The sequence below is a fragment of the Deltaproteobacteria bacterium genome (assembly GCA_016219225.1).
Lineage (GTDB): Bacteria > Desulfobacterota > RBG-13-43-22 > RBG-13-43-22 > RBG-13-43-22 > RBG-13-43-22.
Map to the genome: position 1 here is coordinate 1 of JACRBX010000155.1, position 53,704 is coordinate 53,704.

The 53,704-nt window shown below is 50.5% G+C and carries 50 protein-coding genes, 2 tRNA genes and 1 pseudogene; 33 read left to right on the plus strand and 20 right to left on the minus strand.

From position 1 onward, the window contains the following. The first annotated feature begins 116 nt into the window (after positions 1–116). The 6 genes from HY879_13275 to HY879_13300 all read left to right on the plus strand — a co-directional run bounded on the left by HY879_13275 (position 117) and on the right by HY879_13300 (position 4,219). Entirely contained in the window at positions 117–1,220 is a 1,104-nt protein-coding gene (locus HY879_13275; GenBank protein ID MBI5604314.1) for a two-component system response regulator, read from the plus strand. A 22-nt stretch (positions 1,221–1,242) separates the two neighbouring features. Beyond that, a complete protein-coding gene (locus HY879_13280) occupies positions 1,243–2,469 on the plus strand; it encodes an MFS transporter (protein MBI5604315.1) in 1,227 nt (408 codons plus the stop codon). Between the two features lie 16 nt (positions 2,470–2,485). Continuing rightward, a complete protein-coding gene (locus HY879_13285; protein ID MBI5604316.1) occupies positions 2,486–2,770 on the plus strand; it encodes a hypothetical protein in 285 nt (94 codons plus the stop codon). 3 nt (positions 2,771–2,773) lie between these two features. Further along, on the plus strand, positions 2,774–3,463 hold the full coding sequence (locus HY879_13290) for a hypothetical protein (protein ID MBI5604317.1): 690 nt from the start codon (positions 2,774–2,776) through the stop codon (positions 3,461–3,463). A 68-nt stretch (positions 3,464–3,531) separates the two neighbouring features. Further along, positions 3,532–3,996: a nucleoside deaminase gene (locus tag HY879_13295; GenBank protein ID MBI5604318.1), complete on the plus strand. Its 465-nt coding sequence runs from the start codon at positions 3,532–3,534 to the stop codon at positions 3,994–3,996. A 129-nt stretch (positions 3,997–4,125) separates the two neighbouring features. Next, positions 4,126–4,219 (plus strand) — tRNA-Ser (locus HY879_13300). A 262-nt stretch (positions 4,220–4,481) separates the two neighbouring features. On the opposite strand, the gene HY879_13305 is transcribed toward HY879_13300, so the two are convergent. The 6 genes from HY879_13305 to HY879_13330 form a co-directional block, all read right to left on the minus strand. Next, positions 4,482–4,883: a hypothetical protein gene (locus HY879_13305; GenBank protein MBI5604319.1), complete on the minus strand. Its 402-nt coding sequence runs from the start codon at positions 4,881–4,883 to the stop codon at positions 4,482–4,484. Between the two features lie 67 nt (positions 4,884–4,950). Continuing rightward, positions 4,951–5,916 (minus strand): hypothetical protein, encoded by a 966-nt coding sequence (locus HY879_13310; GenBank protein MBI5604320.1) that lies wholly within the window; start codon positions 5,914–5,916, stop codon positions 4,951–4,953. A 36-nt stretch (positions 5,917–5,952) separates the two neighbouring features. Continuing rightward, positions 5,953–6,795 (minus strand): nucleotidyl transferase AbiEii/AbiGii toxin family protein, encoded by an 843-nt coding sequence (locus HY879_13315; GenBank protein ID MBI5604321.1) that lies wholly within the window; start codon positions 6,793–6,795, stop codon positions 5,953–5,955. Further along, positions 6,792–7,109 carry a hypothetical protein gene (locus tag HY879_13320; GenBank protein ID MBI5604322.1) on the minus strand — a complete coding sequence of 106 codons (318 nt, stop codon included), beginning with the start codon at positions 7,107–7,109 and terminating at the stop codon, positions 6,792–6,794. The genes HY879_13315 and HY879_13320 overlap by 4 nt, the downstream gene beginning before the upstream one ends. 567 nt (positions 7,110–7,676) lie before the next feature. Beyond that, on the minus strand, positions 7,677–9,026 hold the full coding sequence (locus tag HY879_13325) for an ATP-binding protein (GenBank protein ID MBI5604323.1): 1,350 nt from the start codon (positions 9,024–9,026) through the stop codon (positions 7,677–7,679). Between the two features lie 247 nt (positions 9,027–9,273). Beyond that, entirely contained in the window at positions 9,274–9,639 is a 366-nt protein-coding gene (locus HY879_13330) for a hypothetical protein (GenBank protein MBI5604324.1), read from the minus strand. Between the two features lie 393 nt (positions 9,640–10,032). On the opposite strand from HY879_13330, the gene HY879_13335 reads away from it, so the two are divergent. The 6 genes and pseudogenes from HY879_13335 to dnaX all read left to right on the plus strand — a co-directional run bounded on the left by HY879_13335 (position 10,033) and on the right by dnaX (position 16,443). Continuing rightward, positions 10,033–10,440 (plus strand): DUF3883 domain-containing protein, encoded by a 408-nt coding sequence (locus tag HY879_13335; GenBank protein ID MBI5604325.1) that lies wholly within the window; start codon positions 10,033–10,035, stop codon positions 10,438–10,440. A gap of 28 nt (positions 10,441–10,468) precedes the next feature. Then, a pseudogene (locus HY879_13340) lies at positions 10,469–11,652 on the plus strand (putative DNA binding domain-containing protein). Continuing rightward, complete coding sequence (locus HY879_13345; protein MBI5604326.1) at positions 11,649–12,632, plus strand: ParA family protein; 984 nt, start codon at positions 11,649–11,651, stop codon at positions 12,630–12,632. The pseudogene HY879_13340 and the gene HY879_13345 overlap by 4 nt, the downstream one beginning before the upstream one ends. A gap of 758 nt (positions 12,633–13,390) precedes the next feature. Further along, a complete protein-coding gene (locus HY879_13350; GenBank protein ID MBI5604327.1) occupies positions 13,391–14,026 on the plus strand; it encodes a hypothetical protein in 636 nt (211 codons plus the stop codon). Positions 14,027–14,332: 306 nt separating this feature from the next. Next, positions 14,333–14,426: transfer RNA gene (locus HY879_13355), tRNA-Ser, on the plus strand. A gap of 295 nt (positions 14,427–14,721) precedes the next feature. Then, positions 14,722–16,443 carry a DNA polymerase III subunit gamma/tau gene (gene dnaX, locus HY879_13360; protein ID MBI5604328.1) on the plus strand — a complete coding sequence of 574 codons (1,722 nt, stop codon included), beginning with the start codon at positions 14,722–14,724 and terminating at the stop codon, positions 16,441–16,443. Positions 16,444–16,570: 127 nt separating this feature from the next. Here dnaX and HY879_13365 read toward each other — a convergent pair whose 3' ends face one another. Genes HY879_13365 through HY879_13375 form a run of 3 tightly spaced genes read right to left on the minus strand, consistent with a single transcriptional unit; the run spans position 16,571 to position 18,383 of the window. Beyond that, on the minus strand, positions 16,571–17,281 hold the full coding sequence (locus HY879_13365) for a dienelactone hydrolase family protein (protein MBI5604329.1): 711 nt from the start codon (positions 17,279–17,281) through the stop codon (positions 16,571–16,573). 20 nt (positions 17,282–17,301) lie between these two features. Next, positions 17,302–17,703 (minus strand): hypothetical protein, encoded by a 402-nt coding sequence (locus tag HY879_13370; GenBank protein MBI5604330.1) that lies wholly within the window; start codon positions 17,701–17,703, stop codon positions 17,302–17,304. Then, a complete protein-coding gene (locus HY879_13375) occupies positions 17,700–18,383 on the minus strand; it encodes a phosphoribosyltransferase (GenBank protein ID MBI5604331.1) in 684 nt (227 codons plus the stop codon). Before HY879_13375 ends, HY879_13370 begins: the two co-directional genes overlap by 4 nt. 414 nt (positions 18,384–18,797) lie before the next feature. Here HY879_13375 and HY879_13380 point away from each other — a divergent pair, with 414 nt between their 5' ends. Beyond that, entirely contained in the window at positions 18,798–19,265 is a 468-nt protein-coding gene (locus HY879_13380; protein ID MBI5604332.1) for a ferritin family protein, read from the plus strand. 259 nt (positions 19,266–19,524) lie between these two features. Here HY879_13380 and HY879_13385 read toward each other — a convergent pair whose 3' ends face one another. Continuing rightward, the gene (locus HY879_13385) at positions 19,525–19,854 is read right to left on the minus strand and encodes a type II toxin-antitoxin system RelB/DinJ family antitoxin (protein MBI5604333.1); all 330 of its coding nucleotides are present in this window, start codon (positions 19,852–19,854) and stop codon (positions 19,525–19,527) included. A gap of 842 nt (positions 19,855–20,696) precedes the next feature. Between HY879_13385 and HY879_13390 the strand changes: the two genes are divergently transcribed. Together HY879_13390 and HY879_13395 are read left to right on the plus strand one after the other, a co-directional pair. Continuing rightward, entirely contained in the window at positions 20,697–21,413 is a 717-nt protein-coding gene (locus HY879_13390; GenBank protein ID MBI5604334.1) for a transposase, read from the plus strand. Beyond that, positions 21,382–21,906: a MarR family transcriptional regulator gene (locus HY879_13395; protein MBI5604335.1), complete on the plus strand. Its 525-nt coding sequence runs from the start codon at positions 21,382–21,384 to the stop codon at positions 21,904–21,906. The genes HY879_13390 and HY879_13395 overlap by 32 nt, the downstream gene beginning before the upstream one ends. A 61-nt stretch (positions 21,907–21,967) precedes the next feature. On the opposite strand, the gene HY879_13400 is transcribed toward HY879_13395, so the two are convergent. The 4 genes from HY879_13400 to HY879_13415 all read right to left on the minus strand — a co-directional run bounded on the left by HY879_13400 (position 21,968) and on the right by HY879_13415 (position 25,196). Beyond that, positions 21,968–22,846, minus strand: coding sequence for an alpha/beta hydrolase (locus tag HY879_13400; protein MBI5604336.1), 879 nt, complete (start codon positions 22,844–22,846; stop codon positions 21,968–21,970). Between the two features lie 4 nt (positions 22,847–22,850). Then, positions 22,851–24,008 (minus strand): ABC transporter permease, encoded by a 1,158-nt coding sequence (locus tag HY879_13405; protein ID MBI5604337.1) that lies wholly within the window; start codon positions 24,006–24,008, stop codon positions 22,851–22,853. Between the two features lie 41 nt (positions 24,009–24,049). Then, positions 24,050–24,433 carry a hypothetical protein gene (locus HY879_13410; GenBank protein MBI5604338.1) on the minus strand — a complete coding sequence of 128 codons (384 nt, stop codon included), beginning with the start codon at positions 24,431–24,433 and terminating at the stop codon, positions 24,050–24,052. 175 nt (positions 24,434–24,608) lie between these two features. Then, on the minus strand, positions 24,609–25,196 hold the full coding sequence (locus tag HY879_13415; GenBank protein MBI5604339.1) for a YIP1 family protein: 588 nt from the start codon (positions 25,194–25,196) through the stop codon (positions 24,609–24,611). A 484-nt stretch (positions 25,197–25,680) separates the two neighbouring features. Between HY879_13415 and gatB the strand changes: the two genes are divergently transcribed. The 10 genes from gatB (at position 25,681) to gmk (ending at position 35,028) form a co-directional block, all read left to right on the plus strand. Then, positions 25,681–27,114 carry an Asp-tRNA(Asn)/Glu-tRNA(Gln) amidotransferase subunit GatB gene (gene gatB / locus HY879_13420; GenBank protein ID MBI5604340.1) on the plus strand — a complete coding sequence of 478 codons (1,434 nt, stop codon included), beginning with the start codon at positions 25,681–25,683 and terminating at the stop codon, positions 27,112–27,114. A 136-nt stretch (positions 27,115–27,250) separates the two neighbouring features. Continuing rightward, the gene (locus HY879_13425; GenBank protein MBI5604341.1) at positions 27,251–27,709 is read left to right on the plus strand and encodes a transposase; all 459 of its coding nucleotides are present in this window, start codon (positions 27,251–27,253) and stop codon (positions 27,707–27,709) included. A 372-nt stretch (positions 27,710–28,081) separates the two neighbouring features. After that, a complete protein-coding gene (gene mtnA / locus HY879_13430) occupies positions 28,082–29,119 on the plus strand; it encodes an S-methyl-5-thioribose-1-phosphate isomerase (GenBank protein MBI5604342.1) in 1,038 nt (345 codons plus the stop codon). Between the two features lie 190 nt (positions 29,120–29,309). Further along, positions 29,310–30,281, plus strand: a complete 972-nt coding sequence (gene rfaE1 / locus HY879_13435; GenBank protein ID MBI5604343.1) for a D-glycero-beta-D-manno-heptose-7-phosphate kinase — start codon at positions 29,310–29,312, stop codon at positions 30,279–30,281. Between the two features lie 89 nt (positions 30,282–30,370). Further along, positions 30,371–31,351, plus strand: a complete 981-nt coding sequence (locus HY879_13440) for an SDR family oxidoreductase (GenBank protein ID MBI5604344.1) — start codon at positions 30,371–30,373, stop codon at positions 31,349–31,351. A gap of 74 nt (positions 31,352–31,425) precedes the next feature. Then, the gene (locus HY879_13445; GenBank protein ID MBI5604345.1) at positions 31,426–32,736 is read left to right on the plus strand and encodes a UDP-glucose/GDP-mannose dehydrogenase family protein; all 1,311 of its coding nucleotides are present in this window, start codon (positions 31,426–31,428) and stop codon (positions 32,734–32,736) included. Continuing rightward, positions 32,729–33,268, plus strand: a complete 540-nt coding sequence (locus HY879_13450) for a DUF4416 family protein (GenBank protein MBI5604346.1) — start codon at positions 32,729–32,731, stop codon at positions 33,266–33,268. The genes HY879_13445 and HY879_13450 overlap by 8 nt, the downstream gene beginning before the upstream one ends. Before the next feature lie 16 nt (positions 33,269–33,284). Beyond that, positions 33,285–34,166: a YicC family protein gene (locus tag HY879_13455; protein ID MBI5604347.1), complete on the plus strand. Its 882-nt coding sequence runs from the start codon at positions 33,285–33,287 to the stop codon at positions 34,164–34,166. A 9-nt stretch (positions 34,167–34,175) separates the two neighbouring features. Then, positions 34,176–34,454, plus strand: coding sequence for a DUF370 domain-containing protein (locus HY879_13460; protein MBI5604348.1), 279 nt, complete (start codon positions 34,176–34,178; stop codon positions 34,452–34,454). Next, entirely contained in the window at positions 34,432–35,028 is a 597-nt protein-coding gene (gene gmk, locus HY879_13465; protein MBI5604349.1) for a guanylate kinase, read from the plus strand. The genes HY879_13460 and gmk overlap by 23 nt, the downstream gene beginning before the upstream one ends. Before the next feature lie 573 nt (positions 35,029–35,601). Here the strand turns inward: gmk and HY879_13470 are convergent. After that, a complete protein-coding gene (locus HY879_13470; protein MBI5604350.1) occupies positions 35,602–36,324 on the minus strand; it encodes a general secretion pathway protein GspB in 723 nt (240 codons plus the stop codon). Positions 36,325–36,326: 2 nt separating this feature from the next. Then, positions 36,327–37,940, minus strand: a complete 1,614-nt coding sequence (locus tag HY879_13475) for an AAA family ATPase (GenBank protein MBI5604351.1) — start codon at positions 37,938–37,940, stop codon at positions 36,327–36,329. 110 nt (positions 37,941–38,050) lie between these two features. Between HY879_13475 and rlmB the strand changes: the two genes are divergently transcribed. The 5 genes from rlmB (at position 38,051) to HY879_13500 (ending at position 42,717) form a co-directional block, all read left to right on the plus strand. Further along, positions 38,051–38,818: a 23S rRNA (guanosine(2251)-2'-O)-methyltransferase RlmB gene (gene rlmB / locus HY879_13480; GenBank protein MBI5604352.1), complete on the plus strand. Its 768-nt coding sequence runs from the start codon at positions 38,051–38,053 to the stop codon at positions 38,816–38,818. Positions 38,819–38,991: 173 nt separating this feature from the next. Further along, on the plus strand, positions 38,992–39,756 hold the full coding sequence (locus tag HY879_13485) for an enoyl-CoA hydratase/isomerase family protein (GenBank protein ID MBI5604353.1): 765 nt from the start codon (positions 38,992–38,994) through the stop codon (positions 39,754–39,756). Between the two features lie 342 nt (positions 39,757–40,098). Continuing rightward, positions 40,099–41,250, plus strand: a complete 1,152-nt coding sequence (locus HY879_13490; GenBank protein MBI5604354.1) for a 3-hydroxyacyl-CoA dehydrogenase family protein — start codon at positions 40,099–40,101, stop codon at positions 41,248–41,250. Between the two features lie 155 nt (positions 41,251–41,405). Further along, the gene (locus HY879_13495) at positions 41,406–42,101 is read left to right on the plus strand and encodes a TetR/AcrR family transcriptional regulator (GenBank protein MBI5604355.1); all 696 of its coding nucleotides are present in this window, start codon (positions 41,406–41,408) and stop codon (positions 42,099–42,101) included. After that, positions 42,076–42,717: a class I SAM-dependent methyltransferase gene (locus tag HY879_13500; GenBank protein ID MBI5604356.1), complete on the plus strand. Its 642-nt coding sequence runs from the start codon at positions 42,076–42,078 to the stop codon at positions 42,715–42,717. Before HY879_13495 ends, HY879_13500 begins: the two co-directional genes overlap by 26 nt. Positions 42,718–43,133: 416 nt before the next feature. On the opposite strand, the gene HY879_13505 is transcribed toward HY879_13500, so the two are convergent. Continuing rightward, the gene (locus tag HY879_13505; protein ID MBI5604357.1) at positions 43,134–44,066 is read right to left on the minus strand and encodes a hypothetical protein; all 933 of its coding nucleotides are present in this window, start codon (positions 44,064–44,066) and stop codon (positions 43,134–43,136) included. Positions 44,067–44,975: 909 nt separating this feature from the next. Here HY879_13505 and HY879_13510 point away from each other — a divergent pair. The 3 genes from HY879_13510 (at position 44,976) to HY879_13520 (ending at position 50,855) form a co-directional block, all read left to right on the plus strand. Next, positions 44,976–49,826, plus strand: coding sequence for a hypothetical protein (locus HY879_13510; GenBank protein MBI5604358.1), 4,851 nt, complete (start codon positions 44,976–44,978; stop codon positions 49,824–49,826). 358 nt (positions 49,827–50,184) lie between these two features. Then, entirely contained in the window at positions 50,185–50,445 is a 261-nt protein-coding gene (locus HY879_13515) for a hypothetical protein (protein ID MBI5604359.1), read from the plus strand. After that, positions 50,442–50,855 (plus strand): PIN domain-containing protein, encoded by a 414-nt coding sequence (locus tag HY879_13520; protein ID MBI5604360.1) that lies wholly within the window; start codon positions 50,442–50,444, stop codon positions 50,853–50,855. The genes HY879_13515 and HY879_13520 overlap by 4 nt, the downstream gene beginning before the upstream one ends. 116 nt (positions 50,856–50,971) lie before the next feature. Here HY879_13520 and HY879_13525 read toward each other — a convergent pair whose 3' ends face one another. The 3 genes from HY879_13525 to HY879_13535 all read right to left on the minus strand — a co-directional run. Next, on the minus strand, positions 50,972–52,573 hold the full coding sequence (locus tag HY879_13525) for a cobalamin B12-binding domain-containing protein (protein ID MBI5604361.1): 1,602 nt from the start codon (positions 52,571–52,573) through the stop codon (positions 50,972–50,974). A gap of 144 nt (positions 52,574–52,717) precedes the next feature. After that, positions 52,718–53,440, minus strand: coding sequence for an acyltransferase (locus tag HY879_13530; GenBank protein ID MBI5604362.1), 723 nt, complete (start codon positions 53,438–53,440; stop codon positions 52,718–52,720). A gap of 54 nt (positions 53,441–53,494) precedes the next feature. Beyond that, the coding region (locus tag HY879_13535; protein ID MBI5604363.1) for a hypothetical protein at positions 53,495–53,704 on the minus strand (210 nt) is incomplete at its 5' end.

Here is a 53,704-nt window from a genome sequence, read left to right on the forward strand (position 1 = left end):
AACAGGTTACTGGTTGCGGGTTACTCGTTACTCGTTCCATTGGAATGAAGAAGATCGATAACGAGCAACGAGAAACAAGTAACCCGTAACGGGCAACGAAAGACAGGAGACCTTTAATGGAGCCAAAACCCAAGATCCTGGTAGTCGATGATGAAGAGCGAAACCTGCGTCTGATGGAGGCCATGCTTATCCCCCTGGGATACGAGGTGTTAAAAGCCCAGAATGGGGAAGAGGCCCTGAATAGGGTTAAAGAAAATCCACCGGACGTGATTTTGCTGGACATCATGATGCCCAGGATGGACGGCTATGAAGTGGCCCGGCGTTTAAAAGAAAAGGAAGAGACCCGACTTATCCCTGTTGTCATGGTAACGGCCTTGCGGGATGTGGAAGACCGGATTAAAGCCCTGGATGTGGGGGCCGATGATTTTTTGAGCAAGCCGGTGGAAAAGATCGAACTCCGGGCCCGGGTTCAGTCCCTGGTCAAGGTCAAGGCCTATTACGATCACATGAAAAATTACCAGAGAGACCTGGAAGCCGAAGTGGCCCGGAGAACCGAACAACTCCAGAAGGCCTTTCTGCGGATCAAGATTGCCTCTCTGGACACCATTTACCGCCTTTCCCGGGCAGCGGAATTTAAAGATGAAGAAACCGGTGCCCACATTCAGCGCATGAGCCAATATGCCGCGACTGTGGCTCGAACCCTGGGATTAAACGAGAAAACCGTAGAATCGATCCTCTATGCCGCACCCATGCACGATGTGGGCAAGATCGGTATCCCGGACCGGATCCTGCTGAAACCGGGGAAATTAAACGACGAAGAATGGAAGATCATGAAACAGCATACCACGATGGGGGCACATATCCTGGGAGGGTCTCAGGCCGGCTTCATTAAATTAGGAGAAGTCATTGCCCTGAGCCATCATGAGAGGTGGGATGGCAGCGGCTATCCAAGAGGATTATCGGGAAAAAAGATCCCGCTGGCCGGACGCATCACAGCCATTGCCGATGTCTTTGACGCCCTGACTTCGAAACGTCCTTACAAGGAGATTTTCTCCGTAGAAAAATCCTATGAAATCATCCGGGAGGGCCGGGGAACCCATTTTGATCCTCAGGTTGTGGAGGCCTTCTTTCTTGCCCAGAAAGAGATCCTGGACATCAAGGAAAAATTCAAGGATGAAAAAGAGAGTTTTCTGGTACAAACAGCCGGGGAAATAAGATGATTTTTGGGATTGGGATATTTTGATGAATGATAAAACGCAAGGGATTATGGCCGTTTCTGGAAGTTCAGCGGCCATCTTCTGGCCGGGGGCCTTTATCTTCGGTTTTCCAGGGGTCATGGGGCCCCTGTGGCAAAATATGTTTCAGGTAGGGAAGGGTCCCATCGGCAATACCCTCTTTTTTGTCCTGGCCGCGGTCGGTTTTTTTATGTTTTTTGTCGGTCACTGGCAGGAAAGGTTCGGCACCCGCAAGATGATCAGCATCGGGGCCCTCCTCTGCGGTTTAAATGCCTTTTTGATCGCCTATGCCTCAACGCTGCCGATACTTTATCTCTGGGCTTTTTTGAACGGTACGGCCTCCTGTTTTATCTATATCCCGGCCCTGACAACGGTTCAGCGCTGGTTTCCGGAAAAGAAGGGCCTGGTTTCAGGAATCGTCAACCTGGCCTTTGGTGCCTCGGCAGCCATCATGGCCCCTGTGTTCGGGCATCTCCTTAATTCCATGGGTTATTTTACAATGAATATAATCCTGGCCGGGGCAGCCTTGTTGATGGGTGTTGGGGCTGCCTGGTTTACTGGGGTCCCGGAGATGCATTCAAACCTCCGTCCCAAGGGACAGGACATCCCAGTCCGGCCTATGGAATCAGAAAGGTCATTGACCGTTATTGAAAGTCTTCAGACCAAAAATTTTTGGTTTCTTTGGCTGACCTGGGCTTTTCAAGGGGCTGCCGGTATTGCCATGGTGGTTCTTTCTGTAAATTTCGGACTGTCCCATGGGCTGGCCGTCCCCTGGGCGGTTATGATCTTGAGTTCTTTTAATATCACCAACGGCCTGAGCCGGATAATCATGGGATTTCTTTCCGATAAATGGGGAAGGACGGGGATCATGAGCCTTACTTTTTTTGCGGCTGGTTGTGCATATTTAATTTTGCCGCACATGAATACCTTCCCGGCCCTGATCATTTTGTCAGCCATTATCGGCTTCGCCTTTGGAACCTTATTTGCCGTTTCTGCCCCCCTGGTTGCCGATTGTTTTGGGATGAAACACTTCGGGGCCATTTTAGGCCTGGTCTTTACTGCCTATGGTTTTCTCTCCGGCATACTCGGCCCTTCTTTGGGTGGCTATCTTCTGGATCTCCTGGATGATAACTACTTCATCGTTTTTAATTATCTGGGGATGTTTTGTCTCCTGTCCGGTTTTTTTATCCGCCGAGTCGTTCCCCCGGAAAGGGTTCGGAAAATTAAAGTCTAAGAACAGGGAGAGGTTTATGTTGGAATCCAAGAAAAAGATGGCCCAAAGTTTTTCTGATTTAAAAGTTGCCCTGGAAAAAGGAAAAGGCTTCCCGGAGGAGATTTTCCCGGTTTTTGAAAAAAGCTGCCAGGAATTTGCCCGGGAGACCGGAAAATTGCCGGCTGAAATTTTACAGCAATTCCTTGACTTGGTTCAGCGAATAGGAGAAAAGATAAAACAAGGGAATAATCGGGCGGTTTTTGAACAGATGGAAGAGATGAAAAGGATGAAAAAGTCCTGTCATGACCAATATAAAAAATAGCCAATGAAAAAATATTTTATCCTGATTTTTCTTTTCATGGTTTCGGCCGGCGGGTTCACTGCCCCGGAACTGCCGGCCATGGGTTCCAACAAAGGGGGAACCCCGAAAAAAGCGGAGGCGGTCAAGACCTCTTCTCCTGTTGCAGAGACCATTCAGATCACGATCCCCCCCGGGACCCAGGTTAAGGTCCAGTTGAATCAATCCATCCGAACCTCAACCCATCGGGCCAATCAGTCTTTTTTCGCCACCCTCAAAGAACCCCTGTTAATCGGGACCCAGGTAGTGGTTCCTGCCGGGGTTCCCCTGATCGGGATTATTTCCCGTTCCGTTGAATCCGGACATTTCAGCGGCACAGCCTTGCTGGAACTCAAGCTGGTGCGGATGATCCTGTCCAATGAAACGGTCAATCCCATAACCACCGAACCATTCCAAAAAGAAGGCCGGGCCCACCTGTTGCGTAATATCGGTCTGATCGGAGTGGGGGCCATAGTGGGGGCCGGAGTGGGCACCCTTCTGGGACAAACCCCAGGGGCCCTGACGGGAATCGCCCTCGGCGGCGGGACCGGGGCGGTTTTGGCCTATGTTACCGGAAAGGAAGATTTGTTTCTTAAGGCCGGCATAGAGCTGATCTTTAAATTGTCCGGCCCGATGACCATCACCATTCCGTCCTCACCTGCCATGCCATTGAAGTAATTGAATAAAGATGAAATATCTTGACATCGGGGCCCTGTCAATTTATTAAAATACCGGTGGATGAAACGATCTTTAAAGCCGAAGAATTTTTGGCCCTGGCCTTGAGAGAGGCCGAGCAGGCTTATCTCGAAGAGGAAGTCCCTGTCGGGGCGGTTTTGGTTTCTTCTGCCGGAGAGATAATCGCCTCCGATCATAACCGGACCCGGCAAAACAACGATCCTACGGCCCATGCCGAAATATTGGTTCTGAGGGAGGCGGCCCGGATTTTGAATAATTACCGGTTGCCGGGATCGACCTTGTTCGTCACCATCGAACCCTGCCTGATGTGCGCTGGGGCGGTGATTCAGGCCCGGGTGGGCAAAGTGGTTTACGGGGCGGCCGATCCCAAGGCCGGTGCCCTGGGGTCTTTATACGATGTTTCGCAAGACCGGCGGCTGAACCATTGCTTTGAGGTAATTCCGGGAGTGCTGGAATGGAAATGCCGGGATTTAATGCAAAAGTTTTTTAAGGACCGTCGAGGCAGTCAAGCATAAAAAAGGTTCAAGGCGCAGGGCTCAAGGTTTAAGCAAAAATCTGTAAATCCTGTCAATAAAATATTTTGAATTTCAAAAAGCCAAACAGATAAGGGTTTGTTAATTCCGAAATCCGAAATCGAAACTAACGGAGAGGTACCGAAGTGGCTGTAACGGGGCCGACTCGAAATCGGCTGTACGCCCAAAAGGTGTACCGTGGGTTCGAATCCCACCCTCTCCGCCAATAAATTATTTATTTTATTATATTAAAAAATTTAAAAACGGGTCGGATAAGGTTACAGGTAGGTTTAATAAGGAGTAATAAAAAAGGTCATCTCAAGATGACCAAATTGGTGATAAATGCTCCTAAGAGAGGAGTATAGGCTTAATAAAACTTTACCAACCCGATTTTTTTACTAACCCCAAGCTATTCCCACTTTTTGGTGGGACCAACCTTTGAATGATCGAGAAACATTGCCTTTTTCACTTCAAACAGACATCTCCTGTCAGGGGGTTATCCGGGTTAAATCTCGATTATCGACCATAAACGGATTGGTTTGCCAAGGACATCCACAGGATGGGCAGTGGGAGGACAGCGCCGGATAATGACTCATTTTTTCGGGCTTGCTTTTAGCCCTCTTTAATTTCCTGATAGATTCAACAACGGTTGAAGGGACCTCGCTGCTCTGCCCGCAGATCGGACACAGGGCAGACAGGGCCTTATCCCAATGCCCGGTCCCTTCTTGCAGATCATAATGCCATCTCCTGACGGGAGTTACCCGCACCGGCCAGGGGATTTCTCTTGGGTTCCCTTTCTCCGGCTCAATGATCTGGAACGCTTCTCCGTCCCCGGAATAAGAACAGGCCAGGATGGTATTCCCTTTCAGGCAAAAATCTCCTCTCATCACTTTATTCAATCTCATTGCCGAGAGACAAAGCCCGGTTTCCAGGTCCCATAGTCTTAGGGTTTGATCATCACTGGGCAGATGCCGATAAACGGCCATCGGCGGTCATGGAAACGGATTGGATTTCATCCGTGTGTCCCTCCAAATAAAGAAGTTTACGACCCGATACCAGATCCCAGACCCTCAAGACCTTTTCTTTTCCGCCCGATACGGCCAGGCGCCCATCGGCAGAAATTGCGACAGAGTTGACGAAGTGTTTATGTCCTTCCAGGGACCGCAAACACTTGCCGGTCTTCAGGTCCCAGACCCTAAGGGAAAAATCCCTAAACAAACCCCACGAACCTCCACCCGAGACGGCCCGCCGGCCATCCGGGGTAAGGGCCAGGGCCTGAACGCGGTCGGTATGTCCTTCCAGGGTATAAAGCAGGACCGCGTGGGGGTTGAAAGGCGGACGCCAGGCCGGGTGCCGCAGCAGCATGGGCCCCGGCTGGCCGGAGTGTATTATCTCCTCGGCCGCCTGGGTCACGGGCCCCTCAGCGGCCTGACCATAGGCCTGGGCCAAAACCAGGTTCGACACCGAGCCCACTTTTAGGAAATGATGGGTCTGGGATTTCGTGAATTGGGCGAAGGCCGTTAAGCGGTCCAAACGGGTAGGACGCCGGAGAAGGCGCTGCCGCTCCGCCTCCAGTTCCTCCTTTTCCAGCAGTTTCAGGGAAGGAATGATCTCCAGCTTATTAACCTTACCCCGGGCATAAAGCAGGAGATCCTGCGTATATTGGGCCAGCCGGGATTTTTGTTCACTTTTCTTTTTAGTAGTTTTCTGATTTTCCGGCAGGGCTTCCAGGGCGGCTTTAAAATCCTCATTCAGTTCATAGACCAGACCGGCGGCAATTTTTTCCTCCAAAAACAACAAATCGCAGAGGGCTCGCTCCAAGCCGTCCCAGTCTTTGGCCTGGATCGAATGATAAGGCAGGTCGAGGTCTTTTTCTACTCTGTCCTGGATAGGATCGGCCTGGTTATCAGTTTTTTCAGTCATGGAATCCTCCGAAGAGGCGGAGGATGTGGTTTAATCTCATGGTTGATCTTCCGTGCCATCCCGCCGCTCGGCGCCGGCACTCAATAAACTGCCAAGGGCTTCCGCGGTCACCAGGGCGATGTCGCGCTCCCTCTCCAGGAACGGCCGAACGTCCGCCCGTGCGCGTTCCCAGTCCAAGGCTTCGAGCCGGTTACGAAGTTCGTCCCGCCAGTTGCTTGCCGTCATGACGGGACCCTGCCAGCCGGTTTGCGCCAGGGCGGCATTGAGCAACACTAGATTGGGGGCCGGCCAGGTGCGGTCAGCCAGATACCAAGCGAGGTCGTAGAGATCGCGCCCCTTGGTCCAGTTACGGCTCAGAACGGCATGCAGTTTTCCCGCCAAAAGAGATGCCTTGTCGTAATGACAAAGGTTTAGAGTCACATGGCGCCGGACGATGGAGGTCACGATGCGCGCGCCGGGTGGGGGACGGGTGTCCATTTCCACCTTGATGGAAAGCGTCTGTGATGGATGGGTCGAGAATCCGAGTTCGTGGGGAAGCCCGGGAAACCTGATCCAGGCCGAGGCAATCGCTTTCTGTTCGTTGACTTTGATCTCGATCCGGTAGCCTTCGAGACCGAGTGCCCGCTTGACCTCGGCCAAGGCGTCCCTGAATCCGGCATCTTCGCCCGCTTTGATGAGTGAAAAATCGAGATCCTCCGAGAACCGCGGAATGGAGAACAAGAACCGCAACGCCGTGCCGCCCAAGAAGGCCCACCGCAGGAAGGCACCCGAGTCCTGCAGCGACTCGAGTACCCGTGCCTGGAGGTATTCACGCACCAGGCCTCCGCGGACAAGGTCATTGTCCGCCTGTTCCGCCAGTTGTCGCAGGTACTCCTTCATAGGGCCTCCCCCTCCTCTGCGGCGAGCAATGGGCCAACGCGTAGGGCGGTTCGGACCAGTTTGGGTTTGCCGCTGCGTTGCGCCAGTTCTTTAAGCATGGACAGGTGGATCGCGGCCGGATTCTGCAGGCGAAGCTCCCGGAGGTATTCAGTGGCCTCCGCCCCGGGAGTCAGGTGAACGAGATCCAGAAGTGCTTTCTCCGGGGAAGCCACGAAGGCGAACTGCCGGGGGGAAACCTCCACCCTGGAGTAGCCGAAGAGCAGCCTGTCGGCAAGGTGATTGAACTGGAATACGCCCAATGAGTTGCGAACCATCTCCGGGCGACCCGGTCCGACGCTCGTCACGACCGGGACCTGTTCAGGGATGACGCCATGCCAGGCCAGGGCAGCCTGAAGGCTCACGTAAGACCCTCGCTGGAGCCGGTTGGCAACCAGGAACGGGTGCGGCTCCACTTTGCGCCAAGTCGGTGCCAAGGCGTAGACCCCCCGGCGGAGCTGGAGCAATCGTCCCGCCTTTACCCAGCGCGACAGTTGCAGACGCACTTGACGGACCGATTCATTTCCAGACAGCAAGAGGGCGGACGCGAAAACCGCTTCGTCGGCGACCAAGGTTAGCAGTGTCTCCCATTTCATAGCGTATAGATATCATTTACGACAACATAATGCAATATGTTTTTCTGGTAAACACGTTAGACTTGGGACGATCCGGCTGACAGCTCTTCAGTTTACACATACAGGCCGATCCGTATCATGCTGTTTTCCTTCGGCTTTTGTTATGGGTTGGTTTGGATGGGCCCGTTCCATTCCAACAAGCCCGTCAGCAAAGCCAAGTTTCGGGTCTTATTTTCAGGGGAAACATCCCCTTCCCGTTCAAAGCATCCATCATATCAAATAGTTCTTGTTATCCGATCCCCTTACCGATACACCTTCCTGGTGGATTATCGTAAAGGCATAATAAAGAGGCAAAAAAATCAATTTTTGCTTTGGCAATTCGGAATAGGGCATACTGGAGAATACATAACCGGACGGACAATTCGGATAAGTCTCCAACAGCAAGTGCAAACTTCTCAGTCTTCCTGATGCGCCGCTCTTGATTTCGACCGGATGAATCCGACCATTGATGGTGATTAAAAAATCAACCTCGGCACTGCTGCTTTTAGCCTCTCTTGACCAATAGTACAATTCCTCCTGCCCTGCAGCTACAAATTCCTGACCAACAAACTGTTCGGCCATAGCCCCTCGATAGATAGACAGCAAGTCAGATCGGCTATATTCGATATCAATCGGCATTCCACAGAGATGTTGCATCAATCCAACATCCACCATGTGCGCTTTAAACTTTCTTTCCGAAGCGGAAGCCCCGAGAGGGAGCCCGGCCGGGGAAGAGGAAGAGACCTTGCGGATCACCTGGGCCAGGGAAAGCAAGTCAAAAGCTTTTTTAATGGTTGGAATGCTGAAGCCTTCGGCCAGATGGGTATATTTAATCTGTTGCCCAACGGATCGGGCTGTGGAAGAAAAAACGGAATTCAAACAGCGTTTATCGGAATAAGGGGCATATTTGGCAAAGTCCTGCCGATAGGCATTGGCCAGTTCTGCCTGGACCTCAAAGGCATCACGCATTTTACCGGAACGGGCATAAGCCGACACGGCTTCGGGCATCCCGCCGATAAACAAATAGCGGCGCAGCTCTTCCAACAGCATGGCGTGAACACTGTCTGGTTGTTTTTGGGGAGCGGAAAGAAGGAGTTCCGCAGCCGTGGTTTTGCCTGTGGCTTGCAGAAATTCCGGAAAACTCATGGGAACCATATTCAAAAACTGGACGCGCCCCACAGGAAACGAAATCTCTTTCATCGCGAATTCGAGCAAGGAGCCGGCCGCGATCACATGAAGCTCAGGAAATTCCTCATAAAAATACCGAAGGGCCGTTATCGCCCGGGGGCAACTTTGAATTTCGTCCAGAAAAAGCAGGTCTTTTTCTGGAATAATCTTTTCATTTAGAAGGATTTCCAACTCCGAAAGTATTCCAGCCGGTGCCAGATTCCCTGAAAATATCCTATGCCAGTCCAGATGTTTTTCCAGATCAACAACATGTACCTTTCCTTTAAAATAATGCTTTCCAAAATCAATAACCGACCAGGTCTTCCCTACTTGTCGTGCTCCGCGAAGAATAAGGGGCTTGCGCCTTTTCTGATTTTTCCAGGCCAATAATTTTTGGAAGATAAAACGTTTCATAGAAATTGGTCCCTTCAATAAGTCCCAATGTATTTATAAATACAAGGTTATTATAATGAATTAAGTTAAGTTATACAAGGGAAAAACTATGAATAAATGGGGTAGGTAAGTCGGGAAAATGTTTAGAAAATAAAATATCAACCCGTTATTTTTTCCAATTTATATTATTTTAACGCCTTCATGTCCTCCTGAAACAACCTTTCCCTTTCTGGGGATTACCTTGAACGCGATTGGGACGTTGTTCATTTCATTCAGTTTTAGTAGCTGCTTCCATCGCTTTAATTGCCATAGCCACCCCAGTTGTCCCAACTCCAACCTGGCGAGCGATCTCAGCCATAGGGAGCCCCAATTCACGGTATAAATAAAAACAGAGCCTTCTTCGAAGTTCCGACACGGCCTTTCGGCGGCTTCCGGATTTTAGCTCAATTTCATTAACTCCGGCTTCTCGACATTTTTCTTTAATGATCCTCGGCAACGCCCCGGCTTTCTTTCGGGCTCTAATTTGCCGGACCAGTTTTTGATCCGCTTCTTCCAGGATAGCTTGGACGAAATATCCGTCCCCTAAGATCCGCTCATCATAAGCTTCCGGTTCGCCCCTTTTTCGTAGAGACAAAACGCAAGACCAACCTCCCATACTCCGGATTAATCCACCGCCTACCAATTCCGGCCTCTGGCCAAGACCTTTAAAGAAAAGAATCAACCCTGCCGGCCCTTGTGAGATCAAGACCGTTAAAGGAAGATATTTTTAGCGCAATAAATCAGAGTCCACTCATCCCCCCGACATAAAAAGAGCCATAAAAAACATTCACAAAGGTCATACGACGTAGTCTGAAAAACCGATGGTCCTGCTTTTTTAGCAAAAATAGACCATTTTTTATTGACTATTGACTTTTTTTCAATTTAAGGATAGAAAATCTGTAGTAATTTTACGAAGTTTTCTTGTCGGCACCCTTTAGCTAAGGGAGTATCGATGAAAGAATAAGAGACCCCATTTCTTAAAGGCGAGGTGAGGTTTTTTTATTCAGTCGTCGCCACGATTGTCGCTGTGGTGCCTATTGCTGAGGGGGCGGTTCATGTCTTTTACAAAACGCCCGATGGAACTCTCAGTGACCGACTGCTTGGTCGGGCCGATGAGGTCACTATCGGTATCGCTACCCAGCCCGAGGCCCGTCACATCGAGGTCAAGGGCTGCGTGCAGGGCGCGGGCACCGTCACCATTACCCGTAACGAAATGCTCTACGCCCTGAACCAGGCCGATAAATTCCTTCTGGACGTCATGCTCCTGGGCGAAAGCGAAGGAGTTGAAGGCCCCTATTATCTGCGCAACCCATTCGAGGCCGTACCCGGCTGGGGCGTTTCGTCTGTGAATTTTGAAATTCGGGAACTCTTAAAGAAAGCAGAAATACAATGTTGAACAAGCCACTTTTAAAATCGGGGGCACTATGTTAACTGAAGAGCAATTGATTGGACTATTGACCGATTTGGAAGCTGACAATATTGAACGAACAGTCTCGGTGGATGATACGGATAAATTTGGTCAGGCAATTTGTGCTTTTGCCAATGATCTTCCTAACCATCGCCGACCGGGCTACTTACTTGTCGGGGTGAGAAACAATGGGGCATTATCCGGTTTGACGGTGACCGATGAACTTCTTAGGAACCTGGGTGGTATTCGGTCCGATGGGAATGTGTTACCCCAGCCCTACATGAATGTAGGCAAGTTTTCTCTAACTGATGGCGATGTTGTGGTGGTGGAGGTTTTCCCCTCGGATCTTCCGCCTGTCCGTTATAAGGGTCGTGTTCACATTCGAGTAGGGCCGCGTAAAGGCATCGCCAATGAACAAGAAGAACGTATTCTGTCAGAGCGTCGTGTTGCACTTGCCCGTTCCTTTGATGCACGTCCTTGCTCTGAAGCGACGATTGATGAAATAGCCTTGGGACAATTTGATGCCTATCGTCGAGAAGCCGTTGATCCGGAAACCATTTCAGCTAATGATCGATCAGTCGAACTACAGTTGGCATCCTTAAGGCTATACGATCCCGAACGTGCTTGTCTAACGCACGCAGGTGTATTGCTCTTCGGGAAAAACCCCCGATTTTTTCTGCCGGGAGCCTATGTTCAATATCTCAAGTTGCCTGGTACGGACTTGACGGAATTACCCGATGATCAAGCAGAAATTTCCGGCGATCTTAACTCCGTGCTCCGTGAGTTGGAAGGAAGGCTCAAGGTGCTGATTCAGACAACGATGCGTGCGGTCAGTGCACTTGAGGAAAAGTTGCAACCAGACTACCCGGAGTGGGCGTTACGGGAGCTCTTGATGAATGCTGTCATGCACCGTAATTATGATAGTAATTCCCCCATTCGTTTTTACGCATTTAGCGACACATTGAGATCCAAAGTCCCGGCGGCTTGTATGGTGAAGCTACACCGGAAAACTTTCCTACCCGTAACAGTTACCGCAACCCGGTGATTGCCGAAGCCATGAAATCGCTCGGCTTTGTCAACAGGTTTGGCTACGGGGTTCAGCGGGCTCAGACTCTCCTGGCACAGAATGGCAACCTCCCCGCGCAATTCGAGTTCGACGAGCACTCCGTATTGGTTAAGATATTTCGGAGGTTAACATGAAGACAATCGCCTTCTTTAACAACAAGGGCGGTGTGGGCAAGACCTCACTGGTGTATCATTTGGCATGGATGTTTGCAGACCACGGCGTCAAGACACTTGCTGTAGATCTTGACCCACAATCAAACCTTACCGCCATGTTTCTTGACGAGGAACGCCTGGAAACATTGTGGCCTGATGACGAACATCCTGACACCGTTTATGGAGCAATTCGACCGATTCTGCGAGGTACCGGCGACATCGCCGAGCCTGGCGTGGAAATGATTACCAAGAACCTCGGCCTCATTCCAGGCGACCTTGGATTGTCGCGGTTTGAAGACAAGCTTTCCGATGCGTGGCCTCGGTGCCACAATCGGGACGAATCCGCTTTTCGTACTATGACGGCATTTCACCGTCTTGTCCAGCGCGGAGCCGGATGGGGAGCAGAACTGGTATTGATCGACGTCGGCCCCAATCTGGGCGCCATCAATCGTTCAGCGTTGATTGCCTCCGATCAGGTTTGTCTGCCGCTGGCCCCGGATCTTTTCTCTCTGCAAGGTCTCAAGAACCTTGGGCCTACATTGCGGGACTGGCGCGCAATATGGGCGGACCTTCTCACCAAGGCGCCGCCAGATCTGCCGATGCCCAAAGGGGTGATGCAGCCTATCGGCTACATTGTTATGCAACATGGCATTCTCGATACTCGCCCGGTTAAGGCATATAAACGTTGGATGGATCGAATACCAGGTGTCTATCGAGAAGCGGTTCTGGCTGAAACGATTACGTCTTTGCCACTTGTTGCGCAGGATCCCTATTGTCTTTCATTGCTCAAGCATTATCGAAGTCTGATGCCGATGGCCATGGAGGCGCGCAAACCGATTTTTTTCCTTAAATCAGCCGATGGGGCGATTGGTTCCCACATGGAGGCTGTCAAGAGTTGTTATGCCGATTTTCAAAAACTGGCAGGCAAAATCGCCGCATCTGCTGGCATAGCATTTAATTGAATATTGAGGCAGTTCATGACTCATCCCATCAAATCACCCCCGCAAACTCATCGAGGTTGCCTTACCGTTGGACGCTATCAATAAGGCTGCAAAGGAAGAGAAGTCTGTCCCGAGGCACGGTCATCCTCACACCCCAGACCCAGACAGGGTCGTACCAGACGAACTGATTGAATTCTCTGTAGGTCTTATCAAAACGGATAGAGAAAAAGGGTCTTAGAGGCATCTTTTTACCCCTAAAAAGGTGCCTCTAAGCAGAATACCGATGCTACGAGCCAAACGATTTGGCGCTACAATCCACCCCCGTTGAGATCAGGATTGGGATTCGCCGGGAACAGGGCCGAGCCCGGATTTGGTGCCCTCACCTCGTCCATTGGTCCGCCAAGGCATAACTGGTGCTGCGACCGCCGCCTGGCTCTTTCGACAAAACGCTACGCCTTACCAGATCGTCAATATTCCTATGGGCGGTGTCCTGGGAGCATTTGGCCAGCTTGGCCCATTTGGAAGAACTCAGCTTTCCTTCAAAACCATCAAAAAGTCGGTTGATGGTGGTCCGCTATCAGCGATTTTATGAAGCATAGATCGGGCGTTTTGGGATAGAACTTTTACCATTCATTTGGAAATTTCTTGACGGGAAGAGCAAACTGGGAGTAAAAGCGAAGTATGCCCCGTAAGTTGGTGATTTCTATGACTGAGATCGCTCGTCAGGTCGGGGTTAAGAAAAAAAGGGGTGGCTTGACACACTTGAAAGGAGAAGAGCTATGCCGACCGCTTCCGCCTTGGAGGCCTCAAGGATTTTGAGGGATGGTAGTCTGTTTCAGTGGTATGTGATCGCCCTTTTCGCCCTGGTGGTCTATGTCTATGCCGTGGAGATCGAGCGGAAAAACTGGAATCTCTTTTTCGCCGGACTGGCCTTCTGGGGGATGGACTGGTTTAATGAGATTTGGAACGGCCTGGTCTTTCACTTCACCAACCAGGCCCCGGTCTGGGGCGCCCCGGGGAAGACCGCCTATTTGATCCTCATCGGCCTTAATATCGAAATATGTTTTATGTTTGCCGTGGCCGGGATCACCTTCGGCAAGATGCTGCCGGCCGACAAAAAACTCCGGATCCTGGGCATCCCCAACCGTCTTTTCCTGGCCGTTTTAAATTCGGTTTTTTGTGTTTTTGTGGAAGTTCTCCTGAATGGCCTGGGGGCCCTGACCTGGGATTATTCCTGGTGGGGGACAAAGGCCCCCTGGCTTATCTTTCTGATCGGCTATCTGCCCTTCTTTCTGGTCTCTTTCCGGGTTCATGATATGGATTCGGTCGGCAAAAAGACCTTGACCGTTGGGGGTATCCTGAGCGTTGATGTGGCGGCCTTGGTGGTCTTTGGGGTTTTCCTAAAATGGATTTGAGGAGTTCAGCGCAATCCCCGGTTGATCCTTCATTATAATCAGTTTAATTTTTTTAGAAATCGTCGATAACCCCTCCGTCGTTCCGGCGAAGGCCGGAATCCAGAGTTATTCAGGGAAAAGAAAGCCCTGGATTTCCGTTCCCCGATTAGGGCTTTCGAGGACAAACTTTACGTTAATTACATGTAACATGTTAAAAATATTTATAAAAAAATAATTAAAATTATTAAACGAGCCGAATGGATACCATCCATTGAGAGAATAAATCTTGACTTATATCAGAGAAAAATGTTAAAAAAATTTTCTTACGGAGAGATGTCCGAGTTGGCTGAAGGAGCACGACTGGAAATCGTGTGTACGCCCAAAAGGTGTACCGAGGGTTCGAATCCCTCTCTCTCCGCCATTTCCATTTTCGGATTTTGGATTACGGATTTCGGAATGGGGAAGAAGAATTTTAATGTTAAATTAGCTTTTTGAAATATTTTGGCACGGATTTCACGGATAAACACGGTAAGGCAAAATGATTATCCATCAATCACGATATAGACGTGATTGATAGATACCTGCTCTCCGCCTTCGGCGGATGCTGGTCTCAAGAAAACGGATGCCCGTTTTCTTGAAAAATAAAGAGCATTATCCGCATTTATCCGCATACCTTTTATCTTGCGCCTTGTGCCTTAAGCCTCACGCCTGTTTTTATGTCCTATCTCGTTTTAGCCCGGAAATGCCGGCCCCAGGTTTTTGAAGATGTATTGGGGCAGAATCATGTAACCCAGACCCTGCAAAACGCCATTAAATCCGGGCGGGTTGCCCATGCTTATCTGTTCAGCGGTCCCCGGGGAGTCGGCAAGACCTCGGTGGCCCGAATCCTGGCCAAGGCCCTTAATTGCCAGAATGGCCCGACCCCGATTCCCTGCAACCAATGTACTTCCTGCCGGGAGATCACCCAGGGGGTGAGCCTCGACGTCCAGGAGATCGATGGGGCCTCCAACCGCGGGATCGACGACGTCAGGGAGTTGCGGGAAAACATCAAGTATCTGCCGGCCCAGGGCCGCTACAAGATTTATATCGTCGATGAAGTCCATATGTTGACCGGGGAGGCCTTTAATGCCTTATTAAAGACCCTGGAAGAGCCCCCTAAACACGCCCTGTTTATCTTTGCCACTACGGAACTCAACAAGGTCCCTTTAACAATTTTTTCCCGCTGCCAGTCCTTTAATTTCAGACGGGTTTCCCTGGATTCGATAGTCGATTATCTTAAATCTCTGGCCCAGGCCGAGCAGGTAGCCGTGGAAGAAGGGGCCTTACGTTTGATCGCCCGGCAATCCGAGGGAAGTATTCGGGATTCCTTAAGTCTTTTGGATCAAATCCTTTCCTTTTCTGCGGAAAAAATAAGCGAGGCCCAGGTTCAGGAAATCCTCGGTTTTGTGGACCGCCGGATCATTTTTGAAGTCGGCTGGGCCATCGTCGGCAACCAGGTAAAAAGACTGCTGGAACTGGTCTGCGAGGTCTATGAATTCGGTTACGACTTGAAACAGTTTTATAAGGACCTCATCGAACAGGTCCGAAGTTTGCTCCTGATAAAAATGGGACATGATCAGGGGCCTTTATTAGACCTTCCCGGGGAAGAGATCTCCGGGATTAAAAAAAAGGTCCAGGAGGTTTCCTTAGAGTTTCTCCAGGACGCATTGCATTTTTTAATCCAATCGGAATGGGAATTGCGCCGGGCCCCCCAGCCCCGTTTAGCTTTGGAAATGATTTTGCTCCGAACGGCTCGATTACGGGAAATCATTCCCATCGATACTATTCTGGAGAAACTGGACCGGATCCAGGAACAGGGCCTTCTCCCCCGAGAAGCTCCCCCGGTCTTTAAAGAACCGGCACCAAAGAAGATGGAAACCCTGAAAGAGACTTCTCCGGTTTATTCCAACGATCCCTGGCCTGAAGAAGCCAGGGTGCAAAGGGTCGAAAAAGAAGTCGTGGAAGCCCCACCTCCCGAGGCCCCCTTCGAACCACCCGCTTCGAGAGGGTCCGAACCGTTTTCGAAAGAAGAATTGCTGGAATTTATTCGTGGGGAAAATATTCCTTTGGCTACTTATTTGGCCCAGGCCGATCTAAGGGTCGTAGACAAAAATACCCTGGAATGGGACTTCAAGGGAAATTCCTTTCATTTGAGATTGTTGGAGGGAAACGGCAATAAAAAGAAATTAGAAAAACTCTGCCAGGACTTTTATAAACGGAAGGTCAAAATCAAATTCCTTTCCACCGAACCGCAAAAGGAAATACGGAGCGAGGCTGTTTCTCCGGTGCGGCCCTCCAAAACCTCTTTTAAGGAAAAGATCTCCCACCCCCGGATTAAAGACTTTATCGATATCTTTCAGGCCGATGTGGTGGACCTGAAGATGCCCCCCGAAAAATGATAAGAGGGTTTAATAAGAAAATAACGTTGCGGGTTTCTGGTTACGAGTTACGGGTTTAAAACCAACCTTACTTTGACATTCGAAATTTTCATGGTTCGTGGTGCCCGCTACAGGCGGGCATGAGAGTTTAGCCATGACTGGAATTCCTTCCTTCTTCTCGGGAAGCCGCTGACTTTTCCCCTACCAGGTAGTTCTGAAACCACTCGGCCGCCAGCCGGGAGACTTCTTCCATGGCCCCCGGTTCCTCAAAAAGATGAGAAGCCCTGGGGACGATGACCAGCTTTTTTTCGGTTTGAAGCTTCTCCATAGCTTCACGGTTCATTTCGATTACGGGATAATCGTGACCTCCTACGATCAGGAGGGTTGGGGCCTTCACCAGATAAAGGTCATCTCCGGCCAGGTCCGGACGACCCCCGCGGGATACAATGGCGGAAACAACCAGGGGTCGGGCGGTGGCGGCCATTAGTGCTGCCGCAGCCCCGGTGCTGGCCCCGTAGTAACCGATGGTCAGGTCCCGGGTGGTCTTGTCGGCCAGAACCCAGTCGGTTACAAAGCCTAATCGTTCGGCTAAAAGGGGGATATTGAACCTTAAATGTCCGGTGTAGCGATCCTCTGCCTCCTCCTGGGAGGTCAGCAGGTCGAAAAGCAAGGTGGCCAATCGGGTTCCATGAAGGTAGCGGGCTACGGACTGATTTCGGGGACTGTGTCGGCTGCTCCCGCTTCCGTGGGCAAAAACCACCAGTCCCTGAGCACCCTCGGGTATCTTCAGGTCACCTTCCAGAAAAACCTTACCGGCCGAAACCTTGACCGGATATTCTTGAATGTTGGCGGAATGCATAGGTCCCTTCTGTTTGGGGTCTACTGTTCAACATCACTATGGGGTTGGATTTTAAAGTCGATGATCTTATCCACACGGACTACCATTTGACGTTCAATTTGAGGAATGGGGTGGTTTTCCATTTCCGGAAGGTAGCCATTCATCATGCCAAGCTCCTTCAAATCCATCAGTTCTCCGATGATCTGAAAACCATAATCCGTGACCGGGTTCCAGGTAACAATGGTCAGAAAATGGTTGCTGCAAAGGTTTTGCATGGTCTCAGGGCAGAACCAGTCGGCTATCACCACTTCGTTTCCCGGGGTGATGGAAAGGGTCCGGGCGGCAGCGATGTGCGTTCTTCCGGAGGGGTCGGCTGTAGCGACAAAAACATGTCCCACCTCGGCAGCTAATTTTTCAGCTTCTTTCAGCAGCTTTGGATTCATCTTCCTTTCTCCTTTTCATGGGCCTCCTTCAGGATAGTCAGCATTTCATCATCGCTAACCTGGTCAAATGAAGCATAGAACTGTCCCACGGCCATAAAGTCAGGCGGCACCCGGAGGCAGATGGTTTCATCGGCCTCATCAGCTAAGCGCATCACGGAATCCTCGGAACCTACCGGCAGTGCCAGAACCAGTCGGTTCGGGCCTTCAACCCGTACGGCTTTGAGGGCGGTCATGGTGGTGGCTCCGGTGGCCACCCCGTCGTCGGTAATAATGACCAGTCTGCCCTCGAGAGGAACTTTGGGGCGGACCTTGCGGATCTGAACGGCCCGGCGGGTGAGTTCTGCCAACTGATGTGCTTTTTCCCCCTCGATCTGGTGATTATCTATCCCTAACATCCGGACGATCCCCGGATCGACAAAGGCAATGCCGCCCTCGGCGATGGCGCCCATGGCCAATTCCGGATGTCCCGGCGTGCGCAATTTATGGGAAAGCACGACATCCAAGTCACCATTCAAGGCCAGGGCCAATTCCAGGGCGGCAATAATACCTCCCCGAGGGATTCCCAGAACGACCGCTTTCCGATTCCCTAAATGCCCAATTTCCCGGGCCAGCAGCTTCCCGGCTTCCACCCGATCGATAAAAGGCTGACTGCTTCGAGAGACAATTTTCAGGCTTCCCATATTGAATTCCCCTTGGGCATTTCTCTTTCAGGCCCTTTCTTTATTTTTTGAAAATCAACGGGAAAGTGGAATTATTCTAATTAAAGTGTAACGATAATTATCAAAAAAGAAATCCAGACAATCCTGTATTTTTGGGATTTAAAAACTGTATATTGACTGTCTTCTCCTTGTCGGGCAGGTTGAGAGCTTGCTTTTGGCTGTAAAGGGTATTAAATAGAAAATGATGGCTATGTAAAAAGTCAAAGATTGCTCTTTCCCGTCATTCCGGTGGAAACCGGAATCCAGGTTCAAAGGTCTGGTTCCCGTTTTCCACCGGGACGGTGTCTGGACCCCGGCTTTCGCCGGGGTGACGGCCCGAGAGACATTTTTACGAATCCATCAAAATAAAGGACTATCAAATCATAGGAGGTGCGTATGAAGGCGATTACTACCGGGGAAATATTTAAAAAGGCGATCATCTTTGAGGAGCTGTCACATACTTTTTATAAACGCCTCCAGGAGGTGGTCCTGGACGATATGACCAGGGATACCCTGGAATTTCTGGCCCGTGAAGAATTAAAACATAAAGATTTTCTGGAAAAGTATCTTCAGGGAAAAGTATCGGGTTTTACCCTGGATCTGGCCCAGGTCCATGACAGCAAGATTGTCGAGGCCTTTCAAGCCCCGCCGGTTGTTCCCGACCTGCTCCAAAAGGATGCCTTTTTATTGGCTGCGGAAAGGGAAAAGCATTCCCATGAATTTTACCTGAACCTGGCTGAATTACATTCGGCCGGAGAGGCTAAGGAGATCTTCCGGAAACTGGCCCTGGAAGAATTGGCCCACAAAGAAAAGGTGGAATATTTATATGTCAATGCCGCTTTTCCTCAAACATCGGGGGGATGAGGCGACGATTTTTTGAAACAGGTAGGGTGGGTGAAGTGAAACGGAACCCACCACATAATAAATGCCTTGTACCCCTTGTGGGTTATGAATTGATTTTGTCATTTTTTATTGGGTTGGTGGGTTGCACTTCGTTTCACCCACCCTACGGGAACTGCTGGCTAAGACAAAAAATTTTTTGGCCACTCCCGTGCACTGTGAAGAATGCGGAGAATTTGAATTTTATTTCTTTTGATCCGATAAGCGGTGAGGTAAGGTGTCCTTACGATAACCAGTTCGCGAGTTCCCTTTTCGATAACTCAATGCGTTTCGCACCCCATCGGTCGCGCACTTGTGCATGCGGAATAAAAACGGTATTGGGGTTGTCCGCTTCCTTTATGGCGGTTTTGACCTGTCGCCGGAACCATCTATCATGTTCTTCAGTTTCCCCTTTTGACAGTTCGACTTTAAAGGGTAACCCCTTTTCAATAACCACCTGGTTTATAAAGAGCCGTATTGCCTCACTTATTGAGAGTCCCAGGCCTTGTAAAAGATTCTGGGCCTTGGCTTTTACTGCGGAATCTATTTTTGAGCGAACCATCGTCTCCGGCATATCACGCCCCCTTATTAACTCTTTGTTTCATTCGTTGAGATTATAAAATGGAAAAAAATTCGGGTCAAGTGGGATTTTCGTCTTATCGAAACTAAATAAAAAAGAAAAAAGATCAAATAAACCAGATAGACCAGATGGGGTAAGCCGCTTCTGATCAAAATTAAAAAAACTTGACAGACGTTTCTGGTTGGAAGCGTGTAGCGTGGGTGGAACGCAGTGCAACCCACCAATAAAATAAACAGGTACAGTTATTCTTTTAAATCAAGCAAAGATCAAAAATAGCCTCCAATGGGGTTAAACTATGAAGTGAATCGAAATCCCAATTCATCCCCAACCAAATATTTGTGCAAATGGCACATGCTTTTGTGCAATATTCATTCTTCCTTCCGGCTTCATCACACCTAACTGCATAAAATAAAAATATAATTTAATTTATTTTCCCATAGCATAGTTTTTGCATTAAAAAAATTATTTTTCATTTTCACGACGGTCATTTTTACCAAATGTGACATTGTTGTACTAACCCTTGCTTCTCCCGATAGGAGGTTTTATGAAAGCAAAAACACATCTTTTTTTATTGTCGTTTTGGTTTGTTGGGCAACGGTAGCGATGGCAGCCCTGTAGCCCTGTAGGGTGGGTGAAGTGCTAACGGAACCCACCGATTTGTGGGATTGTTTTATCCACATCGATTCGGCCATCGGAAATTGGTGGGTTTCGATCTTCTCAACCCAATTCCCGGGCTATGGGTGGGGTGCGATATGTTTTCAATAAATGGTGGGTTCCGCTTCTCTGCTGATATCGGTGGGTTTCGCTTCGCTGCACCCACCCTACGATGAGGCGTGATGGGACAATATCGACGAAATTATGTTCATGGTGGGACTTTTTTCTTTACGGTGGTGACTTATCTGCGCCAACCAATTTTAAATGAAAGGACCATCTCTCTTTTACAAGAGGGATTTAAATCATGTATTTCGAGAAAGATTTTTTCTGTTGAAGCGATGGTAATCCTTCCGGATCATCTTCATTGCATTTGGCAACTACCGCTGGATGACAATGATTATTCCTCTCGATGGAAATTCATCAAGGCCTTCTTTACCAAAGGATATTTTCTATTAACGGGTGAAAATGGTATTGGTGGGTTCCATTTCATTCCACCCACCCTACGGGATTTAACAAAATGTAGATCGGGTCGAGCATTACCGCAGCCCATCGATAATTTTGATGCATCATGTAGGGTGGGTGAAGCATGTAGGGTGGGTGGAGCGATAGCGCAACCCACCATTCAAAAACCCACCAACACCAAACCCACCGCCTCCATGCAAAAAAAGGGGGAAAAAGGAATCTGGCAACGGCGGTTTTGGGAGCACACGATCCGGGATGAAAGGGATTATCGAAATCATTGCGATTATATCCATTATAATCCGGTGAAGCATGGATTGGTCAAATATCCCCGGGATTGGCCGCATTCCAGCTTTCATGAATTTGTTGAAAAAGGTCTTTATCCCGAATCTTGGAGTGGATCGGTGAATGCTTTTCCAGATGAGGTCGGGGGAGAATGATGGATGTGCTCCCCCGCTTTTTATTGATGGGTTCTATGACAACTGTTGGTGGGTTGCGCTTCGCTGCACCCACCCTACGGGAGCTGGTAAAAGCTGCCCAAAGGAAACGGCCCTGGAAATATATAACAGCATAAGGGGATATCCTTATTATGTCCAGAAACTGGCCTCGATTGCCTGGGATCTGACGGCAAGACAATGCACCACGGATACGGTAAGGGCTGCTTTTCGGATATTGCTTCCTATGGAGGCGCAGGACTTTGAAGGTATCTGGAGCGGGTTGACCTTAATTCAGAGGGGTTTGCTCAAAGCCCTGGCCCAAGAGCCGACCATCTCCCCTTATGCCAGGGAATTTCTGGAGAGGCATCGTCTTTCTGTAGGCGGGACTCAGAGGGCGATGAATGGTCTTCTTTCCAGAGATCTGATCGAAAGAGACGATAAGAATATTTATAGATTAACGGATCCGGTAATGGGTGTGTGGCTGAAGGAAAACTGATAAGCGGTAGGAATATTTCGGAGACAATAGGAGGTGGCAACCCTGAATGGGATCGTGAACCCTAACGGGTTATCAACGACCTATTTAAAAATCCCAGGACGGCTTCCCGTGTTTCTTCCGGTCGTTCCATGGGGACAAAATGACTGGTTTTTGGAAGGCCGTTCAAGACCGCCGGGGGGTAGTTCTTTTTAAACCGTTTGGCTGCCGGTGCCAGGAAGGTGTCCGAATCCTTCCCGTACAAGACCAGAGTCGGGCACTTGATTTTAGGGATATATTGCCAGATATCATGGGGGCAGGCGGAAAAGCACCTGGATTCCCAGGCCGGGTCACAGCGCAGACGAATGGACCCATTACCGCCCGGATTCATACCATGGTCGAGATAGGCCTCCAGAAATCCGTCCTGCCACCATTTAAAGCTCCCCTTGGACCGGTAGGCATTGAGAACGGTCTCCCGGTCCGGCCAGACCCTTTTCCGTCGAACGGCCCGGGCGGCAATGGGGACCCGTTGGGCCATCCCGGTTTTTTTAGCCAGAAACCACCACCACATCCAGGAAAAAGGCAGGATGGTCGGGTCGAGCAGGACCAGTGCCCGCACCAGATCCGGCCGCTTGACGGCCAGGAGCAGACTGACCGTTCCCCCCAGGGAATGGCCTATGGCAATAACGGGTTCTTGAAGGAATTCAATAAATCGTTCCAGGTCGGCCACGAAGATATTCCAATTTTTCAGCTTACGGGGATCGGCCAAGGCCCTGGTCTTTCCATGGCCGCGATGATCCATGCCAGTGAGTCTTAGAGAAGGGGTCAATAATTTGGCCAGGGGGGAATAGGTTCCGGCACAAAACCCGGTGGCATGGGCCAGATGGGCTAAAGGCCCGGAGCCGCCGAAGTCCAGATAATGGAACTCTCCTTCGGTGTTTTTAAAAATACGACTTTCAATCATTTTATTAATCGACCCCCCTCAGCCCTTCAGCGATTCGGATGTTGACGGCCCGGTAGACCGGGAAAAGGGCGGCCACAAGGCCTACCAAAGCCGAGGCCCCCAGGGCCATCCAGAGGGTGGCTGGATGAATCCTGAAAACCGGAAAAAACATCTCCAACTGCCGGGCGACCACCCGGACAGTAGGGAAGGTGAGGCCGATGCCCAGAACCCCTCCAGCCAGGGCAATCAGCAGGGATTCCCCGGTAATCAGCTCAAACAGGGTCCAACCTCCGAACCCCAGGGTTTTTAAGACGGCATATTCGGCTACCCGCTCTCTGGCGGTCATGGCCATGGTATTGGCCAGGACAATCATAATGATAAAAATGACCACCAGGGAGATAACCTTGATGGAAACGATAATGGCCTCGGTCATGGCAATAAAACCGAGTTGAAAGGCTTTCTCGGTTTCGGTCAAGGTCTCGGCCAGGGAATTCTTGAAAAGCCGGTCGATGGTCTGGGCTATCTCCGGGCCATTGAAAGGATCGGCTAACTGGATGACATACCAGCCCACCTGGTTGGCCCGGGTTGGGGAAACGGCCTTGACCTGTTCATTCAAATAGTCCCAATGGAAAAAGAACTGACTCTCATCGACGATTTGCCGGGTGCCATGATAGACACCCCTTAACACAAATTCCCAATTTCCCGGAAAGATAACGCCGCGCAAAGGAATGATCTCTCCGATCTTCCAATGATATTTGTTGACCAGTTTCCGTCCGGCGATGCAGGCCTTTCTCTCCCGCAAGAAGGTCGACAACTCTTTTTCCGGAATGGCAATCTCCGGGTAGAGGTTGAAAAAAGATCGGGCCTCTATGGCAAACTGGGGGAAAAAGTTTTTTTCATCGATATAGATCCCTCCGAACCAGTTGGCATAAGTTACCCCCGTTACACCGGAGATCTGTTTGATTTTGGTCAAATAAGATAGAGGCAAAGGGAAGATCAAGGAAGTGGCATTCCGGGTGATCAGGCGATTGGCGGCCGAGGCTTCCACTCCGGCATACCAGGCATGAATGACGGTTCGAAGCAGGCAAAAGGCCAGGACCGCCACGGCAATACCGAAGACGGTCAGACCGGTGCGGAGCTTGTGCCTTAAGGTATTTTTTAAAGCGATCTTGAAAAATCTCATGGATCAGGGGATGACGTCGGATTCAGGATGCAAGATGGCTTCTATTCTTTCATTTCGATTTTCCATTTGACCGGGCCGTTACTGCCGTGGAGATTGCAGTTGGCTTCGGCAACCAGATCAATGGATGCGGTAATCGGGATTTTGACCTCTTTGGTAAAAGAGGCCTCTTCCGGGCGTTTGCCGCTGCTATAATCCCATCGAGCAAATTCCTTCCCATTGACTTTGAGATAGACCCAATTGATATAATGGAAAAAATTATTGGCACTGTGGGTGATGGTCAACTTGACCAGCACTTCCGACCCCTTAGCCGCTGTCTCCGGAGAGGTGATGGTAATAGCCGCTTTGTCGGCATAGAGAGGATGGGCGTTAAACAACAAAAAAATAAAAATGGAAAAAAATAACCTGCGTCTTTTCAAACTGTTCATTGAGGTACCTCCTGATGGACTCCTCGTAAAAAACCTGGATTCCCGATAAAGACGTTCGGGAATGACGAAAAAAGCCACTGTAAATGTTAAGTTAACTGCCCGGTAGAGGTCCCTCTTCCGGGGTAACTCCCGGAAGAGGGGTAGATTCTTAAATTACCAGTCTGAGCCTGAAGGCTTACATCCAACTCATTCTTCCCAGGCCGAATAGAGTCCGGGAAATGGTTCCGATGAGTATAAATACTACGATGCTGATCACGATAGTGATAATAAAATACCCCAGGGCTTTGTCCTTGGGCGTGTCCATCAAAACAGGCAGGCCTAAATAAAAAACATAAAGGCTGTAAAGTGAGATGAGGACGGCAATGGGAGAGAGGACCGGTAAAATCATGAGGATACCGGCGATCCAGGAAGGGGTCCAGGAAAAGACCGCCACCTTCATGGCGTTGACCAGATTTTTTTGGGAGCCGAAGCTGGGGGCCAGGGCATCGATAACCTGGGCGACGATATAGAGCCCCACCATGGATAAGACATAGGAAACCACGGCATGGCTGATCCCCATTCCCAGGGGGGAACGGTAATAAACCCCCATCATAGAAATACCGAGCAGAGAAAGCCCAATAAAAGAGGCTATGGGTGGGATGGCTGCCAATATGACCGCATAAGAGGTGTAAAGTTCTTTGATGGTCGTCTGTTCCGTTTTGATTACGGCCCAGGTTTCCTTGGGTTTCAAGATAATGTCTTTTACCCTTTGAACAATGTCCATAGTAAACCCCCTTTTATTTTTTTAAAAATTTTAACCGCTTCAGGAATGTTATACTGAAATCGCCTATCGAGGTCAAATAGAAAAAACCGGGGGTAGTGTCCTATTAGGACACTACCAAACCGGGAATGGTCAGGACCCCCGATTTCCTTTTTCTGTTAAACTTTTTATCGGCGATTTTGTTAATGGGCTGGATTTATTGGCCTCAACCTATGGGAATAAGAGGATGAAAATAAGAATTATTCTTCAAGCAATCTGTTTCTTGACAAAAAACAACCATCTAAGATAAATTAACTAATTTAATCCTCTCATGTCCCGGGGGACGACAAGGAACAGGGAAATTCTTTTTAGAGGCTATGGGCTATAGGCAATAGGCTATGGGCAGGGTAAAATTGTTTTTTTCGCCTATAGCCTCTTGAAACTTGCCTCTTGAAACCTGAAACTTGGAACTTGAAACTCGCAACTTTTTCTTGCCAAAGGAATGACTATGCCAGAATGGGAAGCGGTAATTGGCCTGGAAATTCATGCCCAATTATTGACCGCCAGTAAGATCTTTTGTGGTTGTTCAACCCGATTCGGGGCCGAACCCAATACCCATACCTGTCCGGTTTGTCTGGGGTTGCCCGGCTCTCTGCCGGTTCTCAATAGAAAGGTGGTCGAATATGCCATGCGCATGGCCCTGGCCACCCATTGCACTATTGCCCCTTACAGCTTATTCGCCAGGAAAAATTATTTCTACCCTGATCTGCCCAAGGGGTATCAGATTTCCCAGTATGAATTCCCCCTGGCGGAAAAAGGATGGATCGACATTGAAGCCGACGGCCCGGCCAAAAGGGTCGGAATTACCCGGATCCATATTGAAGAAGATGCCGGGAAGCTGATCCATGATGATATGCGGCCGGTCAGCTATGTGGATTTTAATCGGACGGGGGTTCCTTTAATTGAGATTGTCGGCGAACCCGATTTACGGACCCCCGGAGAGGCCGGAGAATACCTGCGGCGGTTACGGGAGATCTTGCGTTATTTAGAGATCTGCGACGGCAACATGGAAGAGGGCAGTTTCCGTTGTGACGCCAATATTTCTCTCCGCCCTTTAGGCGCTACGGGATTCGGGACCAAGGCCGAGTTGAAAAATATGAACTCCTTCAAACACGTTGAGAATGCCCTGGAATTTGAAATCAGACGACAACGGGCCGTCCTGGATGATGGAGGAGAATGTGTACAGGAAACAAGACTTTGGGATGCAGCCCGGGGGGTAACCCTGTCTATGCGGGGCAAGGAAGAGGCCCATGACTACCGTTATTTCCCGGATCCGGATTTGATTCCCCTGGAAATAAGCGGGGATTGGATCGAAACGGTGCGGAACGGCCTGCCCGAGCTGCCGGAAGCCAAACGCCGCCGTTTTGTCAGCCAATTCGGTCTTCCTGAATATGATGCCCAGGTCTTGACCTCTTCCAAGGGGCTGGCCCATTTTTTTGAAGAATGCCTGAGGCTTCATCCCCAACCGAAAACGCTCAGCAACTGGATCATGGTGGAATTAATCCGGGAATTAAAAAGGGCAGAAAAAGATATCGAGCAATGTCCGGTCTCGGCCGGGAATCTGGCCGCCCTTCTGGATCTGATTCAGGAAGGGGTGATCAGCGGCAAGATCGCTAAAACCGTTTTTGAAGAGATGTTCGAAACCGGTAAGTCTCCTAAAGCCATTGTCGAAGACAGGGGCTTGGTTCAGATGACCGACAGCAGCCAGATCCAGGCCGTTATTGAAGAAATTCTTAAGGCTAATCCGGATAAAATTGTGGAATATAAAAACGGGAAAACCAAGCTTTTGGGATTTTTTGTCGGTGAAGTCATGAAAAAGACCCAGGGCAAGGCCAATCCGAAGATGGTGAATGAGATTTTGAAAGAAAAGTTGGGGCAATGAGTAAGGAAGTGGAACAGGCATTTTAAGAGTCAGGCAGGATGCCTGACCTATTAAAAAAGAATGGACTTTTGCACGAGGCTCTAAGGTTTAATTAATCTCAGAAAATAGGTCAGGCATCCTGCCTGACAAACGCTTTATGAATATTTCCCGATTAAATTTAAGTGGATATCCGTCTTTTATAACAACCAAAACGATGAACAATTATCCTTTTTTCTCGAATAATGCAAATGCTGAATGTTTGGTTTCAGGTCTGCTTTTTGGCCGGAGGAACAACTGGCTTGATCTTGTTGCCTTTGTAATTATGCCTGACCATCTTCATTTGATTATTATTCCAAAAGAGAAAAATGTTTCCCAATGTTTGCACAGTATTAAGAGCTTCTCAAGCAAAGAGATCAACAAAAATAGCCAGCACAAAGGTTCAGTATGGCAATCCAGTTTTAGGGATTTAACGTTATGGTCAGAAGAAGTAGTCATCGAAAAGATAAATTATATTCATAATAATCCGGTTAGAAAAGAAATGGTTTCTGATCCGGGGAATTATCGATATTCATCGGCGAATACAAGATATGAGAAGGAATTGTTTAGATCATTTTAAGAAGTCAGGCAAGATGCCTGACCTATTTAAAAAAGAATAGACTTTTGCACGAGGCTCTAAGATTTAATTAATCTCAGAAAATAGGTCAGGCAAGATGCCTGACCTATTATGTGGGGTGAATTAATCTCAGAAAACCGATTATGAGATTTGAATTGATCCAAGAAAACCGATTGTGAGGCGTTCGTAAAAAGTCCAAAAGCGCCGATTTACGTCATTCCCGTGAAAACGGGAATCCAGTGTTTTTAATTAGTTACATATAGCCTGGATTCCCGCCTTCGCGGGAATGACGAGTTTTTACGAGACCATCAATTGTGAGATTTGAATTATTTTTAGAAAATAGGTCAGGCATCTTGCCTGACAACAGGACTTCTAATGATCAAAACCATTGAATGGAAAAATGATCGGGTCATCATGATCGATCAACGGAAACTCCCCCAGCAGGAGACTTATGTCCATTGTTCCAATTACCGGCAAGTCATCAAGGCCATTAAAGAAATGGTCATCCGGGGGGCCCCGGCTATCGGGGTTGCCGCAGCCATGGGATTGGCTCTGGGGGCCAAAGAAATAGAGGCCGAAAACCTTGGGGCCTTCAAGGTCCGGTTCAATAAAATCTGTCTGGAAATGGGGGGTGCCAGACCTACGGCGGTCAATCTTTTTTGGGCCATTAAGAGGATGGAGAAGGTCGTCGCGAACGGCTTCATTCAAAAAATCGACCCCCTGAAGAAGGCCTTGATCCGTGAGGCCCGGAATATGCTGACCGAGGACATTGAAATCAATAAGCGTTTGGGATCGATAGGCCAGGAAGTCATTAATAAAGGGGCCACCATCCTGACCCACTGCAATGCCGGGGCCTTGGCCACCGGGGGCTATGGAACGGCCCTGGGTGTAATCCGGGCGGCCCAGGAGGCCGGGAAAGAGGTCCGGGTCATTGCCGATGAGACCCGTCCCTTTCTGCAAGGCGCCAGATTAACCGCCTGGGAATTGGTCAAAGATCACATCCCGGTGACCCTGATCACCGATAGTATGGCCGGCTGTCTGATGCAGAAAGGTTTGATTGATGTGGTCATCGTCGGAGCAGACCGGATTGCCGCCAACGGAGATACGGCCAATAAAATCGGAACCTATTCAGTGGCCGTATTGGCCAGGGAGCACCATATCCCTTTTTATGTGGCTGCCCCCTGTTCGACTATAGATATTCAGATTAAAGGCGGTGAGGCCATCCCTATTGAGGAACGGAATGAAAAAGAGGTTACGCATCTGGCCGGCAAGAGGATAGCCCCGCCGGGGATCACCATCATGAATCCGGCCTTTGATGTAACCCCCCATTCTTATATTTCCGGTATCATTACCGAGAAGGGGATATTGAAACCTCCCTACCGGCGCAGTATCGCCAGGGCGTTGGAAAAATGATTTTTCTTCGCGACAAGCACTTGTCGCCCCGGGGAGCATGACGAACCATGAAAAAGCGAATATCGAATATCGAATATCGAATATCGAATGACGAAGGAGAGTTTCTTTTAAACTCCGAACTCCGAACTCTGAACTCCGAACTCAGTCTTAAGAGGCTCTTATGGTTTTAGCCGGTTCTGAAGTTCAGGAAATGGTGAAGGCCATCCAGTCCTTCCCCAAAAACAAGGTCCTGGTGGTCGGCGATATTATGATGGATGAATTTCTTTGGGGAGAAGTTTCCCGCATCTCTCCCGAGGCCCCGGTTCCAATCGTTAAGGTGGAGAAGGAAACTTTTCTATTGGGAGGGGCGGCCAATGTGGTGAATAATTTATTGGGGCTTAAAGGCCAGGTTTTATTAGCCGGGGTCATCGGTTCCGACAGCATGGGCCGAAGACTGATCCGGAAACTTCAATCGTTGGGTACGACTACCGAAGGTATCGTGGTCGAAGAAGGAAGGCCGACGGCCATTAAAACCCGGGTTATTGCCCATCATCAGCAGGTGGTCCGGGTAGACCGGGAAAAAGTCGGTCCTATTCTCCCCGAAACTCTAAGAGCTATTCTGAACATTATCAGAAAAAATATTTCCCAAATTCGGGGGATCATCGTTTCCGATTATGGGAAAGGGGTGGTTTCCCAGGAACTGATGATCGGTTTGAAAAAGATCGCCGGGAAAAATGCCATTCCCGTTTTGGTGGATCCAAAACCCCACAACATGGGCTGGTATGATCAGGTTACGGTGATCACCCCCAATCACCTTGAGGCCGAGATGGCCGTAGGAAAAAAGATCGAATCCAAGGAAGATCTCCTTTGGGCGGGAAGGTATCTTCTGAAAAAAACAAAATGTGAATCGGTCCTGATCACCAGGGGGCGCGAAGGCATGACCCTTTTTTTAAAAAACAAGAAGGTTGAGCATATCCCCACGGTGGCCCAAAAGGTATTTGATGTAACCGGGGCCGGGGATACGGTTATTGCTACACTTATTCTTTCACTGGTTTCGGGGGTGAATATGATCCAGGCTTGTAAGATGGCCAATTTTGCAGCGGGTATTGTAGTAGGAGAAGTGGGGACCGCTGCCGTTAAGGCCGGGGATTTGATCAGGGTTTTGAAGGAAGCGGTTAAATAGCTCGAAATAGGGATCAGGGATCAGGGATCAGGGGTCGGGGGGCTTCGTGGCGCCCCGGAGGGGCAGAAAGATTCAACAAGGATCAGTTTATGGCCAATTATTTAGTCACCGGCGGGGCGGGATTCATCGGGTCCCATATTGCCGAAGCGCTTTTAAAAGAAGGGCATCTGGTTCGGGTCCTGGATAACTTTTCAACCGGTCATCGGAGAAATCTCCAGGAAATTCAGGCCGCTTCTCCATCGAGTCTGGAAATTATCGAAGGGGATGTACAAGACCGGAAGGCCTGCGATCAGGCGGTTTCCGGAATGGACTTTGTTTTTCATGAAGCGGCCCAGATTTCCGTGCCCAAATCGGTTGATGACCCGGAAAGCACTCAGGCGGTCAATATTCAGGGAACGTTGAATGTGCTGCTGGCCTGCAAAAAAGCCGGGATTCAAAGGGTGGTTTTGGCCAGTTCGACGGCTGTTTACGGGGACAGTCCCCTGGAAGAAAAAACGCCTAAACCTAAACGGGAATCTATGACCCCCAATCCCCTTTCCCCCTATGCCTTAAGCAAATTAGTGGGCGAATATTATTGCCGCCTTTTCTCCAGACTCTATGACCAGCAGGCCGTGGCCTTGCGCTATTTTAATGTCTTTGGACCGAGACAGGACCCCAATTCGGAATATGCCGCCGTGATCCCCAAATTTATTGAACGCCTCCTCCAGGACAGCCCGGCGATAATCTATGGAGATGGAAAGCAATCCAGGGATTTCGTTTTTGTCGGGGATGTGGTCCAGGCCAATCTTAAGGCCTGCCGTCAGGCCGGGATCGAAGGAGAGGTTTTTAATGTGGCTTCCGGGCGGTCGTATACCCTTTTACAATTATTGGGGCACTTACAAAAAATTATTCAATCCGCCCAGGAACCGGTTTTTGCACCGGCCAGAGCGGGCGACATCCGGTATTCCAAGGCGGACATTCAAAAGGCCAGAAAAACGCTGGGTTTTCAACCGGGGGTGGGGCTTCGTCAAGGCTTGAAAGCGACCGTTGAATATATGAAAAAGGCGCAAGGCGTGAGGCGTGAGGCGTGAGGAAAAAAATAAATGCTCAAAGCTGAAAGTTCACAGGAAGCAACTATAAATCGGCGCGAGGAGGAACAACCAAGGTGAATATTTGTGTTATCGGAGTGGGCTATGTGGGATTGGTTACCGGGGCCTGTTTTGCGGAGTTCGGGATACGGGTAACTTGCGTGGACAACGACCAGGAAAAGATCAAACGTCTTAAACATGGGAAGATCCCCATTTATGAGCCCGGTCTGGAAGAAATGGTTGCCAAGAATGTAAAAGAGAATCGCCTTTCTTTTACCGGTAATTTGGAAGAAGGGGTCAGACAGTCTTTGGTTATCTTTATCGCCGTAGGCACCCCTTCCGATTCGCAGGGGAAAGCGGATTTGCGTTACGTCAAAGAAGTGGCCCAGGCCATCGGCCGGACCATGGACGGCTATAAATTGATTGTGACCAAGAGTACCGTCCCGGTGGGGACCGGTAAGATCATCCATGGAATTATCCGCAAGAATCAAAAAGAAAAATTGCCCTTTGACATTGTGTCTAACCCGGAGTTTTTGCGGGAAGGGTCGGCCATTGAGGATTTTTTAAGGCCCAACCGGGTGGTGATCGGGGCCGAAAGCGATCAGGCCATAGCCATCATGAAAGATCTCTACTCCCCGCTCTATCTCATTGAGACCCCTTTTGTGATTACCACGGTGGAAACGGCTGAAATGATCAAATACGCTTCCAATGCCTTTCTGGCCACCAAAATATCCTTCATCAATGAGATGGCCAATCTTTGCGAAAAAGTGGGGGCTGATGTCCACCAGGTGGCCAAGGGGATGGGTCTGGACCACCGGATCGGCGCAAAGTTTTTGCACCCCGGTCCGGGATTCGGGGGATCTTGTTTCCCCAAAGATACTTCCGCCTTGGCGCAACTGGCCGATTCCCTCGGCTATGATTTTGAGATCGTCAAGTCGGTCATCCGGGTCAATCAACGTCAAAAGCAGAGGATGGTCGAAAAGATCCTTCAGGCCGTCGGTCCGGTTAAAGGGAAAACCCTGGGGATTTTGGGCCTCACCTTTAAACAAAATACCAACGACATTCGGGAGGCCCCGGCCCTTTACATCATCAAAAAACTGGAATCTTTGGGGGCCCGGATCAGGGCCTATGATCCGGCCGGTATGGACGAAGGCCGAAAGATATTAAAGAAGGTTCTCTTCCAGGAGAACCTGTACGATGTTGGAAAGGGAGCCGATGCCTTGATCCTGGTTACAGAATGGAACCCTTTTCGGACCATTGACTGGGACAAGATGAAATCCCTGCTGAAACAACCGGTAGTCATCGATTTGAAAAATATGTATGAACCGGTCAAGATGCATCAATTAGGGTTAAGATACTATTGCGTAGGCAGACCTGCTGTTGAGTAAACCTAAAGAACCTTTACCGGCGAAACTCCTTATCGCCCTCATCTATAAGGAAAGGGCAGCGGCCCAGTCCGGGTGGATGGCCATTGAAAAAACCTGGGGGGCCCTGGATTTTCTTTCCGAGGTGAGGCCCTTCGATTATACCGGCTACTATGAACAAGAGATGGGCCGTCCGTTATATCGCCGCTGGGCCACCTTCCGGGAACTGGTCCCTCAAGACCGTTTGGCGGAAATTAAATGGCAGGCCCTGGATTTGGAAAAGCAGTGGCTTTGCGACGAGAAGCGCCGGTTGAATCTCGATCCAGGGTTGTTAACGGCCGAAAGGCTGGTCCTGGCCACCGGAAAGAATTACAGCCATCGTATTTATCTCGGAAAAGGAATCTTTGGGGATTTGACCCTGGTTTTTACTAAAGGGAGCTATCAGCCCTTGCCCTGGACCTATCCGGATTATCGAGATGAACCGTCTATCTGGATGTTTAATAAGATCAGAGAAAAATATTTGAAAGAAATTGCGGATTGCGGAATGCGGAATTAAAGGAATAATAAAGATTATGATTAAAAGCATGACGGGATTTGCCCAATTGGTGTTTTCGGATAAGGACCTGCAGATTACCCTGGCGGTCCGGACCTATAATAACCGTTTTTTGGATATCAATTTGAGGTTGAATAATGCCTTTTATCCTTTAGAAGACCGGATCAAGACCTACATCGCCTCCCGAATCTCGAGAGGTCGTGTGGAGATTTCCATCCAGTTGGCCTCTCAGGAAAAAATCCGGAACGGAAACATAGGCCTTAATTGGCCCCTGGCTAGGGCCTATCACGGTTTATTGACCGAATTAAAAGAAAAGTTGAAAATTCCCGGCCCGGTAGATCTGGGCCATCTTCTTTCCCTGAAAGACGTGGTCGTTTACCAGGAGGGCGCCTTTTCCGAAGAAACCCTTTGGAAAAAACTCTCCTCCCCGTTAAAAAAGGTTTTCGATTCTCTTCAAAAAATGCGTAGCGAAGAAGGCCGGAATCTGGGCCGGGATTTGTTAGAGCGCCTTGGATCGGTTCAAAAGGTGGCTGACCAAATCTCCCTAAAAATTCCTTTGGTCGTCGGAGCCTATCAGGGCCGCCTGAAGGATCGAATCGAGAAGCTGGCTAAAGGAGTGGAGGTGGACCCCATCCGTCTGGCCCAGGAGGTGGCTATTTTGGCCGACCGCTCGGATATTTCGGAAGAGCTGATCCGACTGGGCAGTCATATTAAACAATTTAAGGCCCTGTTTAAAGAACTGCAACCTGTGGGGAAAAAGATGGAATTCCTCCTGCAGGAAATGAACCGGGAAACAAACACCATCGGATCGAAAAGTATAGATAGCGAGATTTCCCATCACGTCGTGTCGATCAAGGCCGAACTGGAAAAATTGCGGGAACAAGTTCAGAATATTGAATAAGGAGAAATCATGGACCCAAAATTGTTGAACATCGGTTTTGGTAATTCGGTCGTTTCGGACCGGGTAGTTGCCATATTAACCCCCACCTCTTCCCCCATGAAACGATTAAGGGAGGAGGCACGGGATGGAAAACGATTGATCGACGCTACGCAGGGCCGGAAAACCCGCTCCATCATCGTCACCGACAGCAACCATGTGATTCTCTCGTCCAGTCTGGCCGAGACTATCGCCCAGAGGTACAGTTCCGACGGGGCCGGGAAAGAAGATGAGTCTAAAAATTCAAAATAAAAAATCCGGGAACCTTTTTATCCTTTCCGGTCCGTCAGGCGTAGGGAAGACGACTCTGAGAGAGGCCCTTCAAGCCAGAAGGCCCGGCCTCCGATTTTCTGTTTCCTGGACCACCCGTTCCCCGCGGCCGGGTGAAGTAAAGGGACAGGATTATCGGTTTGTCTCCCAAAAACAATTTGAAACCAACCTGAAGGCTGAAGGCTTTCTGGAATGGGCCAGGGTCCATGAGGCCTACTATGGGACCCCTAAAGCCCCCATTCAACGATGGCTGGCGAAGGGTGAGGATGTTCTTCTGGATATCGATATTCAAGGGGCCAATCAGGTGAAAAAACGGATCCCCCAGGCGATCGCCATTTTTATCCTGCCTCCTTCCTGGCTGGAATTAAAGAAACGATTAATCGATCGCCGGACCGACTCGCCCCAAACGATTCGGGTCCGGCTGAAAAACGCTGAAAAAGAACTCCAGGCCGTGAAACGATTCGACTATGCAGTTATTAATAAAGAGATCGTTTCCTCTGTCGATACTATGGAAACCATCCTGAAAGCAGCCCGCTTCCGGGTTCAAACCCAATAACAATATTTCTCCTTCCATGCCAGCAATGGCCCTTTAAATCCTGTCTTGAATTAAGGGGGGATATAGGCAATAGGCTATAGGCTATAGGCTATAGGCGAGGGGCGAGGGGCGAGGGGCGGGCACTGACGAAGTATGAAAATTTTCCAAACACGTGGAGTTAGCTCGTCATTCCGGCGAAAGCCGGAATCCAGGGCGAAAGAAAATCCGTACCCTCCTGGATGCCGGATCAGGCCTGCCCCGTACTTGATCCGGGGTCCGGCATGACGGAGAAGAAACAAGCCTGGAAGGTAACTCCAGGCTTGTTTTCGTACTAAACCCTCATGCCCCTCTGGGGCACCACGAAATATGAAAATAGACCAGTCAAAGGCTTATTTAGGCACGGGTCAGTCACAAAGCCTGACACAGGGATTACGCGGATTAACCATTTAATTTCTCAAGAAAAGGGGCTTCCCTTTTCTTGAGACCAGCTTCCGCCGAAGGCGGATGTTGGCCATCCCTCTATCCAGACTTAACGGGATAGAGGGATACCCCATGGCTTTAACCGTGTAATCCGTGCCAAAATCTATTTTCTAACTAAAGCCCAAAATGAAACCGGTAGCCTTGAAAGCTGAAGATAATGCCCCCGGAGACGATTTCCTCCACTTTCAATCCCGGGGATAGCTCCTGTCCTTCCTGAAGGATCCTTTCATTCACCCGGACCATCCGATTTTGCCGTTCCTGGTTATAGACATGGGCCGAGACCTTAATTTCCGGCAAGGCATTCTTCAAGCCCGAGGGGAGTTCTTCGAGGTCGTATACCTTCTCGCTCAAAGTCGGCTCTTTCTTGATCCGGGGTTGAGGCTCGACCGAGGGCTGGATGGTTGCAGGAGACTTTCCGGCCACAGGTTGAGGAATGTTCCGCGCCTCTTTCCCGGGTGCGGGTGTTGAAGGAAGGTTTTGGGTTTCCTTCCCGGTGGTCATAGCGGCAGCGGCGGGGCTGTTTTTTTTCGGCAGGTCTTCTTTGGCCTCGGCCGCCGGGTTTGGTCTGTTTTTTCCGGCCAGGACCGGCGGGGGAAGGCTGGTCGGTTGAACCGCATAGGGCCGGGCCGAAGGGGCTTTCTCTTTCGCCCGCCAGGGGGTTATCCACCAAACCATAAGCCCGGCATTGAGAAGCAGCGCAATGATGAGGAGATAAAGCCCAATCGGCCTTTCCTTTGGTCCAGGCCCGGTTTTTTCCAAAAAGGTCAGCCTTTTCAGCGGAGCCTCCTGCTCCCGCTTCTGCTCGGCCTTTTTCAATGCCTCAAGGATATAAGACATGCTTAAGGGTTCCCTTTTGCCGTATAAAGGACCGGGTCCCCATTGCCGGCAGCAGCCATTAAAGGCATGATAGTCCGAGGCCCCACGATTCCGTCCGGGGTCAGGCCTATGGACAATTGGAATTTTTGTAATTGTCTTAAAACCTCACCGTCGTAAATCTGATCCTGCCCGGCCGACACGACCCGTCCCTGGGTCAGCGTCAAATGCCGTTCGAGCCAGGCCACCATGGACCCGCGGCTTCCCGGTTTAAGGTCTTGCTGATACTCCTGAGGCACCCGCCAAAGGAGAAGATAATCCCCGGACCAGCGACCGATAATTTCTTTCAGATCAACGGTCCTGGTCTCGTTCCCGATAACAAGAGTGGCCGTTTCTCCCTGCAAGGAAGTCAAGGTAGCATAATATTCAATCTCTTTTTCATCTAAAAGCGTCAGGACCGCAGGTTTATTCATCTGCCGGAGGGTGGTGAGACTCCCTTTGCCTTTCAGGCAGCGCAGACCCTGTGCCCTAGCCTGTTCACAGATATCCCCCTTTGGATATTGGAGGTGCCATTGCCTGAAAAGGGCCAGGTAGGCCGCCTTTTTGGCGCTTTCACCCGACTGATCAGCCGGCCGCCTGAGGTCGGCCTTTCTTTGGGGGGGGCCCCCCACCTTTGGAGCAAGGGCTTGGGCGGCCGGTCGGACCGGGGTCTTGAACAAAGGCCATGATCCGTAGAGGGTATAGACGATGCCAAGGGCCGACAGGAGAACCAGGAGAAAACCAGCCAGCAGGGATTGAAAGATTACGGGACTTAGACCTCGACGGATTTTTTCACCGGTTATTTCACGGGCGGCCGTTGCCAGGGTTTTTTTATCAACCCGGTCTTTCCCCTGAACGAAGGCCCCCAGCAGGGCCCTTTCGCATATTACATTGATCAATCTCGGGACTCCACCACTCAACCGGACCAGCTTTTTTAATGTCGGGGATGGGAATAATCGGTCATGGGCCAGCCCGGATAGAGACAAACGATAATTCACATAACCGGGGATTTCTGCCCTGGAGAGGGGACCGAGGTGATACCGGGCCGTTACCCGCTGCGAAAGCTGGCGAAGCTGAGGTTGTAACAACAATTCTCTGAGTTCCGGTTGTCCGATCATGACCACCTGGAGGAGTTTATGCTCCCTGGTTTCGAGGTTGGTCAGCAAGCGGATCTGCTCGAGCACATCCGGTTTCAGGTTCTGGGCTTCTTCCAGGATGAGAACGGCCCGACGGCCTTTGGCATGGACATCAAGGAGATATTCGTTGATGCGGGTTATAAAGACCTTGATACTTTGGTTTCCTTCGGGGTAACGGATTCCGAATTCATCGCAGATCGTGGCTAACAGTTCCAGGGCAGTCAACTTCGGGTTCAGGATAAAGGCCACCTCGATGTCTTCGGGCAAAAGTTCAATCAATCGGCGGCAGGCTGTTGTTTTACCGGTCCCGACATCACCGGTCAGCAAAACAAACCCGACATTACTTTCAATGCCATAGAGCAGATGGGCCAGGGCCTCCTGATGTCCGGCACTCATGAAAAAATAATGGGGGTCCGGAACGATGGAAAAAGGCTTTTGGGTAAGACCGAAATAATCCTCGTACATCAGGACCCCATCTTCGAGCAGGATTGGCTTTGTTTTTTTCTAAGAGGCTTGCTTTTGCATTGAAACAGTATAAAATAAGCCCGAATCGAGAGTCAAGGAGAAAGGTATTTATGGCGGTATCAAAAAAAGACGATTTATCCCAATGGGTCTGGGGGAAACAAGCTGTCCTGGAAATTCTCAAGGTCCGTCCAACGAAAGTCAGAGAGGTTATCATGGGCCCGCCGGCCCAGGACCTGCTTCGAGGGGAGATATTCGCATTGTGCACCCAAGCCGGGATACCGGTGACGCTCAAAGAAAGAAAGCAGATCGACCGCCTGCTGCCGGTGCCGGCCCATCAGGCCGTGGTTGCCCGTTTAAAAACCGTTACCCCTTTTGAATCCCTGGAAAGCCTGCTCACCCGGGTCGGCCCTGACCAAACGCCGCCTCCGGTTTTATTAGCCGTTGACCATATCCAGGATCCCCAGAATTTGGGGGCCATGATTCGAACCGCCCACTCAACCGGAGTCCAGGGGATTATTCTGCCCAAGGACCGCTCCTGTCCGATCTCGGGAACGGTCCGTAAGGCAGCGGCCGGGGCCCTGGAGCACATGCCTTTGGTCCAGGCTACCAACCTGGTCCGCTCCCTGGAGAACCTCAAAGAAAAGGGCTTCTGGGTCCTCAGCCTGGAGGCCGGTTCCCCGGTCTCGGTCTACGGCCTGGACCTCCGGGTGCCTCTGGTGGTGGTGGTGGGCGGGGAATCGAAAGGGGTCAGCCTTTTAGTAAAGAAACACTCCGATTGGCTGGCCTCCATCCCCATGCAGGGCCGTGTTTCCTCCCTGAATGCCTCCGTGGCCTGCGCTGTGGTCCTGTATGAGATCCTGCGGCAGCGTCTCGGCTGATCCCTATTCCGCCGAAACAAGCCGGCCGACCTTCCGGGGACGGCCAAATTCCCGGCCCCGGCCTAATTTTTTAACTCCCCTGTTAGGACTTGACTTTTCACCCTGAGCGATATTAAATAACTGAAAAACGAACGAACGCTCGGATTAAAAATGTCGATCAGGAGGCAGCGCAAATGGAATTTCAAAACATCCTGTACGTCAAGCAAGGACCTATCGCCATTCTCACCCTGAACCGTCCGCCGACCAATTCGATAAACCTGGCCACTTTGCTGGACATCGATAAGGCCCTCGATGAGGTGGAGCAGGACAAGGAAGTGAGGGTGCTCATTGTAACGGGCGCCGGAGACAAAGGGTTTTCGGCCGGCTTTGATATTACCGATGCGGCCAATGCCGATAAGACCGGAGCCAAGGGGCAGGAGGTCTGGACCCGGATCGACCGATTTACCAAACCGGTTATTGCCGCTATCAACGGCTATGCCTTCGGCGGCGGCTGCGAGCTGGCCATGGCCTCGACCTTCAGGGTCATGCAGGAAAATGCCAAGATCGGCCTTACGGAACTCAATCTGGGGATTATTCCGGGTTGGGGCGGGACCCAGAGGATGCCCCGAATTTTAGGAAAGTCGAAGGCCCTGGAACTCATTCTCTTCAGCAAACGCCTGCCGGCCCAGGAGGCCCTGGCCATCGGCTTGGTGGACCGGGTTTCCAAGGTGGGCGAATTGATGAAAGAGGTAATGGAAATGGCCGAATTCCTGGCCACCCGGCCGCCGTTAGCCGTTCGGGCTGTTTTAAAGGCCGTCAATGCCGGGATCGAGAAAGGGCTTGACGAGGGGACCAGGGTGGAATTGGAGGGTACCCAGTTGGTATCAAAATCAAGTGACGCCATTGAAGGCTTTACGGCTTTTATGCAAAAGCGGAGGCCTGTTTTTAAAGGGGAATAAACAATTCTTATCCGGAAAAATCCAAGATTTCCGGATAGAGCTTACAGCCGTCAACGATCAGGATTTAGCAAACTATTAACAATGATGGTCTCGTAGAAAGTCGTCATTCCCGCGCAGGCGCGAATCCAGGGCAGGATCGGGCGAACTGACACGTGGTCAAAAAGTCATTCCCGCGCAGGCGGGAATCCAGGACATGCATAAGTAATTAAAACCACTGGATTCCCGTTTTCACGGGAATGACGAAAATAGGAACTTCAGATTTTTTACGAATCCAGCAATAATAAAGGTTTTGCTGAAAGCTAAAAACTGATGGCTGACTGCTCCCAAAGAAAGGATAATACGATGAAAACAGAAGACGTCAAAAAAATCGCCATGATCGGCGCCGGGGATATGGGACACGGGATTGCCGCCTGTTGTCTCCTGGGCGGCTATATCGTAGTGCTCCGGGATATTGAGCAGAAATTTGTCGACCGGGGAATGGCCGGTATCAAAAACAGCTTCAATAAATTCAAGGAGAAAGGGAAGATAACCCCCCAGGCCTATGAAGATGCCCTGGGCCGGCTGATCCCCATGGTCGATCTGGAAGCGGCCGTAAAGGACGCCGACTTTATCATCGAGGCCGTCCCGGAAAAACTGGAACTCAAGAAAAGCGTCTTTACCAGCCTGGATAAATTCGCTCCCAAGCAGGCTATCCTGGCCTCCAATACTTCTAATATCAGTATCACCGAAATCGCCAAGGCGACCAACCGGCCGGACAAGGTCATCGGCTATCATTTTTTCAACCCGGCTATCCTGATGAAACTGGTGGAAGTCACCAAAGGGGCCGAGTCCTCCGACGAATCGATTCAAATCGGCTACGAGATCGCCAAGAAGATCGGAAAGGTCCCGGTGATCGTCAAAAAAGACTCGCCGGGGTTTATTTACAACCGGGTCAATGAACCCACCCTGGTCTTTCTTTCCAAAATACTGGAAGCCGGACACCCCACGCCCGAGGAATTCGATGCGGCTTTGAAGCCTTTGATGCCCATGACCCCCTTTGAATTGATGGACTACGTGGGCATCGATATCGCCGTCCACGGTCTGGAATATTTCGCTCAGGTCCTGTCCCCGGACTACAAGCCTTCTGAGGCCTTAAGATCGTATTTGACTTCGGGAAATCTGGGCAAGAAGTCCGGTAAGGGATTCTACGACTGGTCTCAGGGCCGGCCCAAGATCGATCTTTCCAAGGCTACCAAAGAATTCGATGTCAATCACCTGATCGCCCTGCAGGTCAATGAGGCCACCAAACTCCTGGAAGAAGGGGTCGCTGATGACCCCAAGGAAATCGACCTGGCCCTGGCCAACGGCGGCGGCTCTCCCTTCGGTCCTTTTGCCCTGGCCCAGGGGATCGGCTACACGGTCCTTCTGGCCAAACTGGAAGAGGTCTACAGACAGTTTCCCCTGGAAATCTTCAAGGCTACGAAGACCATGAAAGAGGGAGCGATTAAAGTGTGATGAGAATAATTCTTGCCCCCCTTCACTTTTTCATAACTAATAAAATTGTTAGACCAGTTTTCTGAAAGTGAATGGGGGCAAGGGGAATAATTGCCTTGACTTCCTCTTTTCCGCCGTGTTAAAAAAATGAAAACGAACGAGCGCTCGGAAAAGAGATGAGAGAAGTCCAGACGAACATTAAAAACAAGGAAAAGGTTTCCAAACGGCGCCGGCAGATCATCGACGCCGCCTCCAAACTCTTTTTTGAAAAAGGTTTTGATCAAACGACCATGCGGGAGATTTCCCATTTCTCCGGCCTGACCATCGGCAGTTTATACGATTATGTCCGAAGCAAAGACGATATCCTGGTCCTAGTTTACAAGGATGTGGTGCAACGCTTTCGTCTCAGCATAACCGAAAAGGGAGAAGAAGATTGGGAGGCCGCCCCTGAAAATTTTGAAACCCTTTTGCGCCGGTTTATGGAGCTGATGTATGAAATGTCCAAGGCCATCCAGCTCCTTTACCGGGAATCCTGGACCAAACGCAAGGATGTGCACCTGCAATTGAAGGAGATCGACCGGGAAAATGTTGAGCGCTTTAAGCATCTCCTTTTAAAGGGAAATCGGATGGGCTGTTTCAAGTTGAAAAACCCTGCGGTTACGGCTGATCTGATCTTCCTGTCTCTGGCCCTTCCGGCCCTGCGGGAATGGAGCCTGCGCAATATCAAACGGGAGCAGGTCATCGACACGGTGGTGAGGTTTATCATGCAGGGCTTGTCCGCTGAAAAACCAGAGAGGGCTTCCCTGGCCGGGCAATATTCAGACGCCGACCGCCTAAGGGATATCGATGAAGAAGATAAGGCTTCCCTATAAATTAATCCGAGAGGTCAAGGGGTTTCTGGATGAAGAAGAGGGCTTGTTCCTCTATCAGGCCGCCCGGGAAGCCTCGCTTAAAGGGCCTTGCCTGGAGATCGGCAGTTATTGCGGCAAGTCCGGGATCTATCTTGGGTTGGGCTGCCGGGAGCACGGGGGTGTTTTGTTTTCCATCGATCATCACCGGGGCTCGGAAGAACAGCAGCCGGATCAGGAGTATTTCGACCACGATTTGCTGGACCCGGCAAGCGGGCGCATCGACACCTTCCCCTTCTTCAGGCGGACCGTTGAGCAGGCCGGCCTGGAAGATACGATCGTGCCCATGGTCTGCAAATCGTCCCTGGCGGCCCGTTTCTGGTCGACACCCCTCAGCCTGATCTTTATCGATGGCGGCCACGCCCTGGAAACGGTCCTGACGGATTACAACTGTTGGGTGGGCCACCTGATGCCCGGCGGCCGTCTGCTGATCCACGATCTCTTCGAAGACCCGGTCCAGGGCGGACAGGCCCCGTTTCGGGCGTATCAGTTGGCCCTGGCCTCGGGGTTGTTCGTCGAGCTGCCCAGGGTCAAGACCCTGGGGGTGCTCAAACGACGGACCCCGGATGAAATCCCTTGATCTTCCAGCAAAGTTACCCCTTCTCTGCTTTCTTCCAGTAATTGGGCAAAATGGAAAATTGGAAAATCAGAGGAGTACAAACGATATTTCTTAACCAACAGGTCTTTTGGAGGGACTCCTATCAAAGTAAACTAAAAACTTGTCAATCACTTCCTGGTCTTCAAATAATGCTAATAATCCGCATCATCCCCTGACACTTGGGGCAGGTCAGGGAATCAATCACATATATCTTCTGAATTGAATCAACCTGGCCCAATTCCGGTTGGGTCTGGCCTTCTCATCCGGTTCTACGACACAGGGGATTAGACCATCGGAATTTTCCTTTTGACGATGCCCCGGGAAACTAAAATTTCTATAGGTGCTGCTCTCTTTTTGCGACTGGGTGCGGTGCAGTTTATCTCGACGTGGGGACCGAGTTACCCCCTCAGGGACTTTCGAAAAGCTTCGTAATCCTCCTCAGAGATCAGCTTTATGTGGTAATCGCTGTCTCCGTAAAGCAAATCGTCAAAGGAGTTGATGCCATTGAGCCATTCGGCGATGATATAGGCGTCCCGTTTTGTAACAAATACTTGTGCGTCTTCGAAGTCCGAGTCGTGAACGGGCAAACTAAACGTTTCAATTTTGCGCCCATTTAAATTAGCAATAAAATAGTTGCCTCTCCAATAGTCTAAGCCCATGTACGAGCCCGGCTCACTTGAAGAAGGTGTTCTGCCTATGAGTAGCTCATAACTTGTATCGACGCTTCCGCCCACACCGATAGAGATTCGAATAATCCGGAACACTGCAATGCCAAGATTCTCATAGTTTATAAAGAAGTCTTTATAGAAACGCTGTAAGATATCAATATTATCCTCTTTGCTCAGTTCAAGTTCAATCTCGTCCCACGAACAAAGACTCACCGAGAAATAGCCATCTTTCATGTATTTTTCCGACTGTACCCTTACAAACTCTTGTAAAGCCTCGTCTCGCCGGGCGGTAGTGGCAAAGACGAGCTCGGTCAGACGCGGATTGAAATCCTTAGCGCTCTTGACGTCGTCCAGGATGTCTGTTTCAGTCAGAACACCTCCGGTTCTTACCTTGCATTGAACTCCTATCCATTCCTCAGTTCTATTTCTTCTCCCGAATAAGTCAACTCCTTTCTGGCGCTGACCTCGCCGTCCGTTCAATTGAGTGTTTGGGTCTTTGAGAATGCGTTTCCAAAGAGCTAAACAAAACTCTTGAAACACAGTTTCATCTTTAAGTGGAAATACCTGAAGGTCCCTAAGTCTCAGCGCCACTGGTTCCTCCTCGTGGAATGCTTCGATGATCGCTACGGAATTGCCATGAGTCCAGATGAGATAAGCGTGCATGTGGTCGAACTCTCCCGCAAGTAGCTTAATTGTCTCGATAGTCTCATGTCAGGATCAGTGCTAAAGCGAGCCGCACGCAATGTGTTGATGCCAGGGTCCAATTTTGCCCTGAACAACGTGCTACATTTTGACAATTGCGCAATGGTAAGATTCTGAGCTCCTCGTAACAAAATGATAAGACTTAGCTTTTTTAAGAAAGAAGTATAAAAGAAGGAAAAGCCAGAGTCAAGGTGAAACATACGGAATGTACCAAATTTAGGAATAGGGCAGTTGATTATCTCCATTACAAATCGAAATAGTTGATTTTTAGTCTAACTCAGACTCTCAACTTGTAGGTGACATCGTTATATTGGGGGGGTGGAGAGGTAATTTTAGTGAAGATTTGAGAGTTCCTTTCCTGGAGTCCTCAACCGCCCATTCGGAAAAAATAGAAATGTACAGACCGTGATCGCAGATAAAAAGGCCCTGATATTGGGAAATAGAATCTATTTTAATTCTTGCTTGAAATCAGGGAGCTCTAAGAGCCTTGGCCATTATAGGTGGATAGATAATAAGCCAGCTATACCCGGTGAAGAAAAGTTGTTTTTAAAAAATCGATCACTTGAACCCTCGAATCCTCGACCCCTTCCACTATTAACCGGTCTTATAAAAATAACAAATTTAAGTGGTTTCTCTTTTTAGAATTTTCTATTTCATTGAAAATGTTAAAACTTTTTGATATCATCCAGAAAACTGTTCAATAATTTGTTGGGCCAAACATGAAAAGGAAGATTAAGAGTCAAATATATATTTTTGGATTGATGCCGACAATCGGCAACGCCAAGTTCGCCTGGGTGCGGCACACTATCCGCCACCTCGCGAGGCCTAATTAGAAGTATGGGAAATTCTAAGGCACACTCGGGTGCAAACATGGAAATAGCGTCTCTGTGGTTTGATATTGATGCACCGGCTGTTGGGCCGCCAACTGTAACCCGCGAGCAAGTGCTACCTTTGGGTAGCCTTTCTTGGGAGAACTTCGAGCGGCTCTGCTTTCGACTCGCGCATCGTGGCGGTGACGTCGAGGACGCTCGAATCTATGGCGAACGCGGGCAAGCCCAGGAAGGGATCGACTTGTATGTCAGACGCGCAACTGGGGACTACGCGACGTGGCAATGCAAACGGTATCAGGAGATAACAATTACCGATATCAATGAAGCTGTTACAAAATTCTTGGAGGGTGATTGGGCAGGTCGAACCAAGTTATTTCGACTCGCCGTTGCGCCCAGTTTGAACGCAACTAAGTTGGCTGAAGAAATCGAAAGGCAGCGCGCACGATGCGATGCCACGAACATCACCTTTGAGCCTTTGGATCAGGATCGTCTCTCGCTAATGCTAAAAGACTATCCTGATTTAGTCGACGATTTCTTCGGTCGTTCTTGGGTCAAGGCCTTTAACGGACCTGAGGCAGCAGCGAGCCTGTCTGGACGTAAACTCAGTCGGGAACAAAAGCTCAATGCTCGTCGTTTCATCCAGACCCTATATGCGACTCACTTCAAAACAGTCGATGGCGGCATTCCGGCGGCAGCCGCGGTATTCCGCGGCGCCATACAGCCAGTGCCGGTCTTTGACCGGTATGTGGAACCGACCATTGAACTTGTCGAATCCATTATCGAACAGGGACAACCTCCGACCGTTCAACCAGAGAGCGGTACCCAGGACGCTGTTCAAGGGGCGCCAATTATAGGATTTCGTAGGCGCGAAATTCGAACTAAGCTTGCATTATCGTCAGGATTGGCGACCAACGATCGCTTTCTTCTGCTCGGCGGCGCCGGTTTTGGAAAAAGCGCGGCTCTGCGCGTAGTCATCCACTCCCTTCTGATCGATGGTGGCCGATTCCCCGCGCTTGCCAAGTCCTGGGGGCAGCGGCTACCGTTGCTTATACCCTTCGGATTCCTGACCCGTTATTTCGCAGAGAATAAGACCCCCACGGTTGAGTACGCGCTCAAGACATGGCTGATGGTGCTAGGGGCGAGGAATGACGTAATGACCCTACTAGAGGAAATGATAGGGGACGAACGCTTGCTCCTGCTCGTGGATGGTCTCGATGAGTGGCAGAATCGTGAGGCGGCTGTGACAGCGCTTACGGCCCTGACAAACTACGTCCAGACTCGACGGTTGCCACTGGTTGCGACCGGTCGCCCGTTGGGTTTTGAGCAAATCAGCGACTTTGGCCCTGACTGGAAGCGCGCGGATCTTCTTCCACTTACCTCCGGTCAGCAGCGGGAGTTCGCGAGTCACTGGTTCAGGCACTTTCACAACGCCTCGGCGGCATTTGATCCGATCTCGTTGGAGCAAGCGGTCACCCGCGACGCAACAGAATTCGCCAACGATCTTTCTGAAGACTCAACCTTGTCCGAATTGGGCGGCATTCCGTTGCTTCTTTCAGTCATGATCTATCTGCGATTGACTGGGCGTGTTCTTCCGCGTAGTCGGCTTGCCGTGGTGGAGGAACTCATAAAGGCACTCCTGGAAGACCAGCCCCGCCGACGCGCTCAAGCAGCAATGCAGCGCATCGATCAATCGGTGGCTCGTTCGCGCTATATCCGGTATGGAATTGAGTATCTCGCCTATCGCATTCACCAGGAACCCAACTCCATCGTTCTTTCGAATGACCGTGCGATGCAACTTTTAAACGACTACTACCGCACCAATTTTGAACTGCCCGCAAGTGAAGCCGATTATTGGGCCGCTCGCGTTCTTGAAATTGGCCAAAACGAATTTGGGGTTTTGGTAGCACCGCAGGAACATCACGTCGGACTGTTGCACCGGATCTTCCAAGAGTATCTCGCGGCAAAGCACCTCGCACGGCTTCCACTCAACCAGGAGAAGAGTTACTGCACGAATACCGGGTGCAAGGCTCCTTGGCATGAAGTAACCTTGACCCTGATGCAACTACTCGAGCGGCAAGACGACGTCGACGGATTGATCGACGAGCTCTGCAAGCCCTTGGCAGATAGCCTCGAGGAACCTTTACAACAAATCCTTCTCACTCGCCTCGCGGTGGCCGAGATTAACTGTTCACGCCGGAAGGTCTGTGAATTGCTATCGGAGGTTTTCTCCTGGATCGAGTGCGGACGATGGATGCCTCTACGTCGCGCATTGGTGCGAGAGGTGGTAGCAGGTTTGGAGTCTGAACAGGTGGCCGCCTCGCTAGCGGCCCGGGCGGCCCGGTGGTTCCCCGGCCGGGTTGAGTGGCTGCATGACGTTCCCATTGCTGCCGCAAAGCAACCCACGGCCGAAACGGTTTCTGACCTACGCCTCGCACTGCACAATTGCGATAGCCCCTATGAATATCGAAGCATTGCCGAGGCTTTGGCGTCTTTCGCGGAAAAGTCCCCGGACTTGGCCGACGAATTGCTCGGAATCTTAAAGGGTCCAGCGGAGCCGGAATTGATGGGAGCGGCGTTACATGCGCTTGCGACGGGATGGCCGACATACGTGATCCTGCCTTCGCTTCTACAAGAGGCAAGCGTAGCACCGGCGAAAGAGCTTCGGCAGGTGGCAATCTTAGCCCGTTTCAGCCGAGGTGAACGCTCACAAGAAGTCTGCGATGCCCTCGTGGATTTCTGCCGCGAGTGGTCGTGGCCTTGGGATAAAGAGATCGTGGCGGCATTGGTAACCGGCTGGCCGCGTAATCCTCAGCTCATAAGTGGAGCATTAGAGAGCCTCCGTGGTATCCATCATCCCAAATCTTGGGCGCCTAAGCTCGCAATTGAGTATCTTCTTCGTGGATGCCCCGGAGATGATGTAGTGGCGCGAATGCTGGCCGACCAACTGGCGAAAGAGCAGCATCATTATCCTGACTTCCAAATCTACGAGGTTTACGAAGCTCTCCTATCCGGATTCACCAAACATCCGCTACTGGTCCCCGCAGCCGAAGCGTGGCTGGACAAGAATGCAGTGACGCACCCTTCGCCCCTGGATATTGCTGTCATCGCTAAACTAGGTGGGACGCTAAAGTGCCGACAAGCTTTGCTCGACTGGTTGCGGCGAGGTGCATCAGGGCCCGCATGGATTATTTCTATGCTTTTGGAAATGTCTGGAGGGGCCGATCCTGAGGTTCATGCCGTTCTTGTCGACTACATAAGCGACGAGCGGCGACGTTCGTGGGCAGTGCGCTGGTTGCCGGACATCGTCCCTGAGCCGAAGGAACTTGGAGTCATGCTCCGAAACATTTTGCGCGACGCCCACGTTTTCGATTCGTGTTCAGCTTTGGAACTTCTTGTGGATAAGGAAGGGCGTGACGCACCAGACCTTTGGCCGCTGGTTGAAAAGAGGCTTTCTAACGATAAGGGTGGTCACTATTGGCGGCTGGGACACCACACTATTGTTAAAATTTGGCCAGAGCATCCACTGATACGCCAGTTAGTGAAATCAACCATCTACGATGAGGACACGTCGATTTCAGCGCTATGCCATGTTTACGGAAGCGATCCTGAAATACGTCCGCTCCTTGATAGCACCATGCATGTGCTGCATAAGGATCTGCGGGTTGAATTCGCTCGCGCCATAGAGCCTTTGGTTCGGAGGGGTGTGCCGACTGCTGTTGCCATCGCTGCGGAGTTCAGAAACGAACCGAACGGCGAAGCGCGCACAGTTACAGTACGTGCGTACGCACGAGCCCGCATCCGGGAGGGCAGTAAAGTTCAGGACCTGATCGAAGCCCTCAGTGCGGACCTCACTGGGTTCTCGATGAGAAGAGATCAGCGCCAGCAAGCCGCTGTAGCTGCATTATTGGAGCTTGGCAGAGCTGATATTCTGGCTCAAAAGCAGGAGGACGGCAGGCCGCTCCGTTTTAGCACATACTCGGACGCAAGGCGTAATTGGGAGTTCATAGCGACCGTGGTTGAGTATTGGGAAATTTTGGCCGAAGCTGTGCCCGACGTATGGGAACGATTCGATCATTCCCCGATAATCGCCACCGAACTGGCAAAGGCTGGCAAAAGTGCTCACGCGCTCAGCCAAACCAAAGTGTTTGAAAATGCGGTTCGAACGGGAAGAGAACTGCAGGTCGAGCAAGTGCAAGCTTTGATTGCGATGCACGGTCATAGCGCTCTCTTGCGCGACTTGTTCTTGGGCCGCCTGCAGTTCATGGCGCAGCAGAAATCAATGATGTTTTTGGAAAGAGCTGCTTACGCTAAAATGGCTTCTTACCTGGCCGACCATTTTCACGGAGATGACGCTGTCGGCCAAGTGATGCTCTCACTATCACAATCTTCATTGATTCACGACGTTGCTTTCATTGCACTTTGTCAGGGATGGCCAGATGCGCCGCCGATCGCCGCTGCCACGGTGAAGTTGCCAACGCTCATCGAAGGGGCCGAGCCAGTCACCGCTTGGTTGTTCGCGTCCAAAGCGGACGCCGCCCTTATGGCAAGTTATGTCTTACGCTTTCCAGGCAAGCTAACGAAAAACCATTTCGGAGAACCACGGGATGGAATAGCCGCTGTACGCAATCGACTTCAGACGGATCAGGAGTGTCGGAATCTGGTGTTTGCTGACCTTAAAAACGTCACCGAACTAGATACCCGAATTTCGCTGGCTAAGTTGCTCGCGCCATCGATGCGAAATGATCCCGCGTTTCGAAGTTGGATTTCGGATCAGTTTCTTCGCGCCCGGGACAACAGTCGTGTCATTTGTCAGCTCGAATTTGACGTGCTTGCGAATGCGTGTAAGCCCGTCGAGTTTGCATTGCTCGAGGCGGCTTTGCTCCGGTATTAGGAAGGACGGAGGGCCGCTCTTGAAGTGCAGAAATGTGACGAGAAGAACCGACCAACAAGGTAATCCAGGGACGTCTTGCAGCCGCCGCTGATTTCAGTGGTAGGGCCAGACATCCTCGGAAGAACGTTCTTCGTATAGTATTCGGAGTTCGGCGTTGGGATAGGAAACCCAAAGTTTAGAGACCAAATCTCAAAGGAGAAGCCCTATCGTCCCGTCCAATACTCGAATATCCTTTTTAAATTCTTCCCTTGACAGCCCACCCCCATGTAATATAAAGTTGTAATACAAATCCTGTCATGAATGAACCTTGAACCAAGCGGTTCCGTAGGGCGGGATTCCAATTTTATTTGGAGGGGAAATGGGTATCCGAACTATTCGCATGGACGATGATGCCGAACGACTGTTATCCCGAATTATCCAGACCACGGGAATGTCCATAACGACGGCATTTAAAGAAGGGCTGAAAGTACTTCATGGTAAACTCGGGAAAGACAAGAGCGAGTCTCCCTATGATATTTATAAAGACATGGACCTCGGCCCGGGGGGGTATACCAGGACATCTTCTTCTGATACTAAAAGAGGGGTAAAAGAGGCCATTCAGAGAAAGCTGCGAAGGTGATACTGGTAGATACGGGACCCATTATCGGATTGTTTGATCCTTCAGATCCTTTCCATAGCCGATCGGTTAAGATATTGCAACAAATCCACGAACCCCTTTACTCCACCCTTCCTGTGTTGACCGAAGCCTTTCATATGCTTAACCCCGGTAGTCTTGGAGCCGACAACTTACGTTCTTTTGTAATAAGGGGGGGATTGTCTATTTGGCCAATGGATGAAAAAGCTCTTCTACGCGCCTTTGAGTTAATGAAAAAGTATGCCGATCACCCGATGGATCTGGCTGATGCTTCATTGGTTTCAGCCTCCGAGGCGTTAAAGACGCGACGGGTATTCACCATAGACCGCGACGATTTTGAGACCTACCGGGTTAAGATAGGACATCGCACCTATCCGATTGAGATAATCAAATAATCGACCTTCTTGTTAGACAGGGTTTACCTGATTACTTGTTTTTTTTGTCTTCCCGGAAGAAAGGCAAAAACCCAATGCCTGTGCCGCTGCCAATGCCGCCCTTTTCAGGTTGATCTTCATTCCAACAACGAATCGACCTGGTTATTATGGGTCCAGTACCAGATGAGGCCGCCGTTCTCCTGCCTGTACTTAATATAGCCGCTATTGATAAAACTCCGGATGGTTTTTTGGATCAGCTCTATGTCCAACCCAGTCGTCCCCTGAAGCCGTTGACAAAGCTGATCGAGGGGTTCACCTGCCAGTCTGTTTGGCCCATCGTTCGGGAAAAAGCCGCAGGCCTCCAAGAGATCTTCGGAGAGCAGCTTGTAGACCAGTTCCATCCGAAAATGTCCGGCCACCCGGAAATCCTCTTCCGGGGTGTTGGTTTTATCATAATAGCCCTGAATCTGTTTTTCCCAGGCCTCTTGTATTTCCCGGTCGAAATCGGCGACAAATTGATTAATCGCCTCGGCAGTCAGGGACGAGGTCTGGACAATGGCACTGTTGGCATCATAGCGGGACCAGTCATCGGTCAATATTTCCAGGTCGTATTGGTCGATTTGTTCTCTCACCGTGGTTCCGGGGAAGGGGGCCAGAAAATGAAAGCCGTAGAGCATGTCCAGACTTTTGGAAAACTCGGCCGTATCCCGCAAGGTCTCGGGGGATTCGCCGGGGAGGCCGACCATGAAAGAGGCGTGGGGCAGGATGCCCACCTCCTTACAGAGCCCGACGGCCTTCCTGGCCTGATCCAGGGTGATCCCCTTTTTAATCCGCTTCATCATTTCCGGATTGCCGGTTTCGATACCGAAACTGATGCAATCACAGCCGGCCTCCCGCATTAATTGCAGGGTCTCCTTATCCACGGTGTTGACCCGTGAAAAAGCCGTCCAGGTCAATTTCAACTTTCGTCTCCCGATCTCCTCACACACCTCCCGAACCTTCTCTTTGCGGGAGGTGAACAGGTCATCGGTGATATTGATCCGGGAAAAGCCGTAAGAGAGCAGGTGTTCCATTTCATCGACTACCAGCGCGGCCTTTCTGGGACGGGGTTTGCTGCCGACCATCTTTCTTCCCAGACAAAAGATACAGGAATAGGGGCAGCCCCGGCCGGTAATCATGGTTACGGGAAAGCCCAGGGCCTGATAACGGGAAAGGGGAAGCAGGTGCCGGGCAGGCAGGGGAAGTTCGTCCAGATCTTCGATCAGTTCCCGGGGGTCGGTTTTAACGATCCGGCCGTTTTGGCGGAAGGCCATTCCCTTTACCGACGAAAAGTCCCCGCTGTTTTGGAAAGTTTGGACCCAATCATTTATGGTCCGCTCGCCTTCACCGATAACCAGAAAATCGATTTCCGGATAGGTCTTCAAGGTCCGGTCGATATCGAAGGAGACGTGCGGACCGCCCATCAGGGTGATCAGGGAAGGGTCGATTCTTTTGGCCTTCTGGATGATCTCGGCTGCTATCGGGAAGGTCATGGTAACCGAGTTGGCCCCGATGACATCGGGTCTGAAATCCATTAGCTCCCTCTCCAGCTTGGCCGGTGTGTACTGGGTGATGATATAATCCAGGATCCTGACTTCCGCCCCGGCCTGCTCGAAGGCCGATGCGGCATAGGTTACCCCCAAAGGCGGTGCCGGGGCCTCTTCCAGAGGATAGGGTGGTGCTATGATGGCTACTCTCATGCGATTACCTTTTTTTGCCAAGAAGATTCATCTCTATCATAAACTCCGTTACAGGGTGAGTACTCGTTGCTCGTTGCAGGTCGCTCGTTGCTCGTCAAAACCGGGAACCAGTAACAAGTAACTAGTAACAAGGATATTTCCAACTTAATCTCCTTTAACGGGATAAACCAGAGAACGAAGCCAGCCCATAAGGGTATTATCCTTGAAATCATTTTTTTCTTTCTTTTTAATCTCGGCCTTCAGCCCGGACATGAAGGTAAACCAGTCCTCTCGCGTCTGCATGGGTCGGTCGGGGTCGAGGGTTTTCAGGGCCACGGCCGGATTACCGGCGGCGACCACGTTGGGCGGTATGTCCTTGACGACCACGGCCCCGGCCCCGATGATGCTGTTGTCCCCGATGGTCACCCCTTTGCAGACAATGGCGCTGTCGCCGATCCAGACGTTATGGCCGATCCGGACCGGTAAAGACTGCCCCACAAACTGACCCCGATTATAAAGATCGTGCCAGTCGGCATCGGTGACATAGACCCGCTGGGCCAGCATACAATTGTCGCCTATGGTAATTTCCGTGGCCGCGCTGATGCGCACCCCGGCACAGATCAGACAATATCTGCCGATGACGATGCGGCCCTCTCCGGCCCGGTTCGACCAGACCGTGAAGCGGACCTTGTTGTCCGGGGTGGCGATGATGTTGGCGTAGTCGCCCAGGAAGACCGGCCCCCCGTTGATTTCAACATGCCAGGGTTTCATCACGGTGATTTCCCGGCCCAGTTTTTCAAACTGGGGCCGCAGGAAATGCTGGCTATATCCGGTTTCAATCCGGTTGATCAGCCGTTTAATGAGGTAAGGACGATGATCTCTCCGCATCGCCAATCATCCTTTTTCTTCGACCGGGGCCATGGATGACATCTCGCGGGCTGATCAATCACTACCGGAAAGGGACCGGGCCAAAGCAAATTCGAACCGGGGGGAAGCCCCGGAGGCACTTAAGTTCCAAAGACCGTGATTGAACAGGCCGCTGGCCGGGGTCAATTCGTTCAGGGCGTCATGGGCCAGAAGCACGGCTGCGGCCGTCCAGGAGGTCTTTTCCTCCGGCCAGATGACGGCATCGGGAAAGGTAACGCCCATCCA

Excerpts from the sequence above, each read along its gene's own strand:
- HY879_13440 (MBI5604344.1), top strand. The coding sequence starts at position 30,371 with ATGGCCAATTATTTAGTCACCGGCGGGGCGGGATTCATCGGGTCCCAT.
- HY879_13460 (MBI5604348.1), top strand. The coding sequence starts at position 34,176 with ATGGACCCAAAATTGTTGAACATCGGTTTTGGTAATTCGGTCGTTTCG.
- HY879_13470 (MBI5604350.1), bottom strand. The coding sequence starts at position 36,324 with ATGTCTTATATCCTTGAGGCATTGAAAAAGGCCGAGCAGAAGCGGGAG.
- HY879_13285 (MBI5604316.1), top strand. The coding sequence starts at position 2,486 with ATGTTGGAATCCAAGAAAAAGATGGCCCAAAGTTTTTCTGATTTAAAA.
- rfaE1 (MBI5604343.1), top strand. The coding sequence starts at position 29,310 with ATGGTGAAGGCCATCCAGTCCTTCCCCAAAAACAAGGTCCTGGTGGTC.
- HY879_13320 (MBI5604322.1), bottom strand. The coding sequence starts at position 7,109 with ATGGTTCGCAACTCATTGGGCGTATTCCAGTTCAATCACCTTGCCGAC.
- HY879_13500 (MBI5604356.1), top strand. The coding sequence starts at position 42,076 with ATGAAGAAGATAAGGCTTCCCTATAAATTAATCCGAGAGGTCAAGGGG.
- HY879_13495 (MBI5604355.1), top strand. The coding sequence starts at position 41,406 with ATGAGAGAAGTCCAGACGAACATTAAAAACAAGGAAAAGGTTTCCAAA.
- HY879_13425 (MBI5604341.1), top strand. The coding sequence starts at position 27,251 with ATGAATATTTCCCGATTAAATTTAAGTGGATATCCGTCTTTTATAACA.
- HY879_13510 (MBI5604358.1), top strand. The coding sequence starts at position 44,976 with ATGGAAATAGCGTCTCTGTGGTTTGATATTGATGCACCGGCTGTTGGG.
- gatB (MBI5604340.1), top strand. The coding sequence starts at position 25,681 with ATGCCAGAATGGGAAGCGGTAATTGGCCTGGAAATTCATGCCCAATTA.
- HY879_13310 (MBI5604320.1), bottom strand. The coding sequence starts at position 5,916 with ATGACTGAAAAAACTGATAACCAGGCCGATCCTATCCAGGACAGAGTA.
- mtnA (MBI5604342.1), top strand. The coding sequence starts at position 28,082 with ATGATCAAAACCATTGAATGGAAAAATGATCGGGTCATCATGATCGAT.
- rlmB (MBI5604352.1), top strand. The coding sequence starts at position 38,051 with ATGGCGGTATCAAAAAAAGACGATTTATCCCAATGGGTCTGGGGGAAA.
- dnaX (MBI5604328.1), top strand. The coding sequence starts at position 14,722 with ATGTCCTATCTCGTTTTAGCCCGGAAATGCCGGCCCCAGGTTTTTGAA.
- HY879_13385 (MBI5604333.1), bottom strand. The coding sequence starts at position 19,854 with ATGCCGGAGACGATGGTTCGCTCAAAAATAGATTCCGCAGTAAAAGCC.
- HY879_13505 (MBI5604357.1), bottom strand. The coding sequence starts at position 44,066 with ATGCACGCTTATCTCATCTGGACTCATGGCAATTCCGTAGCGATCATC.
- HY879_13390 (MBI5604334.1), top strand. The coding sequence starts at position 20,697 with ATGGGACAATATCGACGAAATTATGTTCATGGTGGGACTTTTTTCTTT.
- HY879_13415 (MBI5604339.1), bottom strand. The coding sequence starts at position 25,196 with ATGGACATTGTTCAAAGGGTAAAAGACATTATCTTGAAACCCAAGGAA.
- HY879_13530 (MBI5604362.1), bottom strand. The coding sequence starts at position 53,440 with ATGCGGAGAGATCATCGTCCTTACCTCATTAAACGGCTGATCAACCGG.
- HY879_13380 (MBI5604332.1), top strand. The coding sequence starts at position 18,798 with ATGAAGGCGATTACTACCGGGGAAATATTTAAAAAGGCGATCATCTTT.
- HY879_13290 (MBI5604317.1), top strand. The coding sequence starts at position 2,774 with ATGAAAAAATATTTTATCCTGATTTTTCTTTTCATGGTTTCGGCCGGC.
- HY879_13410 (MBI5604338.1), bottom strand. The coding sequence starts at position 24,433 with ATGAACAGTTTGAAAAGACGCAGGTTATTTTTTTCCATTTTTATTTTT.
- HY879_13370 (MBI5604330.1), bottom strand. The coding sequence starts at position 17,703 with ATGAATCCAAAGCTGCTGAAAGAAGCTGAAAAATTAGCTGCCGAGGTG.
- HY879_13315 (MBI5604321.1), bottom strand. The coding sequence starts at position 6,795 with ATGAAGGAGTACCTGCGACAACTGGCGGAACAGGCGGACAATGACCTT.
- HY879_13395 (MBI5604335.1), top strand. The coding sequence starts at position 21,382 with ATGCTTTTCCAGATGAGGTCGGGGGAGAATGATGGATGTGCTCCCCCG.
- HY879_13325 (MBI5604323.1), bottom strand. The coding sequence starts at position 9,026 with ATGAAACGTTTTATCTTCCAAAAATTATTGGCCTGGAAAAATCAGAAA.
- HY879_13475 (MBI5604351.1), bottom strand. The coding sequence starts at position 37,940 with ATGTACGAGGATTATTTCGGTCTTACCCAAAAGCCTTTTTCCATCGTT.
- HY879_13350 (MBI5604327.1), top strand. The coding sequence starts at position 13,391 with ATGCCGACCGCTTCCGCCTTGGAGGCCTCAAGGATTTTGAGGGATGGT.
- HY879_13400 (MBI5604336.1), bottom strand. The coding sequence starts at position 22,846 with ATGATTGAAAGTCGTATTTTTAAAAACACCGAAGGAGAGTTCCATTAT.
- HY879_13455 (MBI5604347.1), top strand. The coding sequence starts at position 33,285 with ATGATTAAAAGCATGACGGGATTTGCCCAATTGGTGTTTTCGGATAAG.
- gmk (MBI5604349.1), top strand. The coding sequence starts at position 34,432 with ATGAGTCTAAAAATTCAAAATAAAAAATCCGGGAACCTTTTTATCCTT.
- HY879_13365 (MBI5604329.1), bottom strand. The coding sequence starts at position 17,281 with ATGCATTCCGCCAACATTCAAGAATATCCGGTCAAGGTTTCGGCCGGT.
- HY879_13275 (MBI5604314.1), top strand. The coding sequence starts at position 117 with ATGGAGCCAAAACCCAAGATCCTGGTAGTCGATGATGAAGAGCGAAAC.
- HY879_13345 (MBI5604326.1), top strand. The coding sequence starts at position 11,649 with ATGAAGACAATCGCCTTCTTTAACAACAAGGGCGGTGTGGGCAAGACC.
- HY879_13485 (MBI5604353.1), top strand. The coding sequence starts at position 38,992 with ATGGAATTTCAAAACATCCTGTACGTCAAGCAAGGACCTATCGCCATT.
- HY879_13375 (MBI5604331.1), bottom strand. The coding sequence starts at position 18,383 with ATGGGAAGCCTGAAAATTGTCTCTCGAAGCAGTCAGCCTTTTATCGAT.
- HY879_13280 (MBI5604315.1), top strand. The coding sequence starts at position 1,243 with ATGAATGATAAAACGCAAGGGATTATGGCCGTTTCTGGAAGTTCAGCG.
- HY879_13490 (MBI5604354.1), top strand. The coding sequence starts at position 40,099 with ATGAAAACAGAAGACGTCAAAAAAATCGCCATGATCGGCGCCGGGGAT.
- HY879_13515 (MBI5604359.1), top strand. The coding sequence starts at position 50,185 with ATGGGTATCCGAACTATTCGCATGGACGATGATGCCGAACGACTGTTA.
- HY879_13525 (MBI5604361.1), bottom strand. The coding sequence starts at position 52,573 with ATGAGAGTAGCCATCATAGCACCACCCTATCCTCTGGAAGAGGCCCCG.
- HY879_13405 (MBI5604337.1), bottom strand. The coding sequence starts at position 24,008 with ATGAGATTTTTCAAGATCGCTTTAAAAAATACCTTAAGGCACAAGCTC.